This window comes from Streptomyces yaizuensis (assembly GCF_034961445.1).
In the GTDB taxonomy this organism is placed as follows: Bacteria; Actinomycetota; Actinomycetes; order Streptomycetales; family Streptomycetaceae; genus Streptomyces; species Streptomyces yaizuensis.
Genome location: NZ_BSBI01000008.1, coordinates 344,302 through 393,160, shown reverse-complemented (window position 1 = coordinate 393,160; position 48,859 = coordinate 344,302). Strand labels below are relative to the sequence as shown.

The 48,859-nt window shown below is 70.8% G+C and carries 39 protein-coding genes and 1 pseudogene (1 of these 40 cut by a window edge); 20 read left to right on the top strand and 20 right to left on the bottom strand.

From position 1 onward, the window contains the following. Window positions 1-262 precede the first annotated feature (262 nt). The 6 genes from SYYSPA8_RS21210 to hisC form a co-directional block, all read right to left on the bottom strand. Window positions 263-1,312 (bottom strand): M23 family metallopeptidase, encoded by a 1,050-nt coding sequence (locus SYYSPA8_RS21210; RefSeq protein ID WP_323448815.1) that lies wholly within the window; start codon window positions 1,310-1,312, stop codon window positions 263-265. A gap of 119 nt (window positions 1,313-1,431) precedes the next feature. Beyond that, entirely contained in the window at window positions 1,432-3,219 is a 1,788-nt protein-coding gene (locus SYYSPA8_RS21205) for a GAF domain-containing sensor histidine kinase (protein ID WP_323448814.1), read from the bottom strand. An 82-nt stretch (window positions 3,220-3,301) separates the two neighbouring features. After that, window positions 3,302-6,904 carry a thiol reductant ABC exporter subunit CydD gene (cydD, locus tag SYYSPA8_RS21200; protein ID WP_323448813.1) on the bottom strand — a complete coding sequence of 1,201 codons (3,603 nt, stop codon included), beginning with the start codon at window positions 6,902-6,904 and terminating at the stop codon, window positions 3,302-3,304. Window positions 6,905-6,914: 10 nt separating this feature from the next. After that, window positions 6,915-7,916 (bottom strand): cytochrome d ubiquinol oxidase subunit II, encoded by a 1,002-nt coding sequence (cydB, locus tag SYYSPA8_RS21195; protein ID WP_323448812.1) that lies wholly within the window; start codon window positions 7,914-7,916, stop codon window positions 6,915-6,917. 19 nt (window positions 7,917-7,935) lie between these two features. Then, a complete protein-coding gene (locus SYYSPA8_RS21190; RefSeq protein WP_323448811.1) occupies window positions 7,936-9,441 on the bottom strand; it encodes a cytochrome ubiquinol oxidase subunit I in 1,506 nt (501 codons plus the stop codon). Between the two features lie 454 nt (window positions 9,442-9,895). Next, on the bottom strand, window positions 9,896-10,975 hold the full coding sequence (gene hisC / locus SYYSPA8_RS21185; protein WP_323448810.1) for a histidinol-phosphate transaminase: 1,080 nt from the start codon (window positions 10,973-10,975) through the stop codon (window positions 9,896-9,898). A 466-nt stretch (window positions 10,976-11,441) separates the two neighbouring features. Here hisC and SYYSPA8_RS21180 point away from each other — a divergent pair, with 466 nt between their 5' ends. The 3 genes from SYYSPA8_RS21180 to SYYSPA8_RS21170 all read left to right on the top strand — a co-directional run bounded on the left by SYYSPA8_RS21180 (window position 11,442) and on the right by SYYSPA8_RS21170 (window position 15,169). Continuing rightward, on the top strand, window positions 11,442-12,554 hold the full coding sequence (locus SYYSPA8_RS21180; protein ID WP_323448809.1) for a LacI family DNA-binding transcriptional regulator: 1,113 nt from the start codon (window positions 11,442-11,444) through the stop codon (window positions 12,552-12,554). Between the two features lie 174 nt (window positions 12,555-12,728). Continuing rightward, window positions 12,729-14,186, top strand: coding sequence for a metallophosphoesterase (locus SYYSPA8_RS21175; RefSeq protein ID WP_407706042.1), 1,458 nt, complete (start codon window positions 12,729-12,731; stop codon window positions 14,184-14,186). Window positions 14,187-14,353: 167 nt separating this feature from the next. Beyond that, a complete protein-coding gene (locus tag SYYSPA8_RS21170) occupies window positions 14,354-15,169 on the top strand; it encodes a hypothetical protein (RefSeq protein ID WP_323448808.1) in 816 nt (271 codons plus the stop codon). Between the two features lie 29 nt (window positions 15,170-15,198). Here SYYSPA8_RS21170 and thiC read toward each other — a convergent pair whose 3' ends face one another. After that, a complete protein-coding gene (gene thiC / locus SYYSPA8_RS21165; protein ID WP_323448807.1) occupies window positions 15,199-16,977 on the bottom strand; it encodes a phosphomethylpyrimidine synthase ThiC in 1,779 nt (592 codons plus the stop codon). A gap of 221 nt (window positions 16,978-17,198) precedes the next feature. Here thiC and SYYSPA8_RS21160 point away from each other — a divergent pair, with 221 nt between their 5' ends. Beyond that, entirely contained in the window at window positions 17,199-18,791 is a 1,593-nt protein-coding gene (locus SYYSPA8_RS21160; RefSeq protein WP_323448806.1) for a YibE/F family protein, read from the top strand. 32 nt (window positions 18,792-18,823) lie between these two features. Here the strand turns inward: SYYSPA8_RS21160 and SYYSPA8_RS21155 are convergent, their stop codons facing one another. The 4 genes and pseudogenes from SYYSPA8_RS21155 to SYYSPA8_RS21140 all read right to left on the bottom strand — a co-directional run bounded on the left by SYYSPA8_RS21155 (window position 18,824) and on the right by SYYSPA8_RS21140 (window position 20,765). After that, the gene (locus SYYSPA8_RS21155) at window positions 18,824-19,264 is read right to left on the bottom strand and encodes an SsgA family sporulation/cell division regulator (RefSeq protein ID WP_323448833.1); all 441 of its coding nucleotides are present in this window, start codon (window positions 19,262-19,264) and stop codon (window positions 18,824-18,826) included. Between the two features lie 333 nt (window positions 19,265-19,597). Further along, window positions 19,598-19,834 (bottom strand): annotated as a pseudogene (locus SYYSPA8_RS21150) (helix-turn-helix domain-containing protein); the annotation flags it as partial. Between the two features lie 205 nt (window positions 19,835-20,039). Further along, window positions 20,040-20,258 (bottom strand): DUF5326 family protein, encoded by a 219-nt coding sequence (locus tag SYYSPA8_RS21145; protein WP_323448805.1) that lies wholly within the window; start codon window positions 20,256-20,258, stop codon window positions 20,040-20,042. Window positions 20,259-20,447: 189 nt separating this feature from the next. Further along, window positions 20,448-20,765 (bottom strand): cupin domain-containing protein, encoded by a 318-nt coding sequence (locus tag SYYSPA8_RS21140; RefSeq protein ID WP_323448804.1) that lies wholly within the window; start codon window positions 20,763-20,765, stop codon window positions 20,448-20,450. A gap of 51 nt (window positions 20,766-20,816) precedes the next feature. Between SYYSPA8_RS21140 and SYYSPA8_RS21135 the strand changes: the two genes are divergently transcribed. The 6 genes from SYYSPA8_RS21135 to SYYSPA8_RS21110 all read left to right on the top strand — a co-directional run bounded on the left by SYYSPA8_RS21135 (window position 20,817) and on the right by SYYSPA8_RS21110 (window position 25,783). Next, window positions 20,817-21,194, top strand: a complete 378-nt coding sequence (locus tag SYYSPA8_RS21135) for a phage holin family protein (RefSeq protein ID WP_323448803.1) — start codon at window positions 20,817-20,819, stop codon at window positions 21,192-21,194. A 112-nt stretch (window positions 21,195-21,306) separates the two neighbouring features. Further along, window positions 21,307-22,458, top strand: coding sequence for a cystathionine gamma-lyase (locus tag SYYSPA8_RS21130; protein ID WP_323448802.1), 1,152 nt, complete (start codon window positions 21,307-21,309; stop codon window positions 22,456-22,458). Between the two features lie 243 nt (window positions 22,459-22,701). Further along, window positions 22,702-23,592 (top strand): LysR family transcriptional regulator, encoded by an 891-nt coding sequence (locus SYYSPA8_RS21125; RefSeq protein ID WP_323448832.1) that lies wholly within the window; start codon window positions 22,702-22,704, stop codon window positions 23,590-23,592. A gap of 50 nt (window positions 23,593-23,642) precedes the next feature. Next, window positions 23,643-24,122 (top strand): NUDIX domain-containing protein, encoded by a 480-nt coding sequence (locus tag SYYSPA8_RS21120; RefSeq protein WP_323448801.1) that lies wholly within the window; start codon window positions 23,643-23,645, stop codon window positions 24,120-24,122. Window positions 24,123-24,282: 160 nt separating this feature from the next. Then, window positions 24,283-25,137 (top strand): GNAT family N-acetyltransferase, encoded by an 855-nt coding sequence (locus tag SYYSPA8_RS21115; protein ID WP_323448800.1) that lies wholly within the window; start codon window positions 24,283-24,285, stop codon window positions 25,135-25,137. Between the two features lie 187 nt (window positions 25,138-25,324). After that, the gene (locus SYYSPA8_RS21110) at window positions 25,325-25,783 is read left to right on the top strand and encodes a MarR family winged helix-turn-helix transcriptional regulator (protein ID WP_323448799.1); all 459 of its coding nucleotides are present in this window, start codon (window positions 25,325-25,327) and stop codon (window positions 25,781-25,783) included. A 34-nt stretch (window positions 25,784-25,817) separates the two neighbouring features. Here the strand turns inward: SYYSPA8_RS21110 and SYYSPA8_RS21105 are convergent, their stop codons facing one another. Next, the gene (locus tag SYYSPA8_RS21105) at window positions 25,818-27,209 is read right to left on the bottom strand and encodes a serine hydrolase domain-containing protein (protein WP_323448798.1); all 1,392 of its coding nucleotides are present in this window, start codon (window positions 27,207-27,209) and stop codon (window positions 25,818-25,820) included. Window positions 27,210-27,305: 96 nt separating this feature from the next. Next, window positions 27,306-28,772 (bottom strand): replicative DNA helicase, encoded by a 1,467-nt coding sequence (dnaB, locus tag SYYSPA8_RS21100; protein WP_323448831.1) that lies wholly within the window; start codon window positions 28,770-28,772, stop codon window positions 27,306-27,308. Between the two features lie 443 nt (window positions 28,773-29,215). On the opposite strand from dnaB, the gene SYYSPA8_RS21095 reads away from it, so the two are divergent. Beyond that, entirely contained in the window at window positions 29,216-30,553 is a 1,338-nt protein-coding gene (locus SYYSPA8_RS21095; RefSeq protein ID WP_323448797.1) for an MATE family efflux transporter, read from the top strand. Window positions 30,554-30,746: 193 nt separating this feature from the next. Here the strand turns inward: SYYSPA8_RS21095 and rplI are convergent, their stop codons facing one another. The 4 genes from rplI to rpsF all read right to left on the bottom strand — a co-directional run bounded on the left by rplI (window position 30,747) and on the right by rpsF (window position 32,461). Then, window positions 30,747-31,193, bottom strand: a complete 447-nt coding sequence (gene rplI, locus SYYSPA8_RS21090) for a 50S ribosomal protein L9 (RefSeq protein ID WP_323448796.1) — start codon at window positions 31,191-31,193, stop codon at window positions 30,747-30,749. An 18-nt stretch (window positions 31,194-31,211) separates the two neighbouring features. Next, window positions 31,212-31,448 (bottom strand): 30S ribosomal protein S18, encoded by a 237-nt coding sequence (gene rpsR / locus SYYSPA8_RS21085; RefSeq protein ID WP_003956534.1) that lies wholly within the window; start codon window positions 31,446-31,448, stop codon window positions 31,212-31,214. A gap of 63 nt (window positions 31,449-31,511) precedes the next feature. Continuing rightward, window positions 31,512-32,096 carry a single-stranded DNA-binding protein gene (locus tag SYYSPA8_RS21080; RefSeq protein ID WP_323448795.1) on the bottom strand — a complete coding sequence of 195 codons (585 nt, stop codon included), beginning with the start codon at window positions 32,094-32,096 and terminating at the stop codon, window positions 31,512-31,514. A 74-nt stretch (window positions 32,097-32,170) separates the two neighbouring features. Then, window positions 32,171-32,461 (bottom strand): 30S ribosomal protein S6, encoded by a 291-nt coding sequence (rpsF, locus tag SYYSPA8_RS21075; protein WP_323448794.1) that lies wholly within the window; start codon window positions 32,459-32,461, stop codon window positions 32,171-32,173. 281 nt (window positions 32,462-32,742) lie between these two features. Here rpsF and SYYSPA8_RS21070 point away from each other — a divergent pair, with 281 nt between their 5' ends. The 3 genes from SYYSPA8_RS21070 (at window position 32,743) to SYYSPA8_RS21060 (ending at window position 35,560) form a co-directional block, all read left to right on the top strand. Then, window positions 32,743-33,048, top strand: coding sequence for a hypothetical protein (locus tag SYYSPA8_RS21070; protein WP_323448793.1), 306 nt, complete (start codon window positions 32,743-32,745; stop codon window positions 33,046-33,048). A gap of 232 nt (window positions 33,049-33,280) precedes the next feature. Continuing rightward, window positions 33,281-34,399, top strand: coding sequence for a lipid II:glycine glycyltransferase FemX (locus SYYSPA8_RS21065; RefSeq protein ID WP_323448792.1), 1,119 nt, complete (start codon window positions 33,281-33,283; stop codon window positions 34,397-34,399). Between the two features lie 129 nt (window positions 34,400-34,528). Then, window positions 34,529-35,560 (top strand): alanine racemase, encoded by a 1,032-nt coding sequence (locus SYYSPA8_RS21060; protein WP_323448791.1) that lies wholly within the window; start codon window positions 34,529-34,531, stop codon window positions 35,558-35,560. Between the two features lie 15 nt (window positions 35,561-35,575). Here SYYSPA8_RS21060 and SYYSPA8_RS21055 read toward each other — a convergent pair whose 3' ends face one another. Continuing rightward, window positions 35,576-37,114, bottom strand: a complete 1,539-nt coding sequence (locus SYYSPA8_RS21055; RefSeq protein ID WP_323448790.1) for a glycosyltransferase family 87 protein — start codon at window positions 37,112-37,114, stop codon at window positions 35,576-35,578. Window positions 37,115-37,248: 134 nt separating this feature from the next. Continuing rightward, a complete protein-coding gene (locus tag SYYSPA8_RS21050) occupies window positions 37,249-39,603 on the bottom strand; it encodes a transglycosylase domain-containing protein (protein WP_323448789.1) in 2,355 nt (784 codons plus the stop codon). A 60-nt stretch (window positions 39,604-39,663) separates the two neighbouring features. On the opposite strand from SYYSPA8_RS21050, the gene SYYSPA8_RS21045 reads away from it, so the two are divergent. The 4 genes from SYYSPA8_RS21045 (at window position 39,664) to SYYSPA8_RS21030 (ending at window position 43,541) form a co-directional block, all read left to right on the top strand. Then, on the top strand, window positions 39,664-39,891 hold the full coding sequence (locus SYYSPA8_RS21045) for a hypothetical protein (protein ID WP_323448788.1): 228 nt from the start codon (window positions 39,664-39,666) through the stop codon (window positions 39,889-39,891). Window positions 39,892-40,323: 432 nt separating this feature from the next. Continuing rightward, complete coding sequence (locus SYYSPA8_RS21040) at window positions 40,324-41,040, top strand: PadR family transcriptional regulator (protein WP_323448830.1); 717 nt, start codon at window positions 40,324-40,326, stop codon at window positions 41,038-41,040. 51 nt (window positions 41,041-41,091) lie between these two features. Further along, window positions 41,092-42,174, top strand: coding sequence for an inositol-3-phosphate synthase (locus SYYSPA8_RS21035; RefSeq protein ID WP_323448787.1), 1,083 nt, complete (start codon window positions 41,092-41,094; stop codon window positions 42,172-42,174). A 98-nt stretch (window positions 42,175-42,272) separates the two neighbouring features. Then, window positions 42,273-43,541 carry an MFS transporter gene (locus SYYSPA8_RS21030; RefSeq protein WP_323448786.1) on the top strand — a complete coding sequence of 423 codons (1,269 nt, stop codon included), beginning with the start codon at window positions 42,273-42,275 and terminating at the stop codon, window positions 43,539-43,541. A gap of 206 nt (window positions 43,542-43,747) precedes the next feature. On the opposite strand, the gene SYYSPA8_RS21025 is transcribed toward SYYSPA8_RS21030, so the two are convergent. Beyond that, window positions 43,748-45,193, bottom strand: a complete 1,446-nt coding sequence (locus SYYSPA8_RS21025; protein WP_323448785.1) for a CCA tRNA nucleotidyltransferase — start codon at window positions 45,191-45,193, stop codon at window positions 43,748-43,750. A 215-nt stretch (window positions 45,194-45,408) separates the two neighbouring features. Here SYYSPA8_RS21025 and SYYSPA8_RS21020 point away from each other — a divergent pair, with 215 nt between their 5' ends. Further along, window positions 45,409-47,880 carry a DUF6049 family protein gene (locus SYYSPA8_RS21020; RefSeq protein WP_323448784.1) on the top strand — a complete coding sequence of 824 codons (2,472 nt, stop codon included), beginning with the start codon at window positions 45,409-45,411 and terminating at the stop codon, window positions 47,878-47,880. A 45-nt stretch (window positions 47,881-47,925) separates the two neighbouring features. Further along, window positions 47,926-48,859 carry the 5' end (the start) of a murein biosynthesis integral membrane protein MurJ gene (murJ, locus tag SYYSPA8_RS21015; RefSeq protein ID WP_323448783.1) on the top strand. It continues 1,379 nt past the right edge of the window, so 934 of the gene's 2,313 nt are visible here — the first part of the coding sequence; its start codon is at window positions 47,926-47,928; its stop codon lies beyond the right edge, outside the window.

Below are 48,859 nucleotides of genomic sequence, written 5' to 3'. Positions count from 1 at the left end.
GTGGTGCGGGTTGGTGGGGGCCTCCGGGCTCACCTCCTCGGGGTCGGCGGACCGAAGGCCCACCGTCAACGCACGCCGGACTTCCCGCCGATCCCCTGCGGGGGCGACCCTGCACCCCCCACCCACGCAGCCAGCACAGGCGGACCGGTACCCCAAGCCGGGGGAAAAGAAGGGTGCGGGACCCCATACCGACACGGGCCGGCCACCGGAACCCCGGACGAGCGCACCGCACACGTACCGACGCGGGCGGGCAGCGCGAGGCTCACAGCACCACCCCCCGCCCCCGCAGCCACCCCACCGGCTCCACTCCCGCTCCCGAGGTCCGCCGGACCTCAAAGTGCAGGTGCGGCCCGGTGGAGTTGCCCGTCGTGCCCGCGAGCCCGATCCGCTGCCCCGTACGGACCTCCGCGCCCTGGACCACCACCGCCGCCGCGAGATGCGCGTACTGCGTCGAGAAGCCGTCCGGATGCCAGATCACGATCTCCAGGCCGAAGGGGCCGCCGCAGGAGACGGAGAGCACGCGGCCCGCGCCGGCCGCCCGGACGGGGGTGCCGAGGGGGACCGCGAAGTCCTGCCCGGTGTGCCGGTTCGCCCAGTACGCGCCACGGCGGCCGAATCCCGCCGACAGCCGGTAGCCGCGCACCGGGGCCACCCAGCGGGCTCCGGCGGGGCCCGCGGCCACCGGCCCCGCGACGGGCAGGGCGCCCGCGCAGTCGCTGCCCGTGCTCCCGGGGCCGCTCTCCCACCGCAGCAGCTCGCGGGCCTGGCGCAGTTGTCGTTCGATGTCCTTGCGGGCGGCCGCGAGCCGGGCCCGCCGGATCTCCAGGCGGCGCCAGGCGGCCCGTGCCCGGTGTTCGGCGGTCGCGTTCCTGCGTTCCGCGAGCCGGGCCCGTGCGAGGAGTCCGTGCACCGCGGTCTCGGCCTGGTGGGCGTATCGCCGGCCGCGCAGCAGCGATTCGGGGTCCCGTTCGCCGAGCAGCCGGGCCGTGACGGCGAGCGGGCCGCCCGTGCGGTACTGGGCGCGGGCGTACGCGCCGACCGCGTCGCGGACCCGGCGCAGCTCCCGCCGCTGCCGGTCCAGCCGGCGTTGGAGCGCGTCCGCGCGTACCCGCAGGGCCCGGGCTGCGCGCCGGTCCCGCTCGTGCGCGGCGACGGCCCGTTCGACCTGCTCGTACAGTCGGGCGACCTCGGCACCGGCCGCGCCGGTGCCGCCCGGACCGCCGGTCGCGTGGACGGGCGGGGGCGTCAGCAGCAGCGCGCACAGCGCCGCCCCGGCGACCAGGGGAAGCCGGGAACGGTGTCTCAGTCCCATGGCGCGATCGTTGCGTGGCCCGGCGGGGAAAGCGGGGAAGCGGGGGGTGTCGTAGCGGGTGTCGTACGGCCACTTGGAGCAGCACGGGCCCGGGGCGGCCCCGATGGATCGGGCGGGCCCTACAGCGGGGCCTCCCAGCGGACCGTCGTCCCGCGCCCGCCGGGGCCGATTCCCGGGCCGCAGACGCTGGCGCCGCCCAGGGACTCCGCCCGCCGGGCCAGGTTCCGCAGGCCGCTGCGGCGTCCGCCGGCCGGGATGCCGACCCCGTCGTCGGCGACGGTCAGCCGGACCCCGGGGGTGCCGTCGGGAAGGTGGGCCCCGGCGTCCACGACCACCTCGATCCGGCCGGCCCGGGCGTGCCGGAAGGCGTTGGAGAGGGCTTCGCGCAGTGCGGCGATCAGGTTCTTGCCGGTCAGTTCGGAGACGGCGGAGTCCACCGCGCCGGCGAAGTGGTGGCCGGGGGTGAAGCCCAGCGGCACGGCCGCCATGTTGATCTCCCGCAGGACCCGGGTGCGCAGCCCGGACGGGGCCTCGGCCGGTCCCTGCTGGAGCGCGAAGATCGCCGTGCGGATCTCCTGGATGGTGACGTCCAGTTCGTCGACGGCCTTGCCGACGCCGTCCTGGAGCGCGGGGACGACCGATTTCCGCTGGGCTCCCTCCAGCATCATCCCGGTGGCGAACAGCCGCTGGATCACGAGGTCGTGCAGATCGCGGGCGATCCGGTCGCGGTCCTCGAACACCGCGAGCCGTTCCCGGTCGCGCTGGGCGTCCGCCATGACCAGCGCCAGGGCGGCCTGTGCGGCGAACTGCGTGGCGAGGGTCCGCTCGGCGGCGCTGAAGGGGCGGGCGCCGCGTTCCCTGGGGGTGGCGAGCGCCCCCAGCACCCGGCCGCCGCTGTGCAGGGGCAGCAGCATGCCGGGCCCGTACCGCACGGCCTCCGGTGTGGTGATCCGCAGGTCGGTGGCCGCGTCCGCGAGGAAGACCGCCTCGCCGGCGAGCAGCCGGGCCACCACGGGGTTGTCCGGGCCGACGACCAGGCCCAGGGGGGGAGCCGGGCCGTCGGCGGCGATCGCGACGATCTCCAGTCCGCCGTCGGCGGCGGGCAGCAGCACGATCCCGGCGGCGGCGTCGGCGAGCCGGCGGGCCTGTTCGGCGACGACGCCGATGGCGTCCTCGGCGTCCCCGCCGGAGAGCAGGGCGGTGGTGACGGCGACGGAGCCGTCGATCCACCGCTCGCGCTGGCGGGCCGCCTCGTAGAGCCGGGCGTTGCCGATGGCGATGCCCGCCTCGGTGGCGAGCACCCGGACCATGTGGAGGTCGTCGTCGTTGAACTCGCCGCCGCCGTGCTTCCCGGCGAGGTAGAGATTGCCGAAGATCTTGCCCTGGACCCGGATGGGGACGCCGAGGAAGGTCCGCATCGGGGGGTGTCCCGGGGGGAATCCGGCGAACCGGGGGTCGGAGGTGAGATCGGCGAGGCGGACGGGCGCGGGGTCGTGGATCAGCGCGCCGAGCAGTCCGTGCTGGCCGTCGGGGCGGCGGCCGATCCGGCGGACGGTCGCCGCGTCGATGCCGTGGGTGACGAAGTCGGAGAGGCCCCGGCCCTCCTCGTCGACGACGCCGATGGCGGCGTAGCGGGCGTCGGCGAGTGCGGCGGCGGTCTCGCAGATGCGGTCCAGGGTGGAGTGGAGTTCCAGGCCGGTGCCGACCGAGCGCATGGCTTCGAGGAGTTGGGGGACGCGGGCGGTCAGTTCGGAGGACAGGCCCTGGAGGCCGTGGGGGACGGCGCTCGCGGAGTCGGCCGTGCCGGGACCGTCGGCGGTCCCGGACGGCTCCCTGGGGGTACGCGGGGACTGCGGGCCCGGCGGCCGCTGTGGCTCCTGCGCGTCCTTCGGTGCGGGCACGGTCATGACCTTGAGCCTAGTAATACCTATTTGGGGAGGAAAGTCGGCCGCACCCGGCTCTCCTCCGGTACCGGGTGCGGCCGCCCGCTCAGCCCGCGACCAGTGCCCCACCCCGCCGGGCCGGCGCCGCCGACGGGTCCGTCAGCCGGTCCGCCGCCCGTTCCCGTTCCAGCATCCGCCGCAGCGGCCCGTCCACCGTGCTCAGCTCGGCGTACGAACCGCGCTGCACCGCCCGCCCGTCCGCCAGGACGACGACCTCGTCCACCGTGTCGAGCCCCCGCAGCCGATGGGTGATCAGTACGGTCGCCCCGCCCCGGGCCGTCCGGCCCTCGCTCGCCGCCAGCAGATCGGCGGTCAGCGCGTCGGCGGTCGCCAGGTCCAGGTGTTCGGCGGGTTCGTCCAGGACCAGGACGGGGAAGTCCGCGAGGAGCGCGCGGGCCAGGGCGAGCCGCTGCCGCTGGCCGCCGGAGAGCCGGGCGCCGTGCTCACCGATGTGGGTGTCCAGTCCTGCGGGCAGTCCGTCGACCCACTCCAGCAGCCTGGCCTGGGCCAGCGCGTCCCGCAGCTCCTCCTCGCCGGCCCCCGGCCGGGCGATCCGCAGATTCTCCCGGATCGAGCTGTCGAAGAGGTGGGCGTCCTGGGCGCAGAGCCCCACCAGCGAGCGGACCGTGTCTCCGGTCTGCTCCCCGGCGGGGACGCCGCCGACGGTGTAGGTGCCGGCGTCCACGTCCAGGAAGCGCAGCAGCACCTGGGCGAGCGTCGTCTTCCCGGAGCCCGACGTCCCGACGACCGCGATCCTGCTGCCGGCCGTCAGCGTCAGATCCAGCCCGGCGAGGGCGTCCCGTTCGGCTCCCGCGTACCGGGCGCGCACCCCCCGCAGCTCGACGGGGAAGGCCGTCGCGGGCGCCGGTGCCGGGTGCTCCGGCTCCGGTACGGGTACGGGGGCGTCCAGCACCTCGTACACCCGCTCGGCGCTGCGGCGGACCCGCTGCCGGTAGCGGACGGCGAGCGGCAGCCCGGTGACCGCCTCGAAGGCGGCGAGCGGGGTGAGCACCACGACCGCGAGCGCCACCCCGGCGAGCCGGCCGTCCGCCACCGCCTGGACGCCGGCGAAGGCGGTGAGGACGACGGTCAGCCCGCAGACGAGGGTGGTGAGTCCGCTGCCGAGTGCGGTGGCGGCCGCTCCGCGCGCGGCGATCCGGGTGAGCCGGGTGTCGGCCTCGCGGGCGCCTTCCTCGCGGGCGGGCATCGCGCCGGCGACGGTGAGTTCGGCCGTACCGCGCAGCAGGTCCACCAGGCGGGCGGCGAGTTCGCCGCGGGCCGGGGCGAGCCGGAGTTCGGCGCGGCGGGCGACGGCCCCGCTGAGCAGCGGCACCCCCACCCCCGCGAGCAGCAGTCCGGCGGCGAGCAGCGCGCCGGCCTCGGGGAGCAGCCAGGCGGTGAAGCCGACGGACGCGGCGCTCACCGCCACGGCCGCGCCGACGGGCAGCAGCCAGCGCAGCCAGTAGTCCTGGAGGGCGTCGACGTCGTGGACCAGCCGGGAGAGCAGATCGCCGCGCCGGCTGCGGCGCAGTCCGGCGGGGGAGATCCGCTCCAGCCGGCGGTAGGCGGCGACCCGCAGTTCGGCGAGGGTCCGCAGCACCGCGTCGTGGGAGACCAGCCGCTCGGCGTAGCGGAAGACGGCACGGCCGATGCCGAAGGCGCGGGTCGCGGTGACGGCCATCATCAGATAGAGCACGGGCGGCTGTTCGGAGGCCCGGGAGATCAGATAGCCGGAGACCGCCATGAGTCCGACGGCCGAGCCGAGGGCGAGGGTGCCGAGGAGGAGTGCCAGCGCGTACCGGCCGCGCTGGGAGCGGGCGGCCTCCCGGACCCGGGTGAGTGCCGGGACGGCCGCCGGGGTTCCCGCCGGAGCCGGGGTGTCGGCGGGCTCCGGGGGCAGGGCTCCGGCCGCCGCCCAGATGTCCTCGAATGCGGCGAGGTCGTCGTCCCCGCTCCGGACCGTCCCGGGCACGGTCTCGGAGACGGTGTCGGGGCCGGTGCCGGTCGTGGTCCGGGTCAGGGTGACCACCCGGTCGGCGACCGCGAGCAGCGCGGGCCGGTGCACCACGAGCAGGACGGTCCGTCCCGCCGACAGCCTCCGTACCGTCTCGACGAGTCCGGCCTCGGTCTCCCCGTCCAGGGCCGCCGTCGGCTCGTCCAGGAGCAGGATCGGCCGGTCGGCGAGGAAGGCGCGGGCCAGGGCGAGCCGCTGGCGCTGGCCGGCGGAGAGCCCGGCGCCGTCCTCGCCCAGCGGTGTTTCCACGCCCTGCGGGAGGGCGGCGACGAATTCCTGTGCCCCGGCGTCCCGCAGTGCGGCCCGTACGGCGTCGTCGTCGGCGTCCGGCCGGGCGAGGCGGACGTTGTCGGCGACCGTCCCGGCGAAGAGGTACGGGCGCTGGGGCACCCACGCGATCCGCTCGTGCCAGCGAGCCGGGTCGAGGTCCCCGAGGTCGGTGCCGCCGATCCGGATCCGGCCCTCGCTGGGAGCGGTGAAGCCGAGGACGACATCGAGGAGGGTGGATTTGCCGATGCCGCTGGGTCCGACGAGGGCGACGGTCTCGCCCGGTTCGACGGTCAGTGAGGTGGTGTCCAGGGAGGGTTCGGCGCGGCCGGGGTGGCGGACGGTGACGTTGTCGAGTGCGATCCGGGCCCGCGCGGGCACCGGGGCACCGCCCCGGGCCGGGGGCGGGGTCTCCAGGACGGTGAAGATCTCCTCGGCGGCGGCGAGCCCTTCGGCGGCCGCGTGGTACTGGGTTCCGACCATCCGGATCGGCAGATACGCCTCCGGGGCGAGGATCAGGATGACCAGCCCGGTGTAGAGGTCCATGCCGCCGTGGACCAGCCGCATGCCGATGGTGACCGCGACCAGGGCGACGGAGAGGGTGGAGAGCAGTTCCAGGGCGAAGGAGGAGATGAAGGCGATCCGCAGGGTGCGCATCGTGGCGCGGCGGTACTCCGCGGTGATGGAGCGGATCGACTCGGCCTGTGCCTTGGCGCGGCCGAAGACCTTGAGGGTGGGCAGCCCCGCGACCACGTCGAGGAAGTGGCCCGACAGCCGGGAGAGCAGCCGCCACTGACGGTCCATCCGGTTCTGGGTGGCCCAGCCGATGAGCACCATGAAGACCGGGATCAGCGGCAGGGTGCCCACGATGATCGCGGCGGAGACCCAGTCCTCGGTGACGATCCGGGCCAGTACCGCCACGGGGACGACCACGGCGAGGCCGAGTTGCGGCAGATAGCGCGCGAAGTAGTCGTCCAGGGCGTCGATGCCCCGGGTGGCGAGGGCGACCAGGGAGCCGGTGCGCTGGGTGCTCAGATATCCGGGACCCAGCTCGGCCGTCCGGGCCAGGAGCTTGGCCCGCAGTTCGGACTTGACCGCCGCGCTGGCGCGGTGCGCGGCGAGTTCGGTGAGCCAGGAGACCCCGGCCCGGCCCACCGCGACGACCGCCAGCCAGATCAGCGGGGTCAGCAGAGCGCTGCCGGTCAGACCGCGCTCGAAGGCTCCGACCACCACTTCGGCGATCAGCATCGCCTGAGCGACGACCAGCGCCGCTCCGACCAGTCCGAGGAGCACCACCGCGAGCAGGAAGCGACGGGTGGAACGGGCGTAACGGAGCAGACGCGGGTCGATCGGTTTCACGTGAAACATCCCCTGCCGGTCAGTGGGCGTCGGCGATGTGCTGGGTGCCGATCCGCTTGCGGAACACCCAGTACGTCCAGCCCTGGTAGAGCAGGACGACGGGGGTGGCGATCCCGGCGCACCAGGTCATGATCTTGAGCGTGTACGGGGTCGACGACGCGTTGACGACCGTGAGGCTCCAGGCGTCGTCGAGCGACGACGGCATGACGTTCGGGAAGAGCGTCAGGAAGAGCATGGCCACGGCGGCGACGATCGTGACCCCGGAGAAGGCGAAGGACCAGCCTTCCCGCCCGGCCCGGATCGCGCCGATCGCCGCGACCAGCGACACCACCGCGACGACCAGGGCGGCCAGGCTGGCGGCGTCACCGCGCATCGCCTGGGTCCAGCCGAGGAAGCCCAGCGCCAGCAGGGCGGTGAGCAGCCCCACCCGCAGCGCCAGCGCACGGGCCCGGGTGCGGATGTCCCCCACGGTCTTCAGCGCGACGAAGACGGTGCCGTGGAAGGTGAAGAGGGCGAGGGTGACCAGTCCGCCGAGGATCGAGTAGACGTTGACCAGATCGAGCACATTGCCGACGTATTCCTTCTGGGCGTCGATCTTCACCCCGCGCACGATATTGCCGAAGACCACACCCCAGAGGAACGCGGGAATCAGCGAGGTCCAGAAGATCGCGTTCTCCCAGTTCCGCTGCCACTGCTCCTCGGGCCGCTTATGGCGGTATTCGAAGGAGACCCCGCGCACGATCAGGGAGATCAGGATCACCAGCAGCGGCAGATAGAAGCCGGAGAAGAGGGTGGCGTACCAGTCGGGGAAGGCGGCGAAGGTGGCGCCGGCGGCCGAGAGCAGCCAGACCTCGTTGCCGTCCCAGACCGGCCCGATGGTGTTGATCAGTACCCGCCGCTCCTTGCGGTCGCGGGCGAGCAGCTTGGTCAGGACCCCGACCCCGAAGTCGAAGCCCTCCAGGAAGAAGTACCCGGTCCACAGGACCGCGATGAGAACGAACCAGACGTCGTGGAGTTCCATGCCTCAGCTCCTCGGGGCCTCAGTAGGAGAAGGCCATCGGGCGGTCGGCGTCACGGTCGTCGCCGCCGATCTTGGTGGGCGGATTGAGGTCGGCCTCGGTCAGCTCGGGCGGGCCCAGCTTCACGTACTTGACCATCAGCTTGAACTCGATGACGGCGAGGATCGCGTAGAGCGAGGTGAAGATGATCATCGAGGTGAGCACCTCGCCCTGGGAGACCCCGGGGGAGACGGCGTCCTTGGTGCGCAGCACTCCGTACACCACCCACGGCTGCCGTCCCATCTCGGTGAAGATCCAGCCCCAGGAGGTGGCGATCAGCGGGAAGGTCATGGTCCAGAGGGCGACGATCCAGTACCAGCGGCTGAAGCGGGCGCCGAGCGGCTTGCGGAAGAGGACCAGATGCGGGACCTCGTCCTCGCCGGTCCGCAGCGCCGGTGGCAGCAGGAACCTCTTGCGGGTGAGCCAGAGACCGAGCATGCCGATGGCCAGCGACGCCATGCCGAAGCCGATCATCCAGCGGAAGCCCCAGTAGGCGACGGGGATGTTGGGCCGGTAGTCGCCCGGTCCGTACTTCTCCTGCTCGGCCTTGTTGACGTCGTTGATTCCGGGGACGTACGAGTCGAAGTCACCGTTGGCGAGGAAGGACAGTATCCCGGGGATCTCCAGGGCGACGGTGTTGTGCCCCTTGTCCACATCGCCGTAGGCGAAGAGCGAGAACGGCGCGGGCGCCTCGCCGTCCCACAGGGCCTCGGCGGCGGCCATCTTCATCGGCTGCTGCCGGAACATGACCTTGCCGAGCACATCGCCGCTGACGGCGGTGAGCAGCCCGGAGACGATCACCGTGACCAGGCCGAGCCGCAGCGAGCTGCGCATCACGGGGATGTGCTTCTTGCGGGCCAGGTGGTAGGCGGCGATGCCGACCATGAACGCGCCACCGACGAGGAAGGCGGCGGTGATGGTGTGGAAGAACTGGGCGAGCGCGGTGTCCTGCGTGAGCACCCGCCAGAAGTCGGTCAGCTCGGCGCGGCCGCGCTCCTCGTTGATGCGGTAGCCGACGGGGTGCTGCATCCAGGAGTTGGCCGCCAGGATGAAGTACGCGGAGAGGATGGTTCCGATGGAGACCATCCAGATGCAGGCGAGATGGATCCGCTTCGGCAGCTTGTCCCAGCCGAAGATCCACAGGCCGATGAAGGTGGACTCGAAGAAGAACGCGATCAGAGCCTCGAAGGCGAGCGGCGCTCCGAAGATGTCACCGACGAAGCGGGAGTAGTCCGACCAGTTCATGCCGAACTGGAACTCCTGCACGATGCCGGTGACGACACCCATGGCGATGTTGATCAGGAAGAGCTTGCCCCAGAACTTCGTCGCCTTGAGGTACTTCTCCTTCTCCGTTCGCACCCACGCGGTCTGGAGCCCCGCGGTCAGCGCCGCGAGGGAGATCGTCAGTGGGACGAAGAGAAAGTGGTAGACGGTGGTGATGCCGAACTGCCATCGCGCCAAGGTCTCCGGCGCCAGAGCCAAGTCCACGTCGTCATCTCCTTACATCGACGAGGTCGAGCGGCAGTTTGCCTGATTAATCCCAGCAATCACGGGACGAACAGGGACACGCTTGTGAACGCGTTCACATTCACAAGCAATTATGTCTCATACCGAATCCACCAGGATGACCGGGGGTGCCCCTTCGCGGCGGCTTCCGGAGGAGGACAATGCGCCCCTGCGGCGGGCCGCACGGGGGCGGACGCGAGGACGGACACGAGGCCGACAGGGGGACGACAGGGGGACGGACATGGCACTGCCCCGGACCGGATGATTCCGGTCCGGGGCAGCAGCTCTTGATCGACGAGGGCCGGCCCGGACCCGGGCGGCGGCCGGCCCGGCCAGGAGCCCGGCGGCGATCGGACAGCGGCCGAACAGCGGTCGGCGACACCCGGCGGCACTCGGCGACGGTCGGACGGCGCCGGGTCAGCGGCCCCCGGAGCCGCTACAGCTCCTTGCGGAACGCTCCGGCCGTCCGCAGCAGGAGGTCATTGGCCTCCTCCTCGCCGATGGTGATCCGCACGCCCTCCCCCGGGAAGGGCCGCACCGTCACCCCCGCCGCGTCGCACACGGCGGCGAAGTCGGCCGTCCGCTCGCCCAGCCGCAGCCAGACGAAGTTGGCCTGGGTCTCCGGCACCGTCCACCCCTGGGCGACCAGCCCCTCGTACACCCGGGCCCGCTCGCAGACCAGGGACCCGACCCGGCCGAGCAGCTCGTCCTCGGCCCGCAGCGAGGCCACGGCCGCGTCCTGGGCCAGCTGGCTCACCCCGAAGGGCACCGCCGTCTTCCGCAGCGCGGCGGCCACCGGCGGGTGGGCGACCGCGAAGCCGACCCGCAGCCCCGCCAGCCCGTACGCCTTGGAGAAGGTGCGCAGCACGGCCACGTTGGGGCGGTCCCGGTAGATCTCGATCCCGTCCGGCACATCGAGGTCGCGGTTGAACTCCCGGTAGGCCTCGTCCAGCACCACCAGCACATCGGAGGGCACCCGGTCGAGGAACCGCTCCAGCTCCGCCCGCCGGACCACGGTGCCGGTGGGGTTGTTGGGGTTGCAGACGAAGATCAGCCGGGTCCGGTCGGTGATCGCGCCGGCCATCGCGTCCAGGTCGTGGGCCTCCCCGGCGGTCAGCGGCACCTGGACCGAGCGGGCCCCGCTGATCTGGGCGATGATCGGGTACGCCTCGAAGGAGCGCCAGGCGTACATCACCTCGTCCCCCGGGCCCGAGGTGGCCTGGACCAGCTGCTGGGCGACGCCCACCGACCCCGTACCCGTGGCCAGATGCTCCACCGGTACGCCGAAACGGTCCGCCAGTTCGTTCATCAGACCGGTGCAGGCCATGTCGGGGTAACGGTTGAAGGCATGGGCGGCGGCGACGGCGCTCTCCAGCACCCCCGGCAGCGGCGGATAGGGGTTCTCGTTGGACGAGAGCTTGTAGGCGACGGGGCCGTCCGCCGCCGCGGGCCTGCCCGGCTTGTAGGTGGGAATGCCGTCCAGCTCGGCGCGCAGCCTGGGGCTCGTCTCGCTCACCGCGGGTCCTCCTCGACCATCGACCATCGTCCTGTTGACCTCTTGACCTGCCGGACGCCGCGCCACCCCTGGCGGCACGGCCCCCGCTTCGGCACGCCCGAGAACGGAATCCGGCACCGGACGGCATCCGGAACCCGCCTTCCCGTGCCAATACTCCTCACCTTAAGAGGATTCTCTTCGGCCGCGTATGGGCCGGGAAAAAATATGGGGGCGCCCGCCGCCATGGCGCACGCCGGTGGCTCACTCCGTGGCGCGCATCCCCCGTAGAGGTGAGTTGAGACCTCTCCGAGACATCCAACATCCAGCAGCTCTATGCCGTCGAACACCCCACTCACTATAGATGTAGGGGTCAACTCCTTTATTTTCCAAGGCAGTTAATGCGTTATGATCATGCAGAAACGTGCCTGTCAACGAGTGAATATGCGACCGGGCCAACCCCCCGCGCGAGCCCTACTATCGGCTCGCCATGACAGCAGCAGGGAAGCACCAGGTGAGCCGGACGGATACATCCCGCCGGGGCAGCCGGCAAGGTCGGGCGGGCATCCGAGACGTCGCCGCCGCAGCCGGTGTCTCCATCACGACTGTCTCCGACGCGCTCAACGGGAAAGGCCGGCTCCCGGACGCCACACGCCGCCATGTCCGCGAGGTCGCCGACCGGCTGGGCTACCGCCCGTCCGCAGCGGCCCGTACCCTCCGTACCGGTAAATCGGGGCTCATCGGCCTGACCGTGACCACGTACGGGGATGAACCTTTCACCTTCACGGAGTTCGCCTACTTCGCCGAAATGGCCAGAGCGGCGACCTCCGCGGCGCTGGCCCGGGGCTACGCGCTGGTGATTCTCCCCGCCACCTCACGGCACGACGTCTGGTCCAATGTGGCCCTCGACGGCACGATCGTCATCGACCCCTCCGACCACGACCCGGTTGTCACCGAGCTGGTCCGCCAGGGCCTTCCCGTGGTCTCCGACGGGCGCCCCGCCGGCACCCTGCCGGTGACCGCCTGGGTGGACAACGACCACGAGGCCGCCGTCCTCGATCTCCTCGACCATCTCGCCGACGCCGGGGCCCGCCGCATCGGGCTGCTCACCGGAACCACGACCGACACCTACACCCGTCTCTCCACCACGGCGTATCTCCGCTGGTGCGAACGAGTGGGCCAGGACCCCGTCTACGAGTCCTACCCGGCGCACGACCCCTGCGCCGGGGCCGTGGCCGCCGATCGGCTGCTGGCCCGCCCGGACCGTCCGGACGCCGTCTACGGCCTCTTCGACCCCAACGGCACCGACCTGCTGGCCGCCGCCCGCCGGTACGGCCTGCGGGTCCCCGACGATCTGCTGCTCGTCTGTTGCAGCGAGTCCACGGTGTACGCGACCACCGAGCCGCCCATCACCACGCTCTCGCTCAAGCCGCGCCGCATCGGGACGGCCGTGGTCCAGCTCCTCATCGACGCCATCGAGGGCATCGACGAGGACCGTCCGGTCGAGCAGGTGATACCGACCGAGCTGATTGTCCGGACCTCGTCCCAGCGCCGCTCGCCGAGGACCACGGTGAGCCCCCCTCGGTCGCCCGCACCGGACTAGACCTCATCAATCAGGACGAAACAGCCGACGCATCAGGGGTACGGTCCGATTCACCACCCCTGGTGCGTCACAGAGCGCGGACCTCATTCCTATGATGGGCGCACGACACCGCGGACCACCCCGACCAGGCTGGGCCGAGAGGTGAACGGCGGCGCGACGGTGGTGGAGGGGTCGATGACTCAGGGGGCCGGTCAGGGACCCGTGGTGCGGACGGCGACAGGGCGCGACTTCCGCGTTCCGCCCTATGCGCAGGTGCCCGTGCAGTCCGAGACGGCCCCACAGCCGCCGTCGGAGACGCCCCGGCAGCAGGAGCCCTACGAGCCCCACCCCGCACACCCGCACCAGCCTCCGCACCCGCACCAGGGCACCGACCAGCAGGCCGCCCCGCCGGCCGCGCCCGCTTCCGTGCCCGCGCCCTCTTCCTCCTCCTCGCCCACGCTCCAGCTCTCGACCGCCCACCTGGCGGAGCAGCCCGCCGCCGCCGCGTACCCCCCGCCCCCGGCGCTGCCGCCGGAGCCGCCGCACCACCTCCCGCCGCCGCCGGGCGAACCGCCGCACCACCCGGCCGCGCCGCCCGTACCCTCGCACCTCCCCTCGAACCACCCGGGTCAGCCGGGTCAGCCGGGTCAGCCGGGTCAGCCGGAGCACCCCGCTCACCCCGGTCACTCCACCCACCCCGGCAACGCCGTACCGGAGCATGAGCTGCCCGAGGGCTACACCCCCACGGAGCGCGACCTTCCGATCATTGGCCGCGGCGAGCCCGGTGATCTCCGGGCCCGGCTCATCCCCGACGGCTCCGACGCCCCCGACGGCCTCGGCCCCCTCTATGTGGTCGGCGACGTGCACGGCTATCTGGACGAGCTGATCGGCGCCCTCACCGCCCAGGGCCTCATCGACGCCGAAGGCCACTGGGCCGCCGGCAACGCCCGCCTCTGGTTCCTCGGCGACTTCACCGACCGGGGACCCGACGGCATCGGCGTCATCGACCTGGTGATGCGGCTCTCCGCCGAGGCCGCCGCCGCCGGTGGCTACTGCAAGGCCCTCATGGGCAACCACGAACTGCTGCTCCTCGGCGCCAAGCGGTTCGGTGACACCCCGGTCAACTCCGGCGCCGGCACCGCCACCTTCCAGGCCGCCTGGCTGCTCAACGGCGGCCAGAAGTACGACATGGACCGGCTCCAGGACGTGCACATCCAGTGGATGTCCCGGCTCGACGCGATCGTCGAGGAGGACCGCCATCTGCTCCTGCACTCCGACACCACGGCCTACCTCGAATACGGCGAGACCGTCGAGGACGTCAACGACACCGTCCACGAGATCCTCAACCGCAACGACGCCGACGAGTACTGGGACCTCTTCCGGAAGTTCACCAAGCGGTTCGCCTTCCGCGACGAGACGGGCCCGCTGGCCGTCCGCGAACTCCTCACCACCTACGGGGGCGAGCGCGTCGTCCACGGCCACAGCCCCATCCCGTATCTGACGGGCGAGGTCGGCACCGAGGACGGCGAGGACGGCGAGCGCCCGGTGGTCGACGGGCCGCATGTCTACGCGGACGGACTGGCCATCGCCATGGACGGCGGCGTGACCATGGCCGGAAAGCTTCTTGTCGCCCAGCTGCCCCTGTCCCGCTGATCGCCGCAGCCATACGGCCCAGAGCACCTTTTTTACTGAAAACCCCTGTCTTCGGCGCCTGTTACCGCCGTACCATCGGACCATCCTTAGCAGGCTCTCTTCCGTTACGGGTCCATCACCCCGTGTTATTGGGGCAGTTCGGCCCGACGGCGCATCGGGGGACGCGCATGGGAAGCGCTCCGCACCTGCCGGCCGAGGACCGCGCGGAGTTCGAGCGCGTCCTCGACGAGACACTGCGCAACGCCCAGGAGCAACCGGATCTGGCCACCCTGGGAGACCGCCTCGACGCGGCGCAGCTCCGGACCATGGCACTGGACTCGATCGCCCTGATCAGCAGGGCGGCGGCCGCGGAGTACGAGCGCTACGCGGAGGTCCGCGCGCTGCCGCGCGCGTCGGGTTCCACCGGCGCATGCCGAGACGCACACCCAGGCGGACGGGCAGATGGACCACCGGGTGGAGGCGGGGACGGCGGCCGGGTGACGGACGCGGGCGCACCGGGACGACCGGGGGCCGGCGCCGGATTCCTGGCCGTGGTCACCGTCCTGGCGCCGGTGCTCGCCGCGACAGCGACGCTGATCTTCCTCTTCGTTGGCCATCTGCTCGGACTCCTCGAACCCCCGCCGGCCTTCGCCACCAGCCTGATCGCGGCGGGCTGGTTCTTCGCGGCGCTGACGGCCGCCACACTGCTCGCCGCGGCCGCCGGACTGCTGGCCACCGCCCTGCGCGACAGGGCGGCCCGGATCCCCTCACATGCCCCAGGGCCGGCGTCGGAACCGGAGCCGGCCCCGGTTCCGATGCCGACCGACGCGCCGGCCGCCGGGCTCCCGGACGAGATCGCCCGCGCCCGGGAGGCCTGGCGGCACGCCCTGCTGGAGCGCGGGATCATGCCCTTCCTCCGCTCGGCGCTGGCCGACCCCGGCATCAGCGCACCAGGCCCCTCCGGTCCCGGCCCCGGCGCCCCGGGGCCGGGCCACCGGGGCTGACCAGACCCGTATCCGGCGGGCGCGGCCCGTCAGTCGGCGATCGGCAGATAGACCCGATTGCCCGCCTCGGCGAACTCCCGCGACTTCTCCGCCATCCCCTCCGCGATCTCCTCCGCCGTACCGCCGTGCCGGTTCCGGATGTCCTGGGAGATCTTCATCGAACAGAACTTCGGACCGCACATCGAGCAGAAGTGCGCGGTCTTCGCCGGTTCGGCGGGCAGCGTCTCGTCGTGGAACTCCCGCGCCGTCTCCGGGTCGAGCGCCAGATTGAACTGGTCCTCCCAGCGGAACTCGAAGCGCGCGTCGGAGAGGGCGTCGTCCCACTCCTGCGCCCCCGGGTGTCCCTTGGCGAGATCGGCCGCGTGCGCCGCGATCTTGTACGTGATGACGCCCGTCTTCACATCGTCCCGGTTCGGCAGCCCCAGGTGCTCCTTGGGCGTGACGTAGCAGAGCATCGCCGTGCCCCACCACGCGATCATCGCGGCGCCGATGCCGGAGGTGATGTGGTCGTACGCCGGGGCCACGTCCGTGGTGAGCGGGCCGAGCGTGTAGAACGGCGCCTCCTCGCAGATCTCCTGCTGGAGGTCGATGTTCTCCTTGATCTTGTGCATCGGGACATGGCCGGGGCCCTCGATCATCGTCTGCACCTCGTGGCGCTTGGCGATCCGGTTCAGCTCCCCGAGCGTCCGCAACTCCGCGAACTGCGCCTCGTCGTTGGCGTCCGCGATCGACCCCGGCCGCAGCCCGTCACCGAGCGAGTAGGTGACGTCGTACGCGGCGAGGATCTCGCACAGCTCCTCGAAGTGCTCGTAGAGGAAGGACTCGCGGTGGTGGGCCAGACACCAGGCCGCCATGATCGAGCCGCCCCGGGAGACGATCCCGGTCTTGCGGCGCGCGGTGAGCGGGACGTACGCGAGGCGCACCCCGGCGTGCACCGTCATGTAGTCGACGCCCTGTTCGGCCTGCTCGATGACGGTGTCCTTGTAGATCTCCCAGTTCAGCTCCTCGGCCCTGCCGTCGACCTTCTCCAGCGCCTGGTAGAGCGGGACGGTCCCGATCGGCACCGGGGAGTTGCGCAGCACCCACTCGCGGGTGGTGTGGATGTTGCGGCCGGTCGAGAGGTCCATGACCGTGTCCGCGCCCCAGCGGGTCGCCCAGGTCATCTTCTCGACCTCCTCCTCGATGGAGGAGGTGACCGCCGAGTTGCCGATATTGGCGTTGACCTTCACCAGGAAACGCTTCCCGATGATCATCGGCTCGATCTCGGGGTGGTTCACATTGGCGGGCAGCACCGCACGGCCCGCGGCGATCTCCTCCCGGACGACCTCGGGGTCGACGTTCTCCCGGATCGCGACGAACTCCATCTCCGGGGTGATCTCGCCCCGGCGTGCATAGGCGAGCTGGGTCACCGCGCGGCCGTCGCGGCCCCGGCGCGGCTGGCGCGGGCGGCCGGGGAAGACAGCGTCGAGATTGCGCAGCCCGCCCCGGGGGGACGTGTGCTTGATGCCGTCGTCCTCGGGGCGCACGGGACGGCCGGCGTACTCCTCGGTGTCGCCCCGGCCGATGATCCAGTTCTCCCGGAGCGGTGCGAGTCCGCGCCGTACGTCGGTCTCGATCGTGGGATCGGTGTACGGGCCGGATGTGTCGTACAGCGTCACATCCCGGCCGTTGGTGAGGTGCACCTGCCGTACGGGCACCCTGAGGTCGGGGCGGGGGCCCTCGACATACCCCTTGTGCCAGCCCGGCGTGCGCCCGTCGCCGTCGGACGGCTGGTCGGCGGCGCGCGTGTGTGCATCCTGAACGGTCATGAGACCTACTCCCTACGCCGGCATTACCCGGTAACAGGTTCGGCGGTCGACGCAGCGGTGTCCGCAGTCGGCGTACTGGCCCGGCCAGTCGGCTCCTGCGGAGGTCAGCGCCCTCTCAGCCCGGTGCTCCGAGCTCCCGCGTGTGCAAAGGTGCCACCACGCTAGCGTCCCCGCTGGCGTGCTGAACAGAGGCCCCCCGCCGTTCTTGCGATGATCGGTCGGTGACCTCTTCGCCGCACGACCCCCAGCAGGAGTACGCTCCTCCGCTGCCGCCCGGTCCACCGGGGCCGTCCGCGCCCGGCCACCACCACAGCCACGGCCACGGAACCGCGCACGAATCCGCGGGCCATGACCCCGGGCCCGGCCACGGACATGCGCCCGGCCACGGCCACGGACATGGGCATACGCACAGCCATGGGCCCGCCGCTCCCGTCTCCCGGCATCTGCGCCGGGTGATCGCCGCCGTGCTGATCCCCTTCGCCGCCGCGGTCGTCGTGGGGCTGGCCGTGCTCTGGCCCGGCTCGGCACCCGCCCATGAACGCACCGGTGTCGGCTTCGACCGGCAGACGGAGAGCGCCGTGGTGACCGCGGTCGAGCGGATCGACTGCGCGAGCGTGAACGCCGGTCAGGTGCCGCCGACCGAGACGATCGACACCCCGCAGGGCCGTGAGGCGGCCGCCCGGCAGCAGGGCACATGCGGCAAGGCCCGGATCGAGGTCACCAGCGGGGAGAACAAGGGGCGGACCTTCAACGAGATCGTCCAGCCCGACGCACCGCGCCAGTTGACGCAGGATCAGAAGGTCGTGGTGGCGTACGCGCCGGACGCCCCCCGGGAACTCCAGTACGCCGTGATCGACATCGAGCGCACGGTCCCGATGGCGCTGCTGGCCGCGATCTTCGCGCTCGCCGTGGTCCTGGTGGGACGGATGCGCGGCGTGATGGCGCTGGTCGCGCTGGTGGCCTCCTTCGCCGTACTGACCTTCTTCATCCTGCCCGCGATCCTGGACGGCGCCAATCCGCTGCTCGTCGCGGTGGTCGGGGCGAGCGCGATCATGCTCATCGCGCTCTATCTCTGCCACGGTCTGACCGCGCGGACCTCGGTCGCGGTCCTCGGCACCCTGGTCTCGCTGATGCTGATCGGCCTGCTGGGCTCGGTCTTCATCGACTGGGCGGCGCTCTCCGGCAACACCGACGACAACACCGGTCTCATCCATGGTCTCTATCCCGGGATCGACATGAGCGGTCTGCTGCTCGCCGGGGTGATCATCGGCTCCCTCGGGGTGCTGGACGATGTGACGGTCACCCAGACCTCGGCCGTCTGGGAGCTGCACCAGGCGGATCCGCGCATGGGGCCGCGGGCGCTGTACCGCGCGGGCATCCGGATCGGCCGGGACCATATCGCGTCGGTGGTCAACACCCTGGTCCTGGCCTACGCGGGCGCCGCGCTGCCGCTGCTGCTGCTGTTCTCCGTGGCCCAGAGCGACATGGGCTCCGTCGCGGGCAGCGAGGTGGTGGCGACGGAGATCGTACGGACCCTCATCGGCTCCATCGGCCTGGTGGCCTCCGTGCCGGTGACGACGGCGCTGGCCGCGCTGGTCGTCTCCGCCGACCGCTCACCGGCCTCCGGGGTGGCGCAGAACGGCCCGCCGGGCGGCGGTGCGGCCACGGCCGCGCACCAGCCGTCCGGGGCAGGACCCGGCGGGACGGTGCCGGGGCAGCCGCCGGTCCGGGACGTACCCGGCCGCTCCCCGGGCGCCGGCCTCGGCGGAATGGTGCCGGGCCTGGGCGGCAAGGGCCGCCGCCGCAAACGCTAGGGCCTCTCGTTTGGATCTTGCCGGGGTGCCGATCAGCCCGCGTTCTCCTCCGCCTCCGCGAGGATGTCGCTCAGCGCGGAGTCGAGGTCGCCCTCGCAGTCCCCGTACTTCTGCTCGTCCCCCAGGGGCACCAGCCGGTCGGTGCGGTCGAGAAAGGCCACGACCGGAGCGGACCCGACCAGGAAGAACGCCCGCTCCTGCCCCACCTGGAGCCGGATGCCGAGGTCGGCACGGCGGCCCGGGCCGGTCGGCCCGATGTGGACATCTCCGTCCCCGGTGGGCCCGGCCACTCCGCCCACCAGGAGATCGCGGCTGAACGCCCAGGTCACCGGCGTGTCCCCGGGGAGATGAAAGGTCATTCGCACGGCGTAGGGGTCATCCGTCTCGTACCGCAGTTCCACCGGAATCCGGAACGACAACTCCTCGGAGACAAGGAAGTTCATCTGGACCTCGGCCTGGACCGACTCGCGCATCATGTACCCCGCGGTGAATGAAGGCTGCTGAAAGTCTGTCGAAAAAGGCCAGGAACGATCCACCCGACCCTCAGCCGCCATCGTGCTGCAATCCCACGGGAGACTACAAGGAGTGATTTTTCAGATACTGATAGAGAAAAATCCTGGCGTTCCGTGACCGACTGTAGGCATCGGTTGGCGTGGCCGGTCCGATGAGCCGCGATCATTCGGTCATCCGGCTCTCCGCTCACCCCGGCCGCCGCGACCACCCATGACGCACGGGCCCCACGGCGCCGGCCGGGATCACACGGTCAGGCAGTCGCGCAGGGCCCCGCACCCGGCCCCGCCCACGGCCAGCCGGCCGACGGCGCCACCGAGGACGAAGACCCCCTTCTCCCGGCGCAGATATCCCTCATGGGTCAGGGTGCGCAGCAGGTGGTAGGCGGTGGGCAGGGGAATGCCCGCTTCCCGGGCGAGCTGTTTGGCGGGGGCTCCGTCCGGGTGCGCGGCGGCGGCCTCCAGCAGCCTCAGGGCCCGCCGCACCGAGCCGATCAGTGTCGGGGCGGCGGCAGCACGTGTCTCTGTGGCCAAAGATCACCCCTGGGCGTGGTGACGGGCGCTCGGCCCGCCCGCGGGGGCCTCCCCCGCGTACCCGTCGCCGACGGCCCCGACTGCTGTCCCGGGGGCGGGACGGGGTCGTGGCGGCGGCCTGTCACTGTAACGGCCTTCCCCGGGGCGGGAGCGGCCCGGTCAGGAGGGGTTCCCTCAGCCGGGTGAAGAGTCGTACCGGTGGCATCTACCACTCCTTCCGCGAGTTCGACGCCGGTATGAACTTCCGTACGACATAGACGATTCCGGCGATGAACGCGACCAGGATCAGCGCCCGGAAGAGCAGGGCGATCACAAAGCCGACCACGTTCGCGATCAGCCCGCCGAAGACGGCGAGGAGGAGCAGGGGCAGCACGACCCACTTCACCCACCACGGCAGGCCCGCGAAACGCTCCCGAACAGACATGGCCCCGACCTCTCTCCTGCGACTCTCCTGCGACGGACCCGGCCCTCGGCGGCGCTCTGGGTCATGTCTCGATGCTAGGCAGGCGGCGGCTCGAACGGGGGTCCGTCACCCCTTGAACTCCCCTGAGCGTTCCCCTAGGGAATACGGGGTCCGTCCGGGCCGGATCTCGGGGTGCGCGGACCGGGCCGTTCAGTCCTCCGGGGGCGAGAAGACGACCATGACCCGCAGGTCCTCGGTGATGTGGTGGAACTTGTGCGGCATCCCGGCCGGGACATGGACCACGCTGCCCCGCCCCACCTGTGTGGTCTCCATGCCCACGGTGAGGGACGCGCGGCCGCTCACCACGAGGTAGACCTCGTCCTGATCGTGCGGAAGCTGTGGGTCCAGCTCGCCGGCATTGAGCGCGTAGAGGCCGACGGACATATTCCGCTCACGCAGGAACCGTAGATAGGCCCCGTCGTTCGCGGCCCGCTCGGCCTCCAGCTCGTCCAGTCGGAACGCCTTCATCCGTCGTCTACCCCTGCCGTGGTGGCCGTCTTGTCTGTCACGATCAGACACATGATGAATTTTCTCGTCAAGACGATCGCGAACGCGGCGGCCTTGGCGGTGGCGATCTGGCTGATCGGCGGCATCACCCTCACCGGTGGGAACACCGGTGACAAGGTGCTGGCCCTGCTGGCCGTGACACTGCTCTTCGGCCTGGTCAACGCGGTCGTCAAACCTGTGGTGAATCTGCTGGCGTTCCCGCTGTTCGTCCTCACCCTCGGGCTGATCACGCTGGTCATCAACGCGTTGATGCTGATGCTGACCTCCTGGCTGGCCGATGTGGTGGACCTGGACTTCCATGTGGACGGCTTCGGGGCGGCCCTGCTGGGCGCACTGATCGTCTCGGTGGTCTCCTGGGCGCTGAACGTCGCCATACCCGAGCGGGACTGAGCCGGGGAGCCGGCGCCCCCGCACGGGGTCCGCGCACCGGGCCCGCCCCTCCCCCAGTCCCGATGCCCCCGCGTCACCGCGAGGGCAGAGAACAGAGAACCGAGCGATCCGCATGAACAGCGCAACCCCCCTGGGAGACGGTACGAGAGCGGTCCGGGCCGGGCTGCCCGCGCCGGTGAAGTACGAGCCGACCCTGCCGGGCCCGGTCTTCGCGGCCCATTTCCATCTGCCGGGCGAGCCCACCGGACCGTACACCTACGGCCGTGACTCCAATCCGACCTGGACCCTTCTGGAGCGGGCGATCGGCGAGCTGGAGGCCCCGGGCGAGCCGGTGGAGACGGTCGCCTTCGCCTCGGGCATGGCCGCGATCTCCGGTGTGCTCTTCTCCCAGCTGCGGACGGGCGACGCCGTGGTCCTGCCCAGCGACGGCTACCAGGCCCTGCCGCTGCTGGCCGAACGGCTGCGGGCCTGGGGGGTCGAGGTGCGGACCGCGCCCACGGGCGGGGACGCCCAGCTGTCGGCGCTGGCGGGGGCGCGGCTGCTGTGGATCGAGTCGCCGTCCAACCCCGGGCTCGACGTCTGCGACATCCGCCGGCTGGTGGCCGCGGCCCACGCCGAGGGCGCGCTCGTCGCCGTCGACAACACCCTCGCGACCCCGCTGGGGCAGCGGCCCCTGGAGCTGGGCGCCGACTTCTCGGTGGCGAGCGACACCAAGGGGACGACGGGCCACGGCGATCTGCTGCTCGGCCATGTGACCTGCCGGGATACCGCACGGGCGGCGGAGGTGCGGAACTGGCGCAAGGTCGCCGGGGCGATCCCGGGACCCATGGAGGCATGGCTCGCCCACCGTTCGCTCGCCACCGTGCAGCTGCGGATCGACCGGCAGTGCGCGAACGCGCTGGCCCTGGCGCGGGCCCTGGCCGGCCGTCCCGAGGTGTCGGGCCTGCGGTACCCCGGGCTCGCGGACGACCCCTCGTATCCGCTCGCGACCCGGCAGATGCGTCGGTACGGCGGTGTGGTCTCGTTCGTCCTGCCCGGTCAGGACCGTGCGGAACGGTTCCTGGAGGCCCTGCGGCTGGTGGACGACGCCACCAGCTTCGGCGGGGTCCGCTCGTCCGCGGAGCGGCGCGGCCGCTGGGGCGGGGACGCCGTCCCGGAGGGCTTCATCCGTTTCTCGGCGGGGGTGGAGGACCCCGAGGACCTGGTGGCGGATGTGCTGCGAGCCCTGAACGAGACAGCCGGGACGGCCGGAACGGGGGCGTAGGCGGGCCCCGGCCGGTCCTCGGGACCGGTCATGGCACCGGTCATGGCCGATTCCGGGCGTGCCGACGGGCGGCCCGAACCTCCCCCCTCGTGGCTCGGACCGCCCCGGTTCATCCCCCCGGGGAACCGCGCGAACAAGGCTAATTGACTCTGCGTCAGTGTCCAATCACGGTAGCGACAGCTACCTATCGACTTATTTATAGTTGTCCGGTCCGTGGATATAGTCGGCCGAGAGGCGCTCGGTATGGATCTGGCCCTGTTACGCACATTCGTCACGGTGCACCGGGCCGGATCCTTCACACGCGCAGCCGCCCTGCTCGGTCTCTCCCAGCCCACGGTGACCGGCCAGATACGGACCCTGGAACGCCAGCTGGGCCGACCTCTCTTCCTCCGCCAGGCGCGGGGAGTCACTCCCACCACCATCGGCGACGAGCTGGCCCACCGGGCCGCTCCCCATCTGGACGCCCTGGTCGAGATCGCCGAAACGGGCCTGGCCGAGGAATCGGGCGTCCGGACCCTGCATCTCGCGGGACTTCCCGAGTTCACCTCGCTGCGCGCCCTGCCCGCCCTCGCCCCCCTGACCTCCCAGGGGCTGGCCCTGCGGGCCTCCTTCGGCAACGCCGAGACGGCCCTCGACGGGCTGGCCGCCGGACACCACGACCTCGCCATCACCACGGCCCGGCCGCGCGGCGGCCTGCTGACCTCGACCCCGCTCTGCGACGAGGAACACGTCCTGGTCGCCTCGCCCCGCTGGGCCGCCCGCCTCGGCCCCGACGTCCTGCGCGGCGCCGATGTCCTGCTGGAACAGTTGCCCGTGGTCGATGTCCATGAGTCCCTGCCCCTGGTCTCCCGCTACTGGAACACCGTCTTCGAGACCCGTCCGGCCGTCGCCGGCGCCGTCATCGCCCCCGATCTCCGTGCCGTACTGGAGACGGCCGCCTCCGGCGCCGGACTCGCCGTCCTGCCCCGCTATCTCTGCGACGAGGCCCTGGAACGGGGCCGGCTGGTCGCCCTGCTCGATCCCCCGGTGCCCCCGCTGCGCACCTACTTCCTCGCCGTACGCACCGGGACGCTCGCGCTCCCCCACATCGCACGGGCCCATGAGTGGCTGCTGCGCGCCGCCGTCGACTGGTGACCTCCACCCGGAGGCGTTTCAGAACGCACCGTACGGGCCATTTTCCAGACATGACCGAACGACCCGTGGTCAAGCGCACAGCCCGCGCCATCCTGCTCGACGGTGACGATCTCATCCTGATCAAGCGCACCAAACCCGGAGTCGATCCCTACTGGCTGACCCCCGGCGGCGGCGTCGAGCCCGGGGACACCACCGTCGTCGCCGCGCTCCACCGCGAGCTGGACGAGGAGCTGGGTGCCAAGATCACCGATGTGGTGCCCTGCTTCGTGGACACGGTGGAGCACATCGCCGGCGGCGGGGTGACCGGGGTGAAGGTCCAGCACTTCTTCGTCTGCCGGCTGGAATCCATGGACCCCTCCCGGCGCCACGGCCCCGAGATCGAAGCCCCCCTGGGGGAGTACGAGATCGTACGGGTGCCCTTCAGCCGGATGGGGATCGCCGCCGTCCATCTGGTGCCCCTGTCCCTGCGCCACTATCTCGACGGCAATATCGAGGGCGTCCGCGCCATGCACGCCCCCGACCTGGGCTGACCCTCCGCTCCCCGGCGGCCGGACCATCCGGGGAGCGCCGCGCCCGCGGTGTTTCACGTGAAACATCGTCAGCACTCCGCCGGGGGCGGGCTCACCCACTTCCCGGAAAGCAGGGGAAAGCACTGGACGAGCGATCGCTGCGTCAGCGAGCCTGATCCTTATGCCGATTCCGCTCCCCGAGCTGCCGATCCGCCGTCTCACCTTGGACGATCTCGTCTCCTGCGCCGACCTCGCGGAGGACCGGGGCTGGCCACGCGAGGAACATAAATGGGGGCTTCTGCTCACGGCCGGTACCGGCTACGGCATCGACGACCCCTCGGGGAAGGGGCTGGTGGCGAGCTGTGTGGTGACCTCGTACGGCTCCCGGCTCGCGGCGATCGGGATGGTGGTCGTCGCCGAGCGGTGCGCCCGGCAGGGCATCGGGCTCCGGCTGATGCGCCATGTGCTGGCGGAGGCCGGGGACACCCCGCTCACCCTGCACGCGACCCCCAGCGGCCGGCCGCTCTACGAACGACTGGGCTTCACCGTGAGCGGCAGGGCGGAGATGGTCCTCGGTCCCTTCCGGGGCGAGGCCGGGGAGCCGGCGGTGGCCACCCGCCCGGCGACCGCGGAGGATCTGTCCGCGATCATCCGGCTGGACACGGAGATCTTCGGGATGGACCGCACCCATATGATCACGCGACTGCCCGCCTTCGCCGATCAGATCCGGGTCGCCGAGGAGAACGGCCGGCTGACGGGGTACGCGGCTGCCTGGCCCAATACGAACACCCATGTCATCGGCCCGCTGATCGCGCAGAACACCGGGACCGCCAAGGCGCTGGTCACCTCCCTGGCAGCGGGTACGGACCGGCCCCTGCGGACCGATATCGATGTCCGCCATACCGAACTGCTCGACTGGCTGAAGGAACGCGGGCTGGAGACGATCGCGTTCAACTCCGTGATGAACCACGCCCAGGACGATCTGCCGGGTGACTGGACCCGGCGCTTCGCCCCTCTCTCGGTCGCCATCGGCTGATCCGGGACGGCCGGAGCGGCCGCGCCTCCACCCCCGCCGCCCGTCGCCCGCCCCGGGCGGCGGGCGTCCGGCCGCACTACCCCGCGCGGGCGGAGCCGGGACCTCTCCCCCGATATTTGCATACGCGGACTTTTGCACTCGTCGACTACCCTGAGGGGTACGCCGCTGGGGCGTGGAGGAGGACAAGATGACCGCGACCGACCCCGCGCTCACCGGACTCGCCCAGGGCTGGTGCGCCCTCTCCCTGCTCCACGGAAGGATCGAGACGCGCATCGGGCGGGCCCTGGAGAGCGGGCACGGTCTGAGCGTGCGGGAGTTCTCCCTGCTCGACGTCCTCAGCCGCCAGCACAGCGGCCCCGGCGGGCACCTCCAGATGAAGGAGGTCGCCGAGGCCGTCGTCCTCAGCCAGAGCGCGACCACCCGGCTGGTGACCCGGCTGGAGGACCGTGGGCTGCTGCGGCGCTACCTCTGCGATACCGACCGCCGGGGCATCTACACCGATGTGACCGAGGCGGGGCTCGCCCTGCTCGACGAGGCCCGCCCCACCCATGACGCCGCCCTGCGCACGGCTTTCGAGGAGGCGGCGGCGAACCCGGTCCTCGCGCCGCTGGTCCGGACGGTTCAGGAGCTGCACGCCGCCGTGTAGCCCGTCGCCCCCGGGCCCGGTTCCACGTGAAACATCACCCCTGAGCGGGGTCCGGCACCCCGCGCCACCCGGCGGGGTCCACTCCGCCGGGGACCCCCGCGCCGGGCTCGTACGGCTCCCGGGTGAAGACGAAGGACCCCACGTCGAGATGGCGGACCGACCCGTCCTCCCGGCGCACCACCCGAAGGGTCTCCCCCGCGTGGTACCCGCTCTGACCCGTCCAGGTGCCGTTGTCCCCGGCGAGGAAGACGGCACCCCGGCCGGCCCCCTGGATCGGCTGGAGCTCCAGGGCCCGATCGGACAGCAGCCGCAGGACATAGGAGTACGTCCCCCAGTACCAGGGGCCGGTCAGCGCCAGCAGCTCCTGGTCGACGCCGGTGAGCGGCCTCCAGGGCGCCGGTACCCGGGGCTCGGCCTCCGCCACGGTCCGCACCAGCTCGACGGCGACGGCGGAGACATTCGGCCCCGATGTGGCGTTGGCGAGCACGACCGAGGCGATCCGGTCCTCCACGTCGAACCAGAGCCCGGCGACAAATCCGGGCAGCGAGCCGCCATGGCCCACCAGGGTGTGCTCCCGATCGCCGATGATCTGGAGCCCCAGCCCATAGGTGGCGTTCCACTCCCCGCTCTCCAGGGGCACGGACGGGGTCCTCATCTCCTGGACGGAGGACGCGCCCAGCACCCGTTCATCGCCCTCGGCGAGGAAGACGGCGAACCGGCAGAGGTCGGCGACCGTGGACCAGAGCCCGCCCGCCGGGGTCATCAGCCCCAGGTCCTCACTGGGCTCCGGCAGGAGCACATCGGCCCAGGGGTGCACCGCCCAGCCCTCGGCGGCGGGGGCCTGCGGCAGCACACTGGTACGGGTCATCCCCAGCGGTTCGAGGATCTCCCGCCGCAGCGCCTCCTCCCAGGTCCCGCCGCGCACCGCCGCGACCAGTGCGCCCAGCACGGTGTACCCGGTGTTGGAGTAGTGGTGACGGCGCCCGACGGGATGGGTCCCGGCCCCTTCCCCGAGCACATCGGCCAGCTCCGGCCGGAGCGCCCCCGGGGTCCGCTCCCACCAGGGCCCGGGCGGCTCCGCGCTCAGCCCGGCGCTGTGCCCGAGCAGCTGGGCGATCGTCACCTGCCCCAGCCCGGCCTCCGGAAGGTACCGCTCCACCGGGTCCTCCAGATCGAGCAGCCCTTCGTCCCTCAGCCGCAGCACCAGGACGGCGGTGAAGGTCTTGGTGATCGACCCGATGCGGTACTGCGTCTCCACGGCGTCGTCACCGCCGCCGGCGGCCCGGCCGCCGGTCCATACGAGTTCCCCCTCGCGCGCCACCCCGGCGACCAGGGAGGGGCACCGCCCCGCCGACTGGGCGGTGGCGATACGGGTCAACAGGGCCCGCTCGGTGGCGGGCAGCAACGCGGTCAGCGATGTGGTCATGGACAAAGGTCTATCGAAACCCCACCGCCGCCTCCGCCCCGGGGTCCCGGCCGGCTCTCCGCGCGTGTCGGCCACCGGGTCCCACCCCGGGCCGGATCAGGTCTGGGCCATGTCCACGAAGCGGGAGTAGTGGCCCTGGAAGGCCACCGTGATCGTCGCCGTCGGGCCGTTACGGTGCTTGGCGACGATCAGGTCGGCCTCGCCGGCGCGCGGGGACTCCTTCTCGTACGCGTCCTCGCGGTGCAGCAGGATCACCATGTCGGCGTCCTGCTCGATGGAGCCCGACTCACGCAGGTCGGAGACCATCGGCTTCTTGTCCGTCCGCTGCTCGGGGCCACGGTTCAGCTGGGAGAGCGCGATCACCGGAAGCTCCAGCTCCTTGGCGAGCAGCTTCAGGTTTCGAGACATGTCCGATACCTCCTGCTGACGGCTCTCGGCGCGCTTGGAGCCGCCGGACTGCATCAGCTGGAGATAGTCGATCACGACCAGCTTCAGATTGTTGCGCTGCTTCAGCCGGCGGCACTTCGCCCGGATCTCCATCATCGAGAGATTGGGGGAGTCGTCGATGTACAGCGGGGCCTGGGAGACATCCGGCATCCGGCGGGCGAGCCGGGTCCAGTCCTCGTCCGTCATGGTGCCGGAGCGCATGTGGTGGAGGGCCACCCGGGCCTCCGCCGACAGCAGACGCATCGCGATCTCGTTGCGCCCCATTTCCAGGGAGAAGATCACGCTCGGCAGATTGTTCTTGATCGAGCACGCACGGGCGAAGTCCAGGGCGAGCGTGGACTTACCCATGGCGGGCCGGGCCGCGATGACGATCATCTGGCCCGGGTGGAGACCGTTGGTCAGGGAGTCGAAGTCGGTGAACCCGGTGGGCACACCGGTCATCTCGCCGCTGCGGGAGCCGATCGCCTCGATCTCGTCGAGCGCCCCCTCCATGATCTCGCCCAGGGGCAGATAGTCCTCGCTGGTGCGCTGCTCGGTGACCGCGTAGATCTCGGCCTGGGCGGAGTTGACGATCTCGTCGACATCGCCGTCGGCGGCATAGCCCATCTGCGTGATCTTGGTGCCGGCCTCCACCAGCCGCCGCAGGACCGCCCGCTCATGGACGATCTCCGCGTAGTACGAGGCGTTCGCCGCGGTCGGGACCGACTGGACGAGGGTGTGGAGATAGGAGGCGCCGCCGACGCGGGTGATCTCGCCGCGCTTGACCAGCTCCGCCCCGACCGTGATGGGGTCGGCGGGCTCGCCCTTGGCGTAGAGGTCGAGGATGGCCGTGTAGATCGTCTCGTGGGCCGGGCGGTAGAAGTCGTGGCCCTTGATGATCTCCACGACATCGGCGATGGCGTCCTTGGAGAGCAGCATGCCGCCGAGGACCGACTGCTCGGCGTCGAGATCCTGGGGCGGCACCCGCTCGAAGCCGGGGGAGCCGCCCTCCCAGCCGCCGCCCTCCCGGCCGCGCTCGTGCTGGTCGTCGCGGCCGCCGCGCTGATCGCCGCGGCGCTGGCGGGAGACGGGCAGACGGTCGCCGGGGCTGTCCTCTGCCGCCCACGGGTCGTCCAAGGGCTCGGAGATACTCACCCCGGTCACCTCCTCCCGTCCGCTCCGCGGACCTCGCCGTGCCCCCTCTTTCTACGGCACAGGACTGACAAATCGAGCCGCCCAACTCCGCTTCCGGCGCGTCGGGCGACGGTCCACGGTAGGCCCCCGGGCACCGTCAGCCAATCTGGTTATCCACAGGCCATGTGGACGAGCGGCCCGATGCTGTGGAGAACTCCCCGGAACCTGTGTACGGACCGGGGGACAGTGCTGTGGACAAAATCATGCCTCGCTCCCGAGTGCCGCTCTGACCTGCGGCTTTTCCATCCACTGGCTGTGGGGGAGAAAAACTTTCCCGACTGGGCCAAGATCGCGACAAACAACGCGCCGTCACGCCGGGGCCACGCACTCAAGTAATAGGCGTTCTTCATTTGCGTCCATTACCTGTGGACGATTACCGTGAGCGCATGACCCAGGCTTCCACACCCGCGAAGGCGCAGCGGCGACGCCATGACCGCGAGATCGTCTCCCTCGCGCTCCCCGCCTTCGGAGCCCTGGTCGCCGAACCGCTCTTCATCATGGTCGACAGCGCCGTGGTGGGTCATCTCGGCACCCCCCAGCTGGCCGGTCTCGCCATCGCCGCCGCGCTGCTGATGACCACCGTGAGCATCTTCGTCTTCCTCGCCTACGCCACCACGGCGGCCGTCGCCAGACGGGTCGGCGCGGGCGACCTCACCGCCGCCATCCGGCAGGGCCTGGACGGCATCTGGCTCGCCGCCCTGCTGGGCGCGGCCATGGTGGCCCTCACCCTGCCGACGGCCCCCTGGCTGATCGACATCTTCGGGGCCTCCGACACCGCGACCCCGTACGCACTGACCTATCTGCGGATATCCAGCCTGGGAATACCCGCCATGCTGATCGTCCTCGCCGCCACCGGTGTCCTGCGCGGCCTCCAGGACACTCGTACCCCGCTCTATGTGGCCCTCGGCGGGTTCACCGCCAACGCCGTCCTCAATGTGGGCCTGGTGTACGGCGCCGGGCTCGGCATCGCCGGCTCGGCCTGGGGAACCGTCGTCGCCCAGTGGGGCATGGCCGTCGTCTATCTGATCGTGGTGGTCCGGGGCGCCCGGCGGCACCGGGCCCCTCTGCGCCCCCACGCCGCCGGCATCCGGGCCAGCGCCCGGGCCGGCGCCCCGCTCCTGGTCCGGACGCTCTCACTGCGGGCCGTGCTGATGATCGCCACCGCCGTCGCCGCCCGGATGGGAGACGCACAGATCGCCGCCCATCAGATCGTCCTCTCCCTCTGGAGCCTGATGGCCTTCGCGCTGGACGCCATCGCCATAGCCGGACAGGCGATCATCGGCCGCTATCTGGGCGCCGGGGACGCCGAGGGGGCCCGGCAGGCCTGCCGTCGGATGGTCCAGTGGGGCATCGCCTCCGGTGTGGCCCTCGGGCTGCTGCTGGTCGCCTCCCGGCCGCTGTTCACCCCGCTCTTCACCGGCGACCCACAGGTCCAGGACACCCTGCTGCCGGCCCTGCTGGTGATCGCCGTCTGCCAGCCCATCGCCGGGGTCGTCTACGTCCTCGACGGGGTACTGATGGGCGCGGGCGACGGACCCTATCTGGCCTGGGCCATGCTGATCACCCTGGCGGTCTTCACCCCGGCCGCCCTGCTGGTCCCCGCCCTCGGCGGCGGGCTGGCCGCGCTGTGGGCGGCGATGACCCTGATGATGGCCGTCCGGCTGGTGACCCTCTGGCTGCGCGCCCGGTCGGGACGGTGGATCGTCCTCGGCGCGACCCGCTGAGCCCCTGCACCGCCGCCGGCGCGAGACCGAGACCCGGCCTCCCACGCAGCCGTCGCCCTCACCGGCCGAGTCCGGGACACCGCCTTCGCTGTTTCACGTGAAACCGAGCGTTTCACGTGAAACATCCGGTGCCGGGCACGGCGAAAGGGCCGCACCCCGGGGGGTACGGCCCTTCCTCTGCTCTATCGCTGCCTCAGGCGGCGATGACCTCGATGCCGAAGGTCGCGGCAACCTCGGGGTGCAGACGCACGGACACCTGGTGCGAGCCCAGGGTCTTGATCGGCGAGCCCAGCTCGACGCGGCGCTTGTCGACCTCGGGGCCACCGGCGGACTTGATCGCCGAAGCGACGTCGCCCGGGGTGACGGAACCGAAGAGCCGGCCGGCGTCGCCGGAGCGAACGGCCAGACGGACCTTCACGCCTTCGAGCTTGGCCTTGATCTCATTGGCCTGCTCGATGGTCGCGATCTCGTGGATCTTGCGGGCGCGGCGGATCTGCGCCACGTCCTTCTCGCCACCCTTGGTCCAGCGGATCGCGAAACCACGCGGAACCAGGTAGTTGCGAGCGTAGCCGTCCTTGACCTCGACGACATCGCCGGCGGCACCGAGACCGGTGACCTCCTGGGTGAGGATGATCTTCATATCGCTGTCACCCTTCCCTTATCGCGCGGTGGACGTGTACGGCAGCAGCGCCATCTCACGGCTGTTCTTCACGGCCGTGGCGACGTCACGCTGGTGCTGAGTGCAGTTGCCGGTCACGCGGCGGGCACGGATCTTGCCGCGGTCGGAAATGAACTTCCGCAGCATGTTCGTGTCCTTGTAGTCCACGTACACGGTCTTGTCCTTGCAGAACGCGCAGACCTTTTTCTTCGGCTTGCGCACAGGCGGCTTCGCCATGATGTTTCTCCTGTGTGATCAAGAAGTGGGTGTGCGAGCGCCCCGGAAAGGACGGGAGAGTCCTTAGAAGGGGGGCTCGTCCGAGTAGCCGCCGCCGGAGCCACCGGAGCTGCCGCCCCAGTTGCCCCCGCCGCTCTGCTGCTGCCCGCCGGCCGGCGTACCGGTGGCCCAGGGGTCGTCGGCGGGAGCGCCGCCGCCCTGCTGAGCACCGCTGGGGCCACCGCCCCAGTTGCCGCCGCCCTGCTGCTGCCCGCCGCCGTAGCCACCCTGGCCACCGCTGCGACCGGTGGTCTTGGTGACCTTGGCCGTGGCGTTCTTGAGGCTGGGGCCGACTTCCTCGACGTCCAGCTCGTAGACCGTGCGCTTCACGCCCTCGCGGTCCTCGTACGACCGCTGCTTCAGCCGGCCCTGTACGACCACGCGCATACCGCGCTGGAGCGACTCGGCGACGTTCTCCGCCGCCTGACGCCAGACCGAGCAGGTCAGGAACAGGCTCTCGCCGTCCTTCCACTCATTGGTCTGACGGTCGAAGGTGCGGGGAGTGGACGCGACACGGAACTTCGCGACCGCCGCACCGGACGGGGTGAAGCGCAGCTCGGGGTCGTCGACAAGATTGCCGATGACCGTGATGACGGTCTCGCCTGCCATTGGGTGAACCTCTCGGCGGGATTGCTTCTGGCTGCTTGCTGCTACTCAAGCCCGATGACTGCTGAGCTGGATGCTCAGTGGGTCTCGGGACGGAGAACCTTGGTCCGGAGGACCGACTCGTTCAGGTTCATCTGTCGGTCGAGCTCCTTGACGACCGCAGGCTCGGCCTGGAGGTCGATGACCGAGTAGATGCCCTCGGGCTTCTTCTTGATCTCGTAAGAGAGACGACGACGGCCCCAGGTGTCGACCTTCTCGACCTTTCCGTTGCCCTCACGGACGACGGAGAGGAAGTTCTCGATCAGGGGGGCGACGGAGCGCTCCTCCAGATCGGGGTCGAGGATGACCATCACCTCGTAGTGACGCATGTGGAACCCACCTCCTTTGGACTCAGCGGCCACGGTCGTTCCGTGGCAGGAGGGTCGTGATGCGTGAACACCGATGCCCGAACACAGCAGCATCGGACCACCCGCCACCGACAGTGACGGGTGCCCGGCCTGGCCTGGGCAGACACCGGTGCAGACCGTACAGAGTACCTGCACTGGCGCGTGCGGTTGAAATCCAGCGGCCGGCGGCCGCAATCTGTACACATCGGGTGTGCACGGCGCTACGAAGCGCCGCGATTTCCGGCAACGCCAGGAGGTGCCAGATGGCACAGGCAGTGCGACGTCAGACATCCCTCTTCGCCACGGACGGCAAGCCCCACCCGCTCCAGGACACCCTGGCCGCGGCGACGCTCGTGCTGGGCGCTCTCGCGCTCATCACGTCGCTGTTCCACCATCTGCATCTGCTCAGCTCCTGGGCGGGCCTGCTGGGGATCCTCACCGGTGGCTACGGACAGTTCATCTCGGTGACGACCCGGGAGCGCACGGCCCTGGTCATCGGTCTGGGCGCCTCCGCCGTCGGCTTCTTCCTCGGCATGGCCCACGGCGGCCTCTTCGGCGGGGTCTTCTGACCGGCCGGAACGATCATCGGCCGGGCCGGACCGTCCACCGGTCCGGCCCGGCCGACCCTCCGCGCGACGGCGACGACGGCCCGGCCGGCGGTCACCGGCGGGCGGAGGGCGGGCATTCCCCACCGTCCCGGGGCCACGCGGCCATTCGGGGTGTTCCCCGCGCCCAGTAGGCTTCGGCGCGAGAGCCGGAGCCCCTGATCCATGGGGACACACCTGCCGAGGAGCGCCCCGCATGAGCCTGACCCTGAGGACCATCAGCCGAGAGCAGCATCTGGCGTACATCCAGTCCCTGCCATCGGCCAGTCACTGCCAGGTTCCGGCGTGGGCCGATGTGAAGACGGAGTGGCGCCAGGAGAACCTGGGCTGGTTCGACCGTACCGGCCAGCTGGTGGGCGTGGGTCTGGTGCTCTACCGCCAGCTGCCGAAGATCAAGCGGTATCTCGCGTACCTCCCCGAGGGACCGGTGATCAACTGGTACGCGCCCAATCTGGACGACTGGCTGAAGCCGATGCTCGCCCACCTCAAGCAGCAGGGCGCCTTCTCCGTGAAGATGGGCCCGCCGGTGGTCATCCGCCGCTGGGACGCCCCCGCCATCAAGGCCGGCATCCAGGACCCGGACGTCAAGCGCCTGCGGGACGTCGAGGCGACGTACATCGAGCCGCGCGCCTTCGAGGTGTCCGACCGGCTGCGCAAGATGGGCTGGCAGCAGGCCGAGGACGGCGGCGCCGGCTTCGGTGATGTCCAGCCCCGCTACGTCTACCAGGTGCCGCTGGCCAACCGCTCGCTCGACGATGTCCACAAGGGCTTCAACCAGCTGTGGCGCCGCAACATCAAGAAGGCCGAGAAGGCCGGTGTCGAGGTGGTCCAGGGTGGCTACTACGACCTGGAGGAGTGGCAGCGCCTGTACGAGATCACGGCGGTGCGCGACCGTTTTCGGCCGCGTCCGCTCTCGTACTTCCAGCGCATGTGGTCCGTCCTCAACACCGAGGACCCCAACCGGATGCGGCTGTACTTCGCCCGCCACAACGGGGTGAACCTCTCCGCGGCCACGATGCTCGTCGTCGGCGGCCATGTCTGGTACTCGTACGGCGCGTCCGACAACATCGGCCGCGAGGTCCGGCCGTCGAACGCGATGCAGTGGCGGATGCTGCGGGACGCCTACGCGATGGGCGCGACCGTCTACGACCTGCGCGGCATCAGCGACTCCCTGGACGAGACGGACCACCTCTTCGGTCTGATCCAGTTCAAGGTCGGCACGGGCGGCGAGGCCGTCGAGTACGTCGGCGAGTGGGACTTCCCGCTCAACAAGATGCTGCACAAGGCACTCGACATGTATATGTCCCGCCGCTGAGGCGGACCGCGCCGCCGCAGGGCCGGTGGGTGCAGGGCTGCTGACGCGCCCGCGCCCACCCCGTAACCTCGTAGATCCCGTACGTACCCCCAGCTGTACAGCAGCCACCAGAAAGGTCCCGGGCCGGCCATGGCGCTCTCCCTGTATGTCGACAACACGCGCTGGCGGGCGCACCAGAAGTCCGTGATCGACCAGTTCCCCGGGCTGATTCCGGTCTGCAAGGGCAACGGCTACGGCTTTGGCCATGAGCGGCTCTCCGAGGAGGCCAGCCGCTTCGGGGCGGACATGCTGGCCGTCGGCACCACGTACGAGGCCGCGCGGATCAAGGACTGGTTCGGCGGCAATCTGCTGGTGCTCACCCCCTTCCGGCGGGGCGAGGAGCCGGTTCCGCTGCCGGACCGGGTGATCCGTTCGGTGTCCTCCGTCGACGGCGTGCACGCCCTGGTCGGCGCGCGGGTCGTCATCGAGTGCATGAGCTCGATGAAGCGCCACGGGGTGCTGGAGCACGAGCTGGGGCAGCTCGCCGGGGCGATCGAGAACGTACGGCTGGAGGGCTTCGCCCTGCATCTGCCGCTGGACCGCACGGACGGCTCCGACGCGGTCGAGGAGGTCATCGGCTGGATGGACCGGCTGCGGGCCGCGCGGCTGCCGCTGCACACCATGTTCGTCAGCCATCTGCGCGCCGAGGAGCAGGCCCGGCTCCAGCAGCAGTTCCCGCAGACCCGGTTCCGGGCCCGGATCGGCACCCGGCTGTGGCTGGGCGACCACGACTCGACGCAGTACCGGGGCGCGGTCCTGGACGTGACCCGGGTGTCGAAGGGCGACCGCTTCGGCTACCGCCAGCAGAAGGCGGCCTCCGACGGCTGGCTGGTCGTCGTCGCCGGCGGCACCTCCCACGGTGTGGGCCTGGAGGCGCCGAAGGCGCTGCACGGCGTGATGCCGCGGGCCAAGGGTGTGGCCCGGGCCGGTCTGGCGACCGTGAACCGCAATCTGTCGCCGTTCGTCTGGGCGGGCAAGCAGCGCTGGTTCGCCGAGCCGCCGCACATGCAGGTCTCGATCCTGTTCGTCCCCTCCGACGCCCAGGAGCCGCGGGTCGGCGACGAGCTGGTGGCGCATCTGCGCCACACCACGACCCAGTTCGACCGGCTGGTCGACCACTAGGCCGTTTCTTACGAACTAGGACCTCGGGTCGCCGGGCCGGTCCTCCGCGGAGGCGGTACCGGCGGCCGACCGGGGTTCGACGCCCCAGTTCACCAGCGTCCCGGGACGGTTCTCCGGTGCGCCGGGGTGGCCGGCGGGCGCGGCGGGGCCCAGGACGAACCGGTCCGGCGCTCCGTCGAGGACGCCGCCCGAGGGGTCGTCCGACCCGTCCTGGCGTACGGGGTCGCGGTCCGGCCGCAGGATGTCGCGTACCACCACGGCGCACAGGTACAGCGTGCCCAGCAGGTGGGCGGCGATGGCGAGGTGGTAGCCCTCGGCCGGGAGCCCCTGGTTCTTCCCGCCGGTCGTGAACGCCAAGTACATCCAGATCCCCAGGAAGTACGCGACCTCGCACGCCTGCCAGATCAGGAAGTCGCGCCAGCGGGGCCGGGCCAGTGCGGCGAGCGGGATCAGCCAGAGGACGTACTGCGGCGAGTAGACCTTGTTGGTGAGGATGAACGCCGCGACGATCAGGAAGGCGAGCTGGGCGAAGCGCGGCCGGCTGGGGGCGCGGAGCGTGAGCACGGCCATCCCCAGGAAGACCAGCACCATCAGCAGCATCGCGTAGGTGTTCGCGGTCTCCGGTTCGATCATGGCGTCGGTGCGCTGCTTGAGGATCAGCCAGAAGGAGCCGAAGTCGACCTGGCGTTCCTGGCTGAAGGTGTAGAACTTCTTCCACCCCTCGGGGGCCGCCAGCATCACCGGGAGATTCACCAGCAGCCAGCTGCCGGCGGCGGTGAAGGACGCGGTGAAGAACTCGCGCCACCGTCCCGCGCGCCAGCAGAGCAGCAGCAGCGGGGCGAGCAGCAGCGCCGGATAGAGCTTGGCGGCGGTCGCGAGGCCGATGAGGACACCGAAGGCGACCGCCCGGCCCCGGGACCACATCAGCATCGCGGCGGCGGTGAGCGCGACGGCCAGCAGGTCCCAGTTGATCGTGGCGGTGAGCGCGAAGGCGGGCGCCAGGGCGACGAGCAGCGCGTCCCAGGGGCGGCGGCGGTGGGTGCGGGTGACACAGACCGCGATGACGGCGGTGCAGACGAGCAGCATGCCCGCGTTGACCATCCAGTACATCTGCTGCTGGTACTGGAGTGAGCCGTCGGCGATGTCGAGCCAGGCGGCGATCTGCATGAAGAGGCCGGTGAGGACCGGGTACTCCAGGTACTGCATGTCGCCGGGGAGCCGGTCGAAGTACGGGATGAGCCCTTCGGAGAAGCCCCGGCCGATGTAGAGGTGCGGGATGTCCGAGTAACAGGCGTGGGTGTACTGCGAGTTGACGCCCCGGAACCAGGCCCAGTTGTAGCAGGGCAGCTTCTGCACCATGCCGAGCGCGAACATGCCGATGGCCAGCAGTGCCACGACGCGTACGGGGGTGACGGAGCCGCCGGGGGAGCGCCGGGCCCAGCGGCCGGCCGGGCCGCCGATCAGTTCGCTGCCGGCCTTGGCGACGGGGTCCCGCCGGGTGGGCCGGACAGCCGGCCGGTCGTCGTACACGCTCGTCTCTTCTGCGCTGGGCATGGTGCTCATCCTGCCGTACGGAGGGGGTGTACGACCGAGGGCCGCCGAACCCGGGGGCACGGACCGTACCAGGGGTACGGGCGGTGCGCGCCGGGTTCGGCGGCCCTCGTGGACGGTGGGGCTCCGGGGGGGGATCAGCCGCCGGGGCCGCCCCAGAATCCGTCGGTTCCGGATTCCTCGCCGGGCCCGCCGGGATTGCCCGGGCCGCCGTTGGTGGAGTCCGACGCCGACGCGGTGGGGCTGGGGCTCGTCGGATTGCCGCACTGCCACTGGTCCCAGGGGGCGCAGGACTCCGAGGCCGTCGGGGACGGCGAGGCCGGCGGCTCCGAGGACTCGGTCGCGGACGGTGTCGGGTCGGGCGTCGACTCGGACTCGGTCGCGGACGGCGTCGGGTCGGGCGTCGACTCGGAGGCCGTGGGCGAGGGGGTGGGCTCGGGGCTGACCGCGCCGCCGCCGTAGACCGTCTCGCCGATCGGCCGGGGCTTGGGGAACTTCTTCACCGGCTCGCCCTCAAGGGCCTCGGCCATGTAGCGCTGCCAGATCTCGGACGGGAACGAGGAGCCGTGGATCTTCGCCTTGCCGCCGGTGCCGAACATCTCCTGGAAGCCCCGGTCGGTCGACTTCTCGTTGTCGTCCATCCGGTACATGTCGATCGCGGTGGACAGCTGCGGCGTGTAGCCGACGAACCAGGCCTGCTTGTTGCCGTCGGTGGTGCCGGTCTTCCCGGCGACCTGCCGGCCCGGGATCCGGGCGTTCTTGCCGGTGCCGTTGTCCTCGTCGACGACGTCCCGGAGCACGTCGGTCACATTGTCGGCGATCTCCGGGGAGAAGGCGGCGACGGGCTTGCTCTTGTGCTCGTAGATCGTGACGCCGCGCTTCTTCACCGTCTGGACGGAGTAGGGGTCGCGCTGCTCGCCGCTGGCGGCGAAGGTGCTGTACGCGCTGGCCATGCGGATCGCGCTGGGGGTGGAGATGCCGAGGGAGAACGAGGGCACGTCGGCCTTGTCCAGCGAGCCCTTGCGCAGTCCGGCGTCCTCCGCGGCCTCGCGCACCTTCGAGATGCCGATGTCCATGCCGAGCTGGACGAAGGGGGAGTTCGCGGAGACGACCATCGCCTCGCGCAGGGTGAGGTCGTCGTAGTCGTTGTCGTTGTCGTTGACCTGGAGGAGTTCCTTCCCCTCCTCGTTCCGCCAGACCTCGCCGTCGTACCTCTTGATCCGGAGCTTGTTGGCGCCGTTGTAGACGGTCTTGTCGGGGTTGACGAGGGTGCGCTGGTCGGCCGTCTGGACCGGGCCCAGGGCGGGATCGCGCACACCGTCGCGCATGGCGGCGGCCAGGACGAAGGGCTTGAACGTGGACCCGACCTGGGCGCCGGTCGTGTCGGCGTTGTTGGTGTAGTGCTTGGTGGCGTCCTCGCCACCGTAGATGGCCACGATCTTCCCGGTCCCCACCTCGACCGAGGCGCCGCCGAACTGGACATGGGTGTCCGTCTCCGGGCGCTTCTTCGGGTCGATGTTCTCCTTGCGGACCTTCGCGATCGTCTTTTCGAGCTTCTGGATCTTCTCTTTGTTGAAGGTGGTGTGGATCTCGTAGCCGCCCTGGGCGAGCTGCGGCTCGTCGATGCCCCGGTCGTTGTTGTTGAGGAAGTTCTCCTTGGCGAGGTCGACCAGATAGCCGATCTGCCCGCCCAGCTTCGCGCCCTTCTTGAGGGGGTCGGGCGTGGGGAAGCCCGCCTCGACAAACTTGTCGCGCTCCGCCGCGTCCAGGTACTTGTCCTTGACCATCTCGTCGAGGATCCAGCGCCAGCGCTTCTCGGCGCGCTTGGTGTTCGCTTCCTTGGTCGCGAGGGGGTGGCCGGGGGTGCCGGCCGGGTCGTACCAGGTCGCGCCCTTGAGCAGCGAGGCGAGGACGGCGCACTCGCTGGCGTTGAGGCGCTGGGCGTCCTTGCCGTAGTAGGTACGGGCGGCGGCCTGTATGCCGTAGGCGTTCCGGCCGTAGTACGAGCTGTTCAGGTACCCGGTGAGGATCTCGTCCTTGTCGACCGTGTTGTCGATCTTGATGGAGATGAAGAGTTCCTTGAACTTCCGGCTCAGGGTCTGGGACTGGTCGTTGAGCCGGGCGTTCTTCACATACTGCTGGGTGATGGTGGAACCGCTCTGGGTCTCCTGGCCCCGGGCCATGTTGAACAGGGCGCGGGTGATGCCGCGCGGATCGACGCCGGAGTCCTTCCAGAAGGTCTTGTTCTCCGCCGAGATCACGGCGTTCTGCATGTCCTTCGGGATCTGGCTGATGGAGATGTTCTGCCGGTTGACCTCGCCACCGGTCGCGATCATCTGGCTGCCGTCGTCCCAGTAGTAGACGTTGTTCTCCGCCTCGGCGAGCCGGTCGGGGTCGGGGACCTGCACCCAGGCGTACGCGAGCGCGGCGGCGGCCATCAGGCTGCCGAGGAAGCCGATGCACAGCGTGCTGGTGAGCTTCCAGGAGGGCATCCAGCGCCGCCAGCCGTGCTTGCCCCGGCGGGGATAGTCGATCAGCCGCCGGCGGCCGGAATGGCCGTCGTCGTGGCCTCCACCGCCACCACCGCCCCGGCCTCCGCCGCCGCGGCCGCCGGGACCCCCGTGGCCGGCGCCCGCGCCGCCCTCAGGATGTCGGCGACCGCCGCGCCGCGCGGCCCGGCGCGCTTCGGCGCGACCGCCGTAGGGCCGTTCCTGCGCGTACGGATCGGACGGGGAGTCCGCGGAGACTCCCTGGTACGGGGCCGCACGGCGGCCGGATGACTGCTGGGCACGCCTGGCAGCCGCTCGCCCGCCACCTTGGGGCTGCGGCGGTTTGCGACGGTGCTCGCTCATCGAACAACTACTCCTCGGGCAGGCGAGACGCCTGGAAGCGGCAGTGGTGTTCCGGTCCCCCCGAAATGGATACGGACGAGATCCGTCGAAGAGCTCATCCGCTGTGCATCCACGGCGATGACGCTCAAGGGCGTCACATGGTTCCCGGTGGTCTGCATCCGCACAGACTACGCACGCTCAAATCCCTCCCGACTCCGAAGTTCACCCCAAAACAGGCAAGTTGCTCCGGATCAATTGACGATGTGACGCCGTTCACCTTGACCCCTCTTGTCGCAGCGGACCCTCCGCCCTATCGTGCTGATGTATCGAGTCGATACATCAGCACGGCATAACGAGCCGGGACGGTGGAGGAGGGCCATGGTGAGCAGACGCTCGGGCATCCTTGAGTTCGCCGTACTCGGCCTGCTCCGTGAGGCTCCGATGCACGGGTATGAGCTGCGGAAACGGCTCAATACCTCACTGGGGATCTTCCGGGCCTTCAGCTACGGGACGCTCTACCCCTGCCTCAAGATGCTGGTCGCCAACGGCTGGCTGATCGAGGAGCCGGGAAACGCGCCTGACGAAGCGCTGTCCGCTTCACTCTCCGGACGCCGCGCCAAGATCGTCTACCGGTTGACCCCGGAGGGCAAGGAGCGCTTCGAGGAGCTGCTCTCCCACACCGGGCCGGACAGCTGGGAGGACGAGCACTTCGCCGCCCGCTTCGCCTTCTTCGGACAGACGGAGCGCGAGGTGCGGATGCGGGTGCTGGAAGGCCGCCGCAGCCGGCTGGAGGAGCGCCTGGAGAAGATGCGGGCCTCCCTGGCCCGTACCAGCGAGCGCCTGGACGGTTACACGCTGGAGCTTCAGCGTCACGGCATGGAGTCCGTGGAGCGCGAGGTGCGCTGGCTGAACGAGCTCATCGAGAGCGAGCGGGCGGGGCGGGACCAACGGCGGTCCGCCACCGACGGCGCGGCTCAGCAGGACAACAGAACCGGGTCGCCGGACGGCCTGCCCCGGAACGGGGACAGCGAGGCACCGGGGGGAGACTCCCCCGGGCCCGCCACCCCGCCGGATCCGTCCGACGGCACCGTCAACTGAAATCCCGCGGTCCGCGGGTTTTCATCCGAGATCACACAGGGAGCAACCGGAATGGGTTCGGTTCGCGTAGCCATCGTCGGCGTGGGCAACTGCGCCGCCTCGCTGGTCCAGGGCGTCGAGTACTACAAGGACGCCGACCCGAGCAGCAAGGTGCCGGGTCTCATGCACGTCCAGTTCGGCGAGTACCACGTCCGTGACGTCGAGTTCGTCGCCGCGTTCGACGTGGACGCCAAGAAGGTCGGCCTCGACCTCGCGGACGCCATCGGCGCCAGCGAGAACAACACCATCAAGATCTGCGACGTGCCGAACTCCGGCGTCACCGTGCAGCGCGGCCACACCCTGGACGGTCTCGGCAAGTACTACCGCGAGACCATCGAGGAGTCCGCCGAGGCCCCGGTCGACATCGTCCAGGTCCTCAAGGACAAGCAGGTCGACGTTCTGGTCTGCTACCTGCCCGTGGGCTCCGAGGACGCCGCGAAGTTCTACGCGCAGTGCGCCATCGACGCCAAGGTCGGCTTCGTCAACGCCCTCCCGGTCTTCATCGCCGGCACCAAGGAGTGGGCGGACAAGTTCACCGAGGCCGGTGTGCCGATCGTCGGTGACGACATCAAGTCGCAGGTCGGCGCCACCATCACGCACCGTGTGATGGCGAAGCTGTTCGAGGACCGGGGTGTCATCCTGGACCGCACCATGCAGCTGAACGTCGGCGGCAACATGGACTTCAAGAACATGCTGGAGCGGGAGCGGCTGGAGTCCAAGAAGATCTCCAAGACGCAGGCCGTCACCTCGCAGATCCCCGACCGCGAGCTGGGCGAGAAGAACGTCCACATCGGCCCCTCCGACTACGTGGCCTGGCTGGACGACCGCAAGTGGGCGTACGTCCGCCTGGAGGGTCGCGCGTTCGGCGATGTCCCGCTGAACCTGGAGTACAAGCTGGAGGTCTGGGACTCCCCGAACTCCGCCGGTGTCATCATCGACGCGGTGCGCGCGGCGAAGATCGCCAAGGACCGTGGGGTCGGCGGCCCGATCCTCTCCGCCTCCTCCTACTTCATGAAGTCCCCGCCGGTGCAGTACTTCGACGACGAGGCGCGCGAGAACGTCGAGAAGTTCATCAAGGGCGAGGTCGAGCGCTGATCACCGACGGGTCCTGAGCAGCCGGCTCAGGACCCGTCCGCCACAGGGTCCCCGGGTCGTCCGCCCGGGGACCCTGTGCGTATGTGACGCTTGACCGCATGCCCGTCGCCAGTGATCTTCGTGCGCTCCTGCGTCTGCCCGGCTTCCGCCGGCTGCTGACGGTCAGGCTGCTCTCCCAACTGGCCGATGGCGTCTTCCAGGTCGCGCTCGCCACCTATGTGGTGTTCTCCCCGGAGAAGCAGACCTCACCGGCCGCCATCGCCTCCGCCATGGCCGTGCTGCTGCTGCCGTACTCCCTGGTCGGCCCCTTCGCCGGAGTGCTCCTGGACCGCTGGCAGCGGCGGCAGGTCCTCCTGTACGGGGGAGTGCTGCGGGCCGTCCTCGCCGCCGTGACCGCCGTACTGATCCTCAGCTCCGTGCCCGACTGGCTCTTCTACGCCTCGGCCCTGATGGTGACGGCCGTCAATCGCTTCGTTCTGGCCGGGCTCTCCGCCGCCCTGCCCCGGGTCGTCGACCAGGAACGGCTGGTCGTCGCGAACTCCCTCTCCCCCACCGCCGGGACACTGGCCGCGACCGCCGGCGGCGGGATCGCCTTCGTGGTGCGGCTGGTCTTCGAGGGCTCCGATGCCGCCGTGGTGCTGGTCGGGTCGGCGCTCTATCTCTGCTCGGCCCTCGCCTCGCTGCGGATGGGGCGCCGGCTGCTCGGGCCCGACCTCGACGGTCCGCGCCCCCGGCTGAGTGCCGCCCTCGCCTCCACGGCACGGGGGCTCTCCGACGGTCTGCGTCACCTGGCGGAGCGACCGGCGGCGGCCCGGGTGCTCACCGCCATGACCCTCATGCGCTTCAACTACGGGGCCCTGACGGTCATGGTCCTGATGCTCTGCCGCTATGCCTGGTACGAGAACGAACAGGACGGGCTGGCGCTGCTGGGGGTGGCTGTCGCCGTCTCCGGGGCCGGTTTCTTCGCCGCCGCCGTGCTGACCCCGTGGGCCATCGCCCGGCGGGGCCGCACCGGCTGGATGGTGATCTGCGCGGCCTCGGCCGCCGTTCTGGAGCCGGCCCTCGGGCTGCCCTTCGCTCCCGTACCGACGCTCGTCGCCGCCTTCGTCCTGGGATTCATCACCCAGGGCTCGAAGATCACCACCGACACCGTCGTCCAGACCTCCGTGGACGATGACTATCGCGGCCGGATCTTCTCCCTCTACGACGTGCTCTTCAATGTCGCCTTCGTGGGTGCCGCCGGGGTGGCGGCCCTGATCCTCCCCGCCGACGGGAAGTCGGTGCCCCTGGTGCTCCTGGTCGCGCTGATCTACGCGGGTATCGCCCTCGTCCTGGCCCGCTGGCGCCGGGCGAGCGGGGTCCGCTGACCGGCGGTGCCGTTCCGCCGGCGCCCTGCCCTGTGTCTGACGCCGGGCGGTGTTTCACGTGAAACATCGCCCGGCCGGGCGGTGCGCTCGCGATGTTTCACGTGAAACACCGCGACCGGAGACCGGAGAGCGAAGAGCCCGAGAACGGCGGCGGCCCGGGTCATGTTTCACGTGAAACATGACCCGGGCCGCCGGCACAGCGCTCGCTACTGGTTCTGCTCGGCCCACCAGCTCGTGAGCGCGGCCACCGCCTGCTCGTGCTCCATGGGGCCGTTCTCCAGCCGAAGCTCCAGCAGATGGGCATAGGCCCGGCCGATCACAGGTCCGGGGCCCACTCCCAGGATCTCCTGGATCTGGTTGCCGTCGAGGTCGGGCCGGATCGCGTCCAGCTCCTCCTGCTCCTGGAGCTGGGCGATCCGCGTCTCCAGGCCGTCATAGGCCCGGGAGAGCGCACCGGCCTTGCGCTTGTTCCGCGTGGTGCAGTCCGAGCGGGTCAGCTTGTGCAGCCGGGACAGCAGCGGCCCGGCGTCCCGGACATAGCGCCGCACCGCCGAGTCGGTCCACTCCCCGGTCCCGTAGCCATGGAAGCGAAGGTGCAGCTCCACCAGCCGGGAGACCTCCTTGACCAGCTCATTGGAGTACTTGAGCGCGGTCATCCGCTTCTTGGTCATCTTGGCGCCCACCACTTCGTGGTGGTGGAAGGAGACCCGGCCGTCGCTCTCGAAGCGCCGGGTCCGCGGCTTCCCGATGTCATGGAGCAGCGCGGCCAGCCGCAGCACGAGGTCCGGCCCGTCCTCCTCCAGGTCGATGGCCTGCTCCAGCACGGTCAGGGAGTGCTCGTAGACGTCCTTGTGGCGGTGGTGCTCGTCGCTCTCCAGCCGCAGGGCGGGCAGCTCGGGCAGCACATGCGCGGCGAGCCCCGACTCCACCAGCAGCGCCAGTCCCGTGCGGGGGTGGGTGGAGAGGAGCAGCTTGTTCAGCTCGTCCCGTACCCGCTCGGCGGAGACGATCTCGATGCGGTCGGCCATGTCCTTCATCGCCGCGACGACCTCGGAGGCCACCTCGAAGTCGAGCTGAGCCGCGAAGCGGGCCGCCCGCATCATCCGCAGGGGGTCGTCGGAGAAGGACTCCTCGGGGGTGCCGGGGGTGCGCAGCACTCGTGCCGCGAGATCCTCCAGCCCCTGGTGGGGGTCGATGAACTCCTTCTCCGGGAGCGCGACGGCCATGGCGTTCACCGTGAAGTCCCGGCGGACGAGGTCCTGCTCGATCGAGTCGCCGTAGGAGACCTCGGGCTTGCGGGAGGTCCGGTCGTACGCCTCGGAGCGGTACGTCGTGACTTCGATCTGGTAGCCGTCCTTCTGGGCGCCGACCGTGCCGAAGGCGATCCCCACGTCCCAGACCGAGTCCGCCCAGGGGCGCATGATCTTCAGGACGGCCTCGGGGCGGGCGTCGGTGGTGAAGTCCAGGTCGTTGCCGAGCCGGCCGAGCAGGGCATCCCGGACCGATCCACCGACGAGGGCGAGGCGGAAGCCTGCTTCCTGGAAACGGCGGGCGAGATCGTCGGCCACCGGCGCCACTCGCAGTAGTTCTGCGACCGCGCGGTGTTGCACCTGGCTCAGGGAGGTGGGGCTGTCTTCATTGGCGTTCGGCACAACAGAACAGGGTACGGCCCCGTGAGCGCCTGTACCGCCCGTCACGCTCCGGCCGCCGGTCGCCCGGGGCCGGAGAGCCGTTGCGATCTTGTGAAGCGGTCCGCGGCACTTCGGTGGGGCGCACCTCGTTACCATGCGTGGACGCAACCAGGGTCCATCAGGTCGGCCCTGGCGACTGCACCAACCGCAACAGACGACGAGGGACGGACGTGCGCGTGGCCGAGCCGGCAGTCTTCCAGGGGGTTTCCTCCCCTTCTCCGGCCCGCCGGTGGCTGCGCCGTACCGCTGCGGTGCTCGCGGGTGTCCCGCTCGTGGCGGGGCTGCTGGGCGGGGTCGCCGTCGCGCCGGCCCAGGCGGCCCCCGAGGCCCGCGCCGGCGCGGGCCCGGTGGATGTGTCCCTCACCACACTCGCGCCGGCCGCTCCGGTGGAGGGGCAGACGCTCACGATCACCGGCACGGTGGTCAACCGGGGCAAGCAGGCCGTCAGCGATGCCGAGGTGGCCCTGCGGGTGGGTCCTGCGCTGTACGGCAGGACCGGGATCGACGAGGCCGACCGGCGGACCGATTTCCATCCGTCCTTCGACGGCCTCCCCCTTGACGACTCGTTCTCCGTCGAGCTGCCGAAGCTGGCCCCGGGGGTGAGCCGGGACTTCTCGCTGCGGGTCCCGGTCGACGAGCTGAACCTGACCAGCCATGGCGTCTACCAGCTCGGGGTGACCCTCTCCGGACGGACCGCCCGGACCTCCTTCGACCAGGTGCTCGGGATCGAGCGGACCTTCCTGCCCTGGCAGCCGGAGGCGCTGGAGAAGGAGAAGAAGACCCGTATCACCTATCTCTGGCCGCTGGTCTCGTCGTCCCATCTGACGTCGCAGACGAGCCCGGGGGACCAGCAGACCCCGGTCTTCGCGGACGAGTCGCTGGCGCGGGAGATCGCGCCGGACGGCAGGCTGGGCCAGATGGTCTCTCTCGGCCGTGAGCTGCCGGTCACCTGGGTGATCGACCCCGATCTGCTGTCCAGTGTGGCCGCCATGACCGAGGGCTACCGAGTCCGCGACGAAGACGGCGAGGGCACGGTCGCGGGCAAGAACCAGCTCGTCGCCAAGGCGTGGCTGAGCGATCTCCAGAAGGCGGTCGAGGGCGGCAAGGTCGTCGCCCTGCCGTTCGCCGATCCGGATCTCGCCTCCCTGGCCCACCAGGGCAAGAACGTCTCCGGCTCGCTCAAGCAGCTCCAGCAGGCCACGAGTGTCGCGTCGGCCACGGTGGAGACCATCCTGCATGTCGAGCCGTCGACCGACTTCGCCTGGCCGGTGGAGGGCGCGATCGACCCCTCGATCGTGGCGGTGGCCACCTCAGCGGGGGCGGACAAGGTCATCACCCGCAGCGACAGCCTCCAGGACAATCTGAACTACACGACGAGCGCGGCGCGGCCGATCGGCGGCGGCACCACCGCCGTGGTCAGCGACTCCCGGCTCTCCAAGGCGTTCCAGGGCGACATGCTGAGCACCGGCACCTCGACCCTGGCCGTGCAGGAGTTCCTGGCGCAGACGCTGGCGGTGACACTCCAGAACACCGACAGGCAGCGGAGCCTGGTCGTCGCTCCCCAGCGGATGCCGACGGCCTCCCAGGCCCAGTCCATGGCGAGCGCGCTCGTGGCTCTGGGGGCGCAGCGGTGGACGGAGCCGTCGAACCTGGTCGCGGCCGCGGCCGCCAAGCCGGACCCCAGCGCCAACACCCGGGTGCCGTCCGCCGGGCGCTACCCGGATCGGCTGCGCAAGCAGGAGCTGCCGGTCCAGGCGTTCCAGGACATCAGGGAGACCCAGGACGCCCTGAACAAGTTCTCCGTGATCCTGACCCAGAAGGACCGGGTGGAGACGCCCTTCGGCCGGGCCATCGACCGGGAGCTGTCCACGTCCTGGCGCGGCCGGCCGGTCCGGGCGGAGGAGTACCGCACGGGAGTGCGGGAGAACCTCTCGGTCCTCACCGAACAGGTGCGGCTGATCAAGAAGTCGGCGATCACGCTCTCGGGGCGGAGCGCGACCATCCCGATCACCGTGCAGAACCGGCTGATGCAGGATGTGGACGGCCTGGTCCTGCGGCTCAGCTCCGACAACGCGGGCCGGCTCAGCCTCGACGGCGACGAGGGGGTCGCGGGCCGCCCGATCGAGATCCAGGCCGGGCACAGCCAGTCCGTGAAGTTCGACGCCAAGGCGAACGCCAATGGCCAGGTGCGGATGCGGGCCCAGCTGATGACCGCGGACAACAAGCCGTACGGTCCGGAGATGCAGTTCACGGTGAAGGTCTCCGAGATCACTCCCACCGTGATGCTCGTCATCGCGGGCGGCGTGCTGCTGCTCGTCCTCGCCGGGGTCAGGATGTACACCCAGCGCAAGCGGGCGGCGGCGCAGGAGCAGGCAGCCGGGCCGGAGAACGGTGCTGAGCACGCCGAGAGCGCGGAGCGGGCCGGGGACACGGCGTCGGCGGAGGAGTCCGGGCAGGACGGCGGCGGCGGGGCCGCCTCGGCGACCGCAGGGGATCGCGACGATTCCGCGGACGGCTCCCCGGACGGGAAGCCGCGCCCCTCGGGCGGCGTCAACGGCACCGATCCCGGGCAGCCGAGTGACCCGACGCCTGACACCGGTCCGGAAAACGGCACGCCGTCGGGCACGGGTGAGAAAGTGGACCGTTGAGCAATGTCGTGGCCGGCCGGCCCGGGACGATGAGGTGGGGTAGTAATGAACGCGCCGTACGACGGTGATCGCGGCCAGGACCCGGCAGGCCAGGTCCCGCCGCAGCCCGCCCCCGACCCCTCCGCACAGGATCCCTACGCCCACGGGCCGTACCCCCAGGATCCCCACGGACCGTATCCCCCGGACCCCCAGGGGCCCTACCCGCACGATCCGTACGCCCAGGAGAACCACCCCCAGGGCGCGTACCCGCCCCAGGACGCCTACCCGGCGTACCCCCAGGACCCGTATGTGCACGACGCCTACGCGCAGGACCCGTACCGGGCCCAGGACCTCTCCGCGCAGGATCCGGTGACCGAGGCGCTGTACGACCGGGCGTCGCACCCGCCGCCCCCGCCGGGCACCTACCAGGAGCCGCAGCCGCTCTACCAGCAGCCGCAGCCGCCGCAGTACGCCCCCGACCCCCGGGTCTGGGCCCAGACCCCGCCGCCCGAGCCGGCCGGTCCCTCCCGTCATCTGCCGTACGGCGACGACGCCAGGACCACCCAGTACACGGGCGTCGACGACCTCGTCACCCAGGCCGGTGAGCGGCGGCCGGAGCCCGACGCGTTCGCGCATCTCTTCCGGGACCAGCAGGTCACGGCGCAGACCGTCCCCGCACCCACCATCGCCCCGGAACCCCCCGCCGCTCCCCCGGCGCCTCCGGCGCCCAAGAGCTCCGGCGGCGGCCGGGCCTCCGGGCTGCTGAAGTCCAGCGCCGTGATGGCGGCGGGCACGATCGTCTCCCGGATCACCGGCTTCCTGCGGACCCTGGTGATGGCCTCCGCCATCGGCGTCAGCGTCCTCAACGACTCGTACCAGATCGCCAATGTGCTGCCGACGATGATCTATGTCCTCGTCGGCGGCGGCGCGCTCAACGCGGTCTTCATCCCCCAGCTCGTCCGGGCCATGAAGAACGACGACGACGGCGGCGAGGCGTACG

Bases quoted from the DNA above. Each gene is read 5' to 3' on its own strand.
- SYYSPA8_RS21050 (WP_323448789.1), bottom strand. From the start codon at position 39,603: ATGCCCTCCTGGAAGCTCACCAGCACGCTGTGCATCGGCTTCCTCGGC.
- rpsF (WP_323448794.1), bottom strand. From the start codon at position 32,461: ATGCGTCACTACGAGGTGATGGTCATCCTCGACCCCGATCTGGAGGAG.
- SYYSPA8_RS21045 (WP_323448788.1), top strand. From the start codon at position 39,664: ATGGCCGTCGTCGTGGCCTCCACCGCCACCACCGCCCCGGCCTCCGCC.
- rpsR (WP_003956534.1), bottom strand. From the start codon at position 31,448: ATGGCGAAGCCGCCTGTGCGCAAGCCGAAGAAAAAGGTCTGCGCGTTC.
- SYYSPA8_RS21035 (WP_323448787.1), top strand. From the start codon at position 41,092: ATGGGTTCGGTTCGCGTAGCCATCGTCGGCGTGGGCAACTGCGCCGCC.
- SYYSPA8_RS21115 (WP_323448800.1), top strand. From the start codon at position 24,283: ATGCCGATTCCGCTCCCCGAGCTGCCGATCCGCCGTCTCACCTTGGAC.
- SYYSPA8_RS21065 (WP_323448792.1), top strand. From the start codon at position 33,281: ATGAGCCTGACCCTGAGGACCATCAGCCGAGAGCAGCATCTGGCGTAC.
- thiC (WP_323448807.1), bottom strand. From the start codon at position 16,977: ATGACCGTTCAGGATGCACACACGCGCGCCGCCGACCAGCCGTCCGAC.
- SYYSPA8_RS21175 (WP_407706042.1), top strand. From the start codon at position 12,729: ATGACTCAGGGGGCCGGTCAGGGACCCGTGGTGCGGACGGCGACAGGG.
- SYYSPA8_RS21095 (WP_323448797.1), top strand. From the start codon at position 29,216: ATGACCCAGGCTTCCACACCCGCGAAGGCGCAGCGGCGACGCCATGAC.
- SYYSPA8_RS21155 (WP_323448833.1), bottom strand. From the start codon at position 19,264: ATGCGCGAGTCGGTCCAGGCCGAGGTCCAGATGAACTTCCTTGTCTCC.
- SYYSPA8_RS21120 (WP_323448801.1), top strand. From the start codon at position 23,643: ATGACCGAACGACCCGTGGTCAAGCGCACAGCCCGCGCCATCCTGCTC.
- SYYSPA8_RS21030 (WP_323448786.1), top strand. From the start codon at position 42,273: ATGCCCGTCGCCAGTGATCTTCGTGCGCTCCTGCGTCTGCCCGGCTTC.
- SYYSPA8_RS21125 (WP_323448832.1), top strand. From the start codon at position 22,702: ATGGATCTGGCCCTGTTACGCACATTCGTCACGGTGCACCGGGCCGGA.
- SYYSPA8_RS21070 (WP_323448793.1), top strand. From the start codon at position 32,743: ATGGCACAGGCAGTGCGACGTCAGACATCCCTCTTCGCCACGGACGGC.
- SYYSPA8_RS21170 (WP_323448808.1), top strand. From the start codon at position 14,354: ATGGGAAGCGCTCCGCACCTGCCGGCCGAGGACCGCGCGGAGTTCGAG.
- SYYSPA8_RS21130 (WP_323448802.1), top strand. From the start codon at position 21,307: ATGAACAGCGCAACCCCCCTGGGAGACGGTACGAGAGCGGTCCGGGCC.
- SYYSPA8_RS21205 (WP_323448814.1), bottom strand. From the start codon at position 3,219: ATGACCGTGCCCGCACCGAAGGACGCGCAGGAGCCACAGCGGCCGCCG.
- SYYSPA8_RS21105 (WP_323448798.1), bottom strand. From the start codon at position 27,209: ATGACCACATCGCTGACCGCGTTGCTGCCCGCCACCGAGCGGGCCCTG.
- SYYSPA8_RS21080 (WP_323448795.1), bottom strand. From the start codon at position 32,096: ATGGCAGGCGAGACCGTCATCACGGTCATCGGCAATCTTGTCGACGAC.
- SYYSPA8_RS21210 (WP_323448815.1), bottom strand. From the start codon at position 1,312: ATGGGACTGAGACACCGTTCCCGGCTTCCCCTGGTCGCCGGGGCGGCG.
- SYYSPA8_RS21145 (WP_323448805.1), bottom strand. From the start codon at position 20,258: ATGTCTGTTCGGGAGCGTTTCGCGGGCCTGCCGTGGTGGGTGAAGTGG.
- SYYSPA8_RS21110 (WP_323448799.1), top strand. From the start codon at position 25,325: ATGACCGCGACCGACCCCGCGCTCACCGGACTCGCCCAGGGCTGGTGC.
- cydD (WP_323448813.1), bottom strand. From the start codon at position 6,904: ATGTTTCACGTGAAACCGATCGACCCGCGTCTGCTCCGTTACGCCCGT.
- SYYSPA8_RS21135 (WP_323448803.1), top strand. From the start codon at position 20,817: ATGATGAATTTTCTCGTCAAGACGATCGCGAACGCGGCGGCCTTGGCG.
- rplI (WP_323448796.1), bottom strand. From the start codon at position 31,193: ATGAAGATCATCCTCACCCAGGAGGTCACCGGTCTCGGTGCCGCCGGC.
- cydB (WP_323448812.1), bottom strand. From the start codon at position 7,916: ATGGAACTCCACGACGTCTGGTTCGTTCTCATCGCGGTCCTGTGGACC.
- SYYSPA8_RS21060 (WP_323448791.1), top strand. From the start codon at position 34,529: ATGGCGCTCTCCCTGTATGTCGACAACACGCGCTGGCGGGCGCACCAG.
- SYYSPA8_RS21055 (WP_323448790.1), bottom strand. From the start codon at position 37,114: ATGCCCAGCGCAGAAGAGACGAGCGTGTACGACGACCGGCCGGCTGTC.
- SYYSPA8_RS21140 (WP_323448804.1), bottom strand. From the start codon at position 20,765: ATGAAGGCGTTCCGACTGGACGAGCTGGAGGCCGAGCGGGCCGCGAAC.
- SYYSPA8_RS21180 (WP_323448809.1), top strand. From the start codon at position 11,442: ATGACAGCAGCAGGGAAGCACCAGGTGAGCCGGACGGATACATCCCGC.